39 protein-coding genes and 1 pseudogene (1 of these 40 only partly in view) are annotated in these 43,841 nt (G+C 68.9%); 22 read left to right on the top strand and 18 right to left on the bottom strand.

Annotated elements, in window-relative coordinates; all coding sequences use genetic code 11:
- Both NY1_RS16690 and NY1_RS16685 read right to left on the bottom strand, forming a co-directional pair.
- Positions 1-1,209 (bottom strand): hypothetical protein (locus NY1_RS16690; RefSeq protein ID WP_157762272.1); only part of this gene is annotated, 1,209 nt, incomplete at its 3' end.
- Positions 1,206-1,562: a type VII secretion target gene (locus NY1_RS16685; RefSeq protein WP_233434356.1), complete on the bottom strand. Its 357-nt coding sequence runs from the start codon at positions 1,560-1,562 to the stop codon at positions 1,206-1,208. The genes NY1_RS16690 and NY1_RS16685, both read right to left, overlap by 4 nt.
- 110 nt (positions 1,563-1,672) lie before the next feature.
- On the opposite strand from NY1_RS16685, the gene NY1_RS16680 reads away from it, so the two are divergent.
- The 4 genes from NY1_RS16680 (at position 1,673) to NY1_RS16665 (ending at position 6,851) form a co-directional block, all read left to right on the top strand.
- Positions 1,673-2,659 carry an NAD-dependent epimerase/dehydratase family protein gene (locus NY1_RS16680; protein WP_067713488.1) on the top strand — a complete coding sequence of 329 codons (987 nt, stop codon included), beginning with the start codon at positions 1,673-1,675 and terminating at the stop codon, positions 2,657-2,659.
- Positions 2,660-2,691: 32 nt separating this feature from the next.
- The gene (locus NY1_RS16675; protein ID WP_067713485.1) at positions 2,692-3,708 is read left to right on the top strand and encodes an Rv2578c family radical SAM protein; all 1,017 of its coding nucleotides are present in this window, start codon (positions 2,692-2,694) and stop codon (positions 3,706-3,708) included.
- Positions 3,709-3,816: 108 nt separating this feature from the next.
- Positions 3,817-5,775, top strand: coding sequence for a 2-oxoacid:acceptor oxidoreductase subunit alpha (locus NY1_RS16670; protein ID WP_067713482.1), 1,959 nt, complete (start codon positions 3,817-3,819; stop codon positions 5,773-5,775).
- Positions 5,772-6,851, top strand: a complete 1,080-nt coding sequence (locus NY1_RS16665; RefSeq protein ID WP_067713480.1) for a 2-oxoacid:ferredoxin oxidoreductase subunit beta — start codon at positions 5,772-5,774, stop codon at positions 6,849-6,851. The genes NY1_RS16670 and NY1_RS16665 overlap by 4 nt, the downstream gene beginning before the upstream one ends.
- A gap of 10 nt (positions 6,852-6,861) precedes the next feature.
- Here the strand turns inward: NY1_RS16665 and NY1_RS16660 are convergent, their stop codons facing one another.
- Positions 6,862-7,413 (bottom strand): hypothetical protein, encoded by a 552-nt coding sequence (locus NY1_RS16660; protein WP_067713476.1) that lies wholly within the window; start codon positions 7,411-7,413, stop codon positions 6,862-6,864.
- A 66-nt stretch (positions 7,414-7,479) separates the two neighbouring features.
- Positions 7,480-8,877: an MFS transporter gene (locus tag NY1_RS16655; protein ID WP_067713685.1), complete on the bottom strand. Its 1,398-nt coding sequence runs from the start codon at positions 8,875-8,877 to the stop codon at positions 7,480-7,482.
- Positions 8,878-8,975: 98 nt separating this feature from the next.
- Between NY1_RS16655 and NY1_RS16650 the strand changes: the two genes are divergently transcribed.
- Together NY1_RS16650 and NY1_RS16645 are read left to right on the top strand one after the other, a co-directional pair.
- On the top strand, positions 8,976-9,563 hold the full coding sequence (locus NY1_RS16650) for an XRE family transcriptional regulator (protein WP_067713473.1): 588 nt from the start codon (positions 8,976-8,978) through the stop codon (positions 9,561-9,563).
- 55 nt (positions 9,564-9,618) lie between these two features.
- Positions 9,619-10,623: a PHP domain-containing protein gene (locus NY1_RS16645; RefSeq protein WP_067713471.1), complete on the top strand. Its 1,005-nt coding sequence runs from the start codon at positions 9,619-9,621 to the stop codon at positions 10,621-10,623.
- A gap of 31 nt (positions 10,624-10,654) precedes the next feature.
- On the opposite strand, the gene NY1_RS42975 is transcribed toward NY1_RS16645, so the two are convergent.
- The 4 genes from NY1_RS42975 to ypfJ form a co-directional block, all read right to left on the bottom strand.
- Entirely contained in the window at positions 10,655-10,816 is a 162-nt protein-coding gene (locus NY1_RS42975) for a hypothetical protein (protein ID WP_157762271.1), read from the bottom strand.
- Positions 10,817-10,912: 96 nt separating this feature from the next.
- On the bottom strand, positions 10,913-12,175 hold the full coding sequence (locus NY1_RS16640; RefSeq protein WP_084535025.1) for an acyltransferase family protein: 1,263 nt from the start codon (positions 12,173-12,175) through the stop codon (positions 10,913-10,915).
- Positions 12,172-13,101 carry an SGNH/GDSL hydrolase family protein gene (locus NY1_RS16635; RefSeq protein WP_067713468.1) on the bottom strand — a complete coding sequence of 310 codons (930 nt, stop codon included), beginning with the start codon at positions 13,099-13,101 and terminating at the stop codon, positions 12,172-12,174. Before NY1_RS16635 ends, NY1_RS16640 begins: the two co-directional genes overlap by 4 nt.
- 179 nt (positions 13,102-13,280) lie before the next feature.
- Complete coding sequence (gene ypfJ / locus NY1_RS16630; RefSeq protein WP_067713465.1) at positions 13,281-14,204, bottom strand: KPN_02809 family neutral zinc metallopeptidase; 924 nt, start codon at positions 14,202-14,204, stop codon at positions 13,281-13,283.
- A gap of 100 nt (positions 14,205-14,304) precedes the next feature.
- Between ypfJ and aspS the strand changes: the two genes are divergently transcribed.
- Entirely contained in the window at positions 14,305-16,098 is a 1,794-nt protein-coding gene (gene aspS / locus NY1_RS16625; RefSeq protein ID WP_067713462.1) for an aspartate--tRNA ligase, read from the top strand.
- Between the two features lie 185 nt (positions 16,099-16,283).
- Positions 16,284-17,243 (top strand): DUF389 domain-containing protein, encoded by a 960-nt coding sequence (locus NY1_RS16620; RefSeq protein WP_067713459.1) that lies wholly within the window; start codon positions 16,284-16,286, stop codon positions 17,241-17,243.
- 18 nt (positions 17,244-17,261) lie between these two features.
- Here the strand turns inward: NY1_RS16620 and NY1_RS16615 are convergent, their stop codons facing one another.
- On the bottom strand, positions 17,262-18,350 hold the full coding sequence (locus NY1_RS16615) for a DUF2189 domain-containing protein (RefSeq protein ID WP_067713678.1): 1,089 nt from the start codon (positions 18,348-18,350) through the stop codon (positions 17,262-17,264).
- A 195-nt stretch (positions 18,351-18,545) separates the two neighbouring features.
- Here NY1_RS16615 and NY1_RS16610 point away from each other — a divergent pair, with 195 nt between their 5' ends.
- On the top strand, positions 18,546-19,715 hold the full coding sequence (locus tag NY1_RS16610; protein WP_067713457.1) for a phosphotransferase family protein: 1,170 nt from the start codon (positions 18,546-18,548) through the stop codon (positions 19,713-19,715).
- 85 nt (positions 19,716-19,800) lie between these two features.
- Here the strand turns inward: NY1_RS16610 and NY1_RS16605 are convergent, their stop codons facing one another.
- Entirely contained in the window at positions 19,801-21,447 is a 1,647-nt protein-coding gene (locus tag NY1_RS16605; RefSeq protein ID WP_439956016.1) for an alkaline phosphatase D family protein, read from the bottom strand.
- A gap of 101 nt (positions 21,448-21,548) precedes the next feature.
- Here NY1_RS16605 and NY1_RS16600 point away from each other — a divergent pair, with 101 nt between their 5' ends.
- The 3 genes from NY1_RS16600 to NY1_RS16590 all read left to right on the top strand — a co-directional run bounded on the left by NY1_RS16600 (position 21,549) and on the right by NY1_RS16590 (position 24,232).
- Positions 21,549-22,181, top strand: a complete 633-nt coding sequence (locus NY1_RS16600) for a hypothetical protein (RefSeq protein ID WP_067713451.1) — start codon at positions 21,549-21,551, stop codon at positions 22,179-22,181.
- A gap of 10 nt (positions 22,182-22,191) precedes the next feature.
- The gene (locus NY1_RS16595; RefSeq protein WP_084535022.1) at positions 22,192-23,541 is read left to right on the top strand and encodes a replication-associated recombination protein A; all 1,350 of its coding nucleotides are present in this window, start codon (positions 22,192-22,194) and stop codon (positions 23,539-23,541) included.
- Positions 23,542-23,665: 124 nt separating this feature from the next.
- Complete coding sequence (locus NY1_RS16590) at positions 23,666-24,232, top strand: Uma2 family endonuclease (protein ID WP_218028376.1); 567 nt, start codon at positions 23,666-23,668, stop codon at positions 24,230-24,232.
- 12 nt (positions 24,233-24,244) lie between these two features.
- Here the strand turns inward: NY1_RS16590 and NY1_RS16585 are convergent, their stop codons facing one another.
- Positions 24,245-24,913 (bottom strand): CatB-related O-acetyltransferase, encoded by a 669-nt coding sequence (locus tag NY1_RS16585; RefSeq protein WP_157762269.1) that lies wholly within the window; start codon positions 24,911-24,913, stop codon positions 24,245-24,247.
- A 53-nt stretch (positions 24,914-24,966) separates the two neighbouring features.
- Between NY1_RS16585 and alaS the strand changes: the two genes are divergently transcribed.
- From alaS to NY1_RS16565, 4 genes are read left to right on the top strand one after another with little or no spacing between them, the layout of a single operon-like run.
- Positions 24,967-27,633, top strand: a complete 2,667-nt coding sequence (gene alaS, locus NY1_RS16580; protein WP_067713442.1) for an alanine--tRNA ligase — start codon at positions 24,967-24,969, stop codon at positions 27,631-27,633.
- Complete coding sequence (gene ruvX / locus NY1_RS16575) at positions 27,633-28,217, top strand: Holliday junction resolvase RuvX (protein WP_067713439.1); 585 nt, start codon at positions 27,633-27,635, stop codon at positions 28,215-28,217. Before alaS ends, ruvX begins: the two co-directional genes overlap by 1 nt.
- Positions 28,214-29,707 carry an endolytic transglycosylase MltG gene (locus NY1_RS16570; protein ID WP_067713436.1) on the top strand — a complete coding sequence of 498 codons (1,494 nt, stop codon included), beginning with the start codon at positions 28,214-28,216 and terminating at the stop codon, positions 29,705-29,707. The genes ruvX and NY1_RS16570 overlap by 4 nt, the downstream gene beginning before the upstream one ends.
- Complete coding sequence (locus NY1_RS16565) at positions 29,682-30,509, top strand: shikimate dehydrogenase (protein WP_067713433.1); 828 nt, start codon at positions 29,682-29,684, stop codon at positions 30,507-30,509. The genes NY1_RS16570 and NY1_RS16565 overlap by 26 nt, the downstream gene beginning before the upstream one ends.
- 50 nt (positions 30,510-30,559) lie before the next feature.
- Here the strand turns inward: NY1_RS16565 and NY1_RS16560 are convergent, their stop codons facing one another.
- Together NY1_RS16560 and NY1_RS16555 are read right to left on the bottom strand one after the other, a co-directional pair.
- Complete coding sequence (locus tag NY1_RS16560) at positions 30,560-31,012, bottom strand: DUF3291 domain-containing protein (protein ID WP_218028365.1); 453 nt, start codon at positions 31,010-31,012, stop codon at positions 30,560-30,562.
- A 13-nt stretch (positions 31,013-31,025) separates the two neighbouring features.
- Entirely contained in the window at positions 31,026-31,643 is a 618-nt protein-coding gene (locus NY1_RS16555) for a helix-turn-helix transcriptional regulator (RefSeq protein ID WP_067713429.1), read from the bottom strand.
- Positions 31,644-31,745: 102 nt separating this feature from the next.
- Here NY1_RS16555 and NY1_RS16550 point away from each other — a divergent pair, with 102 nt between their 5' ends.
- Entirely contained in the window at positions 31,746-32,231 is a 486-nt protein-coding gene (locus NY1_RS16550; protein WP_233038987.1) for a B-4DMT family transporter, read from the top strand.
- Positions 32,232-32,294: 63 nt separating this feature from the next.
- On the opposite strand, the gene aroB is transcribed toward NY1_RS16550, so the two are convergent.
- From aroB to NY1_RS16530, 4 genes and pseudogenes are all read right to left on the bottom strand, one after another.
- The gene (gene aroB / locus NY1_RS16545) at positions 32,295-33,413 is read right to left on the bottom strand and encodes a 3-dehydroquinate synthase (protein ID WP_067713424.1); all 1,119 of its coding nucleotides are present in this window, start codon (positions 33,411-33,413) and stop codon (positions 32,295-32,297) included.
- A 1,273-nt stretch (positions 33,414-34,686) separates the two neighbouring features.
- Positions 34,687-35,184, bottom strand: a pseudogene (locus NY1_RS44220) (shikimate kinase); the annotation flags it as partial.
- Positions 35,185-35,462: 278 nt separating this feature from the next.
- Positions 35,463-36,671 (bottom strand): chorismate synthase, encoded by a 1,209-nt coding sequence (gene aroC, locus NY1_RS16535; protein WP_084535021.1) that lies wholly within the window; start codon positions 36,669-36,671, stop codon positions 35,463-35,465.
- 60 nt (positions 36,672-36,731) lie between these two features.
- On the bottom strand, positions 36,732-37,520 hold the full coding sequence (locus tag NY1_RS16530; RefSeq protein WP_084535040.1) for a prepilin peptidase: 789 nt from the start codon (positions 37,518-37,520) through the stop codon (positions 36,732-36,734).
- Positions 37,521-37,669: 149 nt separating this feature from the next.
- Between NY1_RS16530 and NY1_RS16525 the strand changes: the two genes are divergently transcribed.
- Genes NY1_RS16525 through NY1_RS16510 form a run of 4 tightly spaced genes read left to right on the top strand, consistent with a single transcriptional unit; the run spans position 37,670 to position 40,196 of the window.
- On the top strand, positions 37,670-38,794 hold the full coding sequence (locus NY1_RS16525) for a M24 family metallopeptidase (protein WP_067713417.1): 1,125 nt from the start codon (positions 37,670-37,672) through the stop codon (positions 38,792-38,794).
- A 35-nt stretch (positions 38,795-38,829) separates the two neighbouring features.
- Positions 38,830-39,393 carry an elongation factor P gene (gene efp, locus NY1_RS16520; RefSeq protein ID WP_067713414.1) on the top strand — a complete coding sequence of 188 codons (564 nt, stop codon included), beginning with the start codon at positions 38,830-38,832 and terminating at the stop codon, positions 39,391-39,393.
- A 19-nt stretch (positions 39,394-39,412) separates the two neighbouring features.
- Positions 39,413-39,922, top strand: a complete 510-nt coding sequence (gene nusB / locus NY1_RS16515; RefSeq protein WP_174567197.1) for a transcription antitermination factor NusB — start codon at positions 39,413-39,415, stop codon at positions 39,920-39,922.
- Positions 39,923-39,938: 16 nt separating this feature from the next.
- Positions 39,939-40,196 (top strand): YciI family protein, encoded by a 258-nt coding sequence (locus NY1_RS16510; RefSeq protein WP_218028364.1) that lies wholly within the window; start codon positions 39,939-39,941, stop codon positions 40,194-40,196.
- A gap of 142 nt (positions 40,197-40,338) precedes the next feature.
- On the opposite strand, the gene NY1_RS45100 is transcribed toward NY1_RS16510, so the two are convergent.
- Positions 40,339-43,458: a helix-turn-helix transcriptional regulator gene (locus NY1_RS45100; RefSeq protein WP_067713409.1), complete on the bottom strand. Its 3,120-nt coding sequence runs from the start codon at positions 43,456-43,458 to the stop codon at positions 40,339-40,341.
- A gap of 127 nt (positions 43,459-43,585) precedes the next feature.
- Between NY1_RS45100 and NY1_RS16500 the strand changes: the two genes are divergently transcribed.
- Positions 43,586-43,841, top strand: partial view of an LppU/SCO3897 family protein gene (locus NY1_RS16500; RefSeq protein WP_067713406.1) — the 5' portion only. The gene runs 290 nt beyond the window's last position; only the first 256 of its 546 coding nucleotides appear in the window; it begins with the start codon at positions 43,586-43,588; its stop codon lies off the right edge, out of view.

The raw sequence follows: 43,841 nt of genomic DNA, 5'->3' as shown, positions 1-43,841 counted from the left end.
GCCGCCGCCTCCGCCGAGGCCCGCGGCCTTGGTGTCGGGATCGCCGCCGGCGGGTTTGCCGTCGGCGGCGCCGGTTCCGGTGCCCGCGGCGGACTGGAGACCGGATTCCAGGAGGCCCTTGGCCTGTTCCAGAATGGGCTGCCCGACGTTCTCGGCGAGCGACTTCGCGACCTCGGCCGGGTTCGTGCCGCCGGACTGGCCCATGAGCTGGCCGATGATGCCGTTGAGTTGCGCGGTGGGAGCCGCGAGTTCGCCGCGGGTGGTGTTCACGACGGTGATGGCCGCGGCCAGATGTTCGGTGGCCGAGGCGATCAGCGCGGTCTGCGCGGGCGGGGTCAGGATGACCGGGGCGAGGGCGGTGGCCTGCGCGACGAACGACTGCACGATCGCGGTGAGCTCGATATTGCCGCGCTGCACGATGGCGGCGGCCTGCTCGGTGAGGGCGGAGAGGTCGAATCCGCGCTGGGTGGTTTCCTCGCCGTGGCGCTGCGCCTGCTGACCGGCGGACTGGGCGCCCTGCGAGGCCTGGCCCTGCCAGAGGCTTTCGACGGATTTGAGCGCGCCGGTGCCCACCGACACCGCGGACTCGATGAATTTGGAACCCTGACCGAGCAGGGTCGCCGGGTTGAACGAACCCAGCACGCCGGTGCCGAAGCTGTTGAGCAGCTGCTGGAACGGCTGGAACAGCACGTCCATCCCGGGGATGGCGGGGAGGGCGAGGCCCTGCATGAGGTCGCCGACCGGATCGGCTGGCAGGGCCGGGAGCGCGGCCTGGCTGAGCGCCGTCTGTGCGGCGGCGAGGGCGGCGGGTGCGTTGTTCAGCGCGGACTGGGCGTCGTTCAGCGCCGAGTGCGCGCCGCCGAGGACGCCCTGGGCATCGGTCAGCGCCTGCTGGGCTCCGGTGAGCACGCCGTGCGCGCCATCGAACGCGGGGGACAGGCCACCGGAAACCGAGGCCGCGACGGTCTCCTCGCCGCGGCCACCGCCGGACAGGCCGTGCGGAATACCGCCGGAGAGTGGGGTGGGCTGCTCGAATTCCTTGCGGGACAAGGCGAATGCGGGCGGTTCGAACGCCGCCATGTCATCGGGGAGCTGGCCCAGGGGCAGGTTCGGGAACAGGCCCGGGGCATCGAGGACGAGGGTCTGCGCGGAGGCGGGCGCGGTCGCGGCCGGGGCCGCGCCGATTACGCCGGAGTCGCCGAGGCTCATGCGAGCTCCCCGAGGCCGCCCGCCGCGGCGCCGAGCCCGGCCGCGAAATCGCCGTCGGTGCTCTCGTAGGCCCCGGCCGAGCCGAACGCCGCCTGCCCGATCTTGGCGAAGCGGCCGGAGAGCGCGTTGATGTCCTTGTCGTGCAGCAGCTCGGCCACCGCGAAACTGGCCAGGAAGTCCGCGCCGATCAAACCGAAGACCGGGGTCATGGCCGCCACGTGCGATACCGTGTCCAGGCCGCCCGCGCCCGCGATGTCCGCGGCCACGCCGTCCTGTGCGACGGCGAAGGTGCGGACCGCCGTGGTGTCGACCGACAGATCGGCCATGAGTGCCCCCCAAATCGTCGTGGACATGCGAACAGCGAATATATCCCACTGGGCGTCTACGACGGCGTGCCGAGTGCACCACACTCCGTGGCCGGACCGTTCTTGCAAATTAGAACAAGTTCTATATTCTTCATCACATGAAGGTCGCAGTCACCGGCGCCGCCGGCTTCCTTGGCACCAATTTGCTTCGCCTGCTTACCGATCGGGGCCACGAGGTCACCGCCATCGATCGCGTGCAGGGCGCGGCGCAGCCCGGTGTCACCTGGGTCAGCGGCGATGTGCTGGACCCGCAGTCCATGCGCAAGACCCTGGACGGCGCCGAGGTGGTCTACCACCTGGTCGCGCTGATCACCCTGGCTCACAAGAACGATCTGGCCTGGCGGGTGAACACCGAGGGCGTGCGCGTGGTCGCCGAGGCCGCCAAGGCGGTCGGCGTGCGGCGCATGGTGCACACCAGCTCGATTCACGCGTTCAACCAGTACAGCTGCGGCGGCCGGATCAACGAGCGCTCGCCGCGTTCCATCGATCCGGATCTGCCGGTGTACGACCGCTCCAAGTGGCAGGGCGAGATCGAGCTGCGCAAGGTCATCGAGACCGGCCTGGACGCGGTGATCTGCAACCCGACCGGTGTGTACGGCCCGGTCGACAACACCGACTCGCGCATCAATGTCACCCTGCGCGACGCCGGCCGCGGCCGGGTGCCGGTCATGATCTCCGGCGGCTTCGACCTGGTCGACGTGCGCGATGTGGCGCAGGGTCTGGTGCTGGCCGGCGAGCGCGGCAAGACCGGCGAGAACTACCTGCTGGGCGGGCATTTCACCGAGATGCTGGCGGCCACCCGCTTGGCCGCGACCATCAACGGCAAGCTCAAGCCCGCCTTCGCGATTCCGGCCAAGGTCATCGACGCGCTCATGCCGGTGCTCGAGCCCGCGGCCAAGGCGCTGGGTTCGGACCGCATCTCCAAGGCGTCCATGGGCGCGCTGCTGTCCGCGCCGATCGTCGAACACGACAAGGCCACCGCCGAACTCGGTTACCGGCCGCGCCCGGCCGAGGAGACCATCCGCGACCTGATGGCCTTCTACAACGGTGCGACCATCACGCCCGACACGCAGAAGATCGCTTGACAGTTCGATAGAACAAATGTTCGACTTGGGCGGTGCGATGGCAAAGCCAGACCCTGGACGCCGATGACGGCGCGCTGCCCGGGCTCGAACGTGCCGGCTTCGTACGCAGCGTACAGACGCCCGAATTCGAGGGCATCACCTTTCACGAGGTGTTGTGCAAGAGCGCGCTGAACAAGATGCCCGACGGGGGTTCACTGCCGTTCAACTGGACCGTGAACCCCATGCGGGGCTGTTCGCACGCCTGCCGCTACTGCTTCGCCCGCCCCTCGCACGAGTATCTGGATCTCGGCGCGGGCGCCGACTTCGACTCGCAGATCGTGGTCAAGACCAATGTGGTGCCGATCCTGCGCAAGGAACTGCACAAGCGCTCCTGGCGGCGGGAAACCGTTGCGCTGGGCACGAATACCGATCCCTATCAGCGCGCCGAGGGCCGCTACCGGCTGATGCCGGGGATCATCAGCGCCCTCGCCGAATCCGGCACCGGCTTCTCCATTCTCACCAAGGGCACGCTCATGCGGCGGGACCTGCCGCTGCTCACCCAGGCCGCCCGGCAGGTGCCGGTGCATCTGGCCGTCTCGCTCGCCATGCTCGATCCGGAACTGCAGCGCAGTCTCGAGCCCGGGACGCCCTCGCCGCGCGCTCGCCTGGAAATGATCCGCGCGCTCGCCGATGCCGGTTTCGCGGTGAATGTCATGGTGGCACCGGTCATTCCGCTGCTCACCGATTCCAGCTCGCAGCTCGATGAACTCTTCGGGGCCATCGCCGAGGCCGGTGGCGCGAGCGTGGTCGCGTTTCCCATGCACCTGCGCGGTTCCACCCGCGGCTGGTTCCTCAATTGGCTCGCCGAAGCCCACCCGGCGCTGCTGCGACGCTACCGGCAACTGTATGGTCGGGGAACTTCGGTCACCCCGGAGTATTCTGCGTGGCTACGCGGCCGGATCGAGCCGCTGCTGGAGAAACACCGCTTGAACCGCGAACGGCCGAACGAGCCCGAGGTTCGTTCCGCCGCATCGCACCCTGACGACCGGCAGCTGGCGCTTTTCGCCTGAAACCGGCCGAGATTCCTGCTCCACCCGCTAACTTCGCAGGCGTGTCGCGAATAAGGCGGAGTAGTTTGGCGTTGGTACCTCACACTGACGAGGAAGTGATGCAGGCGCATGGTTTCGCAGCGTGACCACTCGGTGGCGGCCCACGAAAACGGCGGCCCCACCGAGAAATTGGAAAGGGTCGTAATTCGCTTTGCGGGGGATTCCGGTGACGGCATGCAGCTCACCGGTGACCGCTTCACCCACGAGGCCGCCGCATTCGGCAACGATCTTGCCACCCAACCGAATTTCCCCGCCGAGATCCGAGCGCCCCAGGGCACCCTGCCGGGCGTCTCGTCGTTCCAGATCCAGATCGCCGACTACGACATCCTCACCGCCGGTGACCAGCCCGATGTGCTGGTGGCGATGAATCCCGCGGCGCTCAAGGCGAATCTGGAGGATCTGGCGCGCGGGGCCATGGTGATCGTGAATACCGACGAATTCACCAAACGCAATCTGGCCAAGGTCGGCTATACCGGTGATCCGCTCACCGATGAGACGCTGACCGATTTCGTGGTGCACCGGGTGCCCATGACCTCGCTGACCCTCGGGGCAACCGAACCGACCGGTGTGGGCAAAAAGGACGGGCAGCGCGCCAAGAATATGTTCGCGCTGGGATTGCTGTCCTGGATGTACGGGCGGCCGATCGGCGGCACCGAACAGTTCATGCGGGAAAAATTCGCCTCGAAACCGGATGTCGCCGAAGCGAATATCCTCGCATTCCGGGCGGGATGGAATTACGGCGAAACCACCGAGGCATTCGCCACCACCTACGAGATCGCGCCGGCGACGCTGCCCGCGGGCACCTATCGGCAGATCACCGGCAATACCGCGCTGGCCTACGGCATTGTGACAGCGGGTCAATTGTCCGGATTGCCGGTCTTTTTGGGGACGTATCCGATCACGCCCGCCTCCGACATCCTGCACGAGCTGAGCAAACACAAGAACTTCGGCGTCACCACCTTCCAAGCCGAGGACGAGATCGCCGGCATCGGCGCGGCGCTGGGCGCGGCGCTGGGCGGCGCGCTCGGCGTGACCAGCACCTCCGGGCCGGGGCTGGCGCTCAAGAGCGAGACCATCGGCCTGGCGGTGATGACCGAACTGCCGCTGCTCATCGTGGACGTGCAGCGCGGCGGCCCGTCCACCGGGCTGCCCACCAAGACCGAACAGGCCGATCTGCTGCAGGCGCTCTACGGGCGCAATGGCGAATCGCCGGTGGCGGTGCTCGCGCCGCGGTCGCCCGCCGACTGTTTCGACACCGCCGTGGAGGCGGCGCGCATCGCGCTCACCTACCGCACCCCGGTGCTGCTGCTGTCGGACGGCGCCATCGCCAATGGTTCGGAGCCGTGGGCGATTCCGCAGGTCGCCGACCTCGCGCCGATCGACCCGGCCTTCGAACCCGATGGCGCGGACACCGATTCGTTCCAGCCCTACGCCCGCGACCCGGAAACCCTGGCCCGGCCGCTCGCCGTGCCCGGCACCAAGGGCCGCGCGCATCGCATCGGCGGGCTCGAAAAGGCCGACGGCAGCGGCAATATCTCCTACGAACCGGCCAATCACGAACTCATGGTGCGGCTGCGGCAAGCCAAGATCGACGGCATCGCGGTGCCGGATCTCGAGGTCGACGATCCGGACGGGCGCGCCGAACTGCTGCTCATCGGGTGGGGCAGCTCCTACGGCCCGATCGGCGAGGCCTGCCGGCGGGCGCGGCGGCGCGGCGTTCCCGTCGCGCAGGCGCACCTGCGGCATCTGAACCCGTTCCCGCCCAATCTCGGTGCGATCCTGGGCCGCTATCGCACCATCGTCTGTCCCGAGATGAACGGCGGCCAGCTCGCCATGCTGCTGCGCGCCCGCTACCTGGTGGACGTGCAGCCGTGGACCAAGGTCGCCGGCACCGCCTTCTCCGCCCAGGAACTGGTCGGCGTCATCGACGCCGCCCTGGACGGCGATATCGCGGAAATGGAACAGACCAAAGCCTTCACCGCTCGTGCGCGGGCCACCTACCGCACCTCAGGGGGTAAGCAGCCATGACCATTCTCGAAAACCCGCTCGTGGGCACCGATCTCGGGCTGACCGGGCTGTCCGGCGTGCCCACCGCCGACCGGCCGCAGAAAGCCAAGGACTACACCTCCGATCAGGAGGTGCGCTGGTGCCCCGGGTGCGGTGACTACGTCATTCTCGCCACCGTGCGCGGGTTCCTCGCCGAACTCGGGCTCGAGCGCGAGAACCTCATGTTCGTCTCCGGCATCGGATGCTCGAGCCGGTTCCCGTACTACCTGGAGGCGTACGGGATCCACTCGATCCACGGGCGCGCGCCGGCCATCGCGACCGGAATGGCGGTGACGCGGCCGGACCTGTCGGTTTGGGTGGTGACCGGGGACGGCGACGCGTTGTCCATCGGCGGCAACCACCTCATCCACGCGCTGCGCCGCAATGTGAACATGACGATCCTGTTGTTCAACAACCGGATCTACGGGCTCACCAAGGGCCAGTACTCGCCGACCTCGGAAACCGGCAAGGTCACCAAGTCCACGCCCATGGGTTCGGTGGACCATCCGTTCAATACGCTCTCGATCGCGCTCGGGGCCGAGGCCACCTTCGCGGGGCGCGCCCTGGATTCCGATCGCGCGGGCCTGACCGAGGTGCTGCGCGCCGCCGCCGAACATCGCGGCACCTCGTTCGTGGAGATCCTGCAGGACTGCCCGATCTTCAACGACGGCTCCTTCGACGCGCTGCGCCGCGAGAACGCCGAATCGCATCTCATCCGGCTGCGGCACGGGCAGCCCATCCGGTTCGGCGCCGAGCACGAATTCGCGGTGGTGCGTAGCGGTTTCGGGCTGCGGGTGGCCCGCGCCGACAGTGTCGCGGACGCCGATATCGTCGTCCACGACGCCTACAGCGACGATCCGGAATACGCCTACGCGCTGTCCCGGCTCTCCGATCAGGACCTCTCGCACGTGGTGACCGGCGTGTTCCGCAGCGTCAGCCGGCCCACCTACGACGACGGGGTGCGCGGGCAGCTGGAGGCGGCGGCGGAAGCGAAACCGGTGCACGGGAACTCGCTGCAGGACCTGCTCACCGGCAGCGAAACCTGGACGGTCGGCTGAGTTTTCGGGTTCAGCCGCGGACGAAGGCGTTCACCAGGCGATCGTAGAGCGCGGTGAAACGCTGGCGGGACGCCTTCTGCCCCTCGGTCAGGCCCTCCGACAGCGCGGGGTCGTACATGATCACGTGCACGTCCTCATCCGGCGGCGCGGGCATGAAATCGATGATCATATTGCCCGCTTCGCCGCTGTTCGGCGTGCCCAGATCCTCCAGCACCAGGGCCCGCACCTCGGTGGCGGCGGCGCTGAGCACGTCGGCGGGGACGGTGCCGCTGAACTCGGTGCCCTCCGGGGTGCGTTTCACCGCCTTGCCGTCGGCCGTCACCTCGAGCACGGGGCGCAGATCGGTGCGGGTCTGCCAGCCGGTGGGCATGGTGGTGAGCGTGAACAGCGTGGTCGCCACGGCGGCGTCGATCGGCGCGGCCCGCACCGGGGCGGGCGCCGGGGCCGGATCGTCGGCGGCGGCGAAACCGCCTGTGCCGGTGAGTATCACGGCCGTCGCCAGCAGTGCCGTGGTGGCGCGGCGCGCCCTGCCGAATCCCGTTGTCCCGCCCTGCTTCAGCATTGCTTCCCTCCGAATCCCTGTGGGGCGTCTGCCCGCCAGGGATTCTGCCCCGAGCGCATCCGCAGATCACGGGCGGCGCGCCGAACGGGCGGTGGCGGTGCGGGCGATCACGAGCAGCAGCACGCCGCACATCGCGACCAGCAGCCAGACCGGATGGGTGGCGCGGGGCAGGCCGTCGGGTGCGGTCCCGGCGACCAGGCCACCGGCGATGGCGATGCCCAGTGCGGCACCGAACTGGCGTGCGGTGGAGGTGACGGCCCCGGCCACGCCCGCCCGGGCCGGTGGGAGCGCGCCCACCGCGGTATTGGTGATGGGCGCGTTGGCGAAACCGACGCCGATGCCCAAGGCGAGGTAGGCGAACAGCAGCAGGGCGAAACTGGAATCGGCGTGCAGGGTGAGCAGGCACGCACCGCCGAGCGCCAGGAAAATCCCCGCGGCGGTGAGCGGTAGCCGCGGCCCGTACCGACCGACCAGGACGCCGGACAGCGGTGCGCAGACCGTCGCGCCCACTGCCATCGGCAGGACCGCGAGCCCGGCGGCCAGCGGCGTCAGACCCCGAACCTGTTGCAGATACAACGTATTCGCCAGCAGCGCCGCGTTCAGTGCCACGAATACCGCGATCGCGCCCAGTACCGCGCCGCTGAACACGGGACTGCGGAACAGGCGCGGATCCATCAGCGGCTCGGGCCGATTCGTCTCGACGCGCACGAATCCCGCACCGGCCGCGACGATTCCGGCATATCCGGCGAGCATCCAGGCGGAGGTCCAGCCGGCGTGCGGTCCCTCGATGAGCACGCCCACCGCGAGCCCGGCCGTCACCGTCAGCAGCGCCTGCCCCGGCAGGTCCAGCCGCTGCGGCCGATCGGCCCGCGACTCCGGTACGAACAGCACGCTCAGCGCCAGCGTGACCAGGACGATCGGGACGTTCACCCAGAACAGCGCCCGCCAGTCCGAGACCGCCAGCAGGGCGCCGCCGATCACCGGGCCCGCCGCCATGCTCACCCCGAACACCGCGGCCCACACCCCGATGGCGCGCGCCCGCTGCGCCGGATCCGGTATCGCGTTCACCACGATCGCCAAGGCCACCGGGCTCAGCATCGAAGCGCCCACGCCCTGAAACGCGCGCGCCGCCACCAGCAGCTCCGAGGTCGGCGCCAGCGCACACAGCAGCGAGGCCGCGCCGAACACCGTCAATCCGATCCGGAAGACCCGCCGCCGCCCGAACCGGTCCGCCAGCGCGCCCGAGGAGATCAGCAGGCTCGCGAACACCAGCGTGTACGCGTCGATCGTCCATTCCAGCCCGCGGGTGCCGGCGCCCAGCCCGGCGCCGATCGCGGGCAATCCCACATTCACGATCGTGGTGTCCAGGCCGACCACGAACATGCTCAGGCAGCACACCCCGAGCACGAGCGCGCGCCCGCGCCCGCTCAGTTCCGTCCGAGCCGTCGCCACCGTCTCGCTCATCGATTCCACCTCTCTCCGAAATCCGTTCGAACGAGCGAATTCTCGGAGCCGCGCCGTACCGGTAGACAGTGAATTTGCGGAAACCGCAAAATGGACCCGTGGACGACGACATCGACGAGATCCTCGGCACCATCGGCCCGCGGCTGCGCGCGCTGCGCCGTGACCGTGCCCTGACCCTCGAATCGCTCTCCGCCGCCACGGGTATCTCGGTCAGCACGCTGTCCCGGCTGGAGTCCGGGCTCCGCCGCCCCACCCTCGAACTGCTCATTCCCCTGGCTCGGGCGCACCGCGTGGCCCTCGATCAGCTCATCGCCGCCCCGGCCACCGGCGATCCGCGCGTCCACCTGGAACCTTTGCGTAAACGGCGGGGCAGCGTCTTGATCCCGCTCACCCAGTACCCCGGCCGCGTGCAGGTCTTCAAAGAGGTGCTGTCCCCGCGCACTCCGCAGCTGGTTTCGCACGCCGGTTACGAGTGGCTCTACGTGCTCGCGGGCGAACTGCGCCTGCTGCTCGGGGAGACCGAATTCCATTTGGGCCCGGGCGAAGTCGCCGAATTCGACACCAACGAGCCGCACTGGTTCGGGCCCGCGGGCAAGGCCAGTGTGGAGATCCTGCACATGTTCGGCCCGCACGGGGAACGCGCCGTCGTGCGCACGCAGGCGGGCCCGGTGGCGGCCACGAAGTGACTGAACCGGACCGGTCGTTCGGTCACGGTCGCCGGTCGCGGCGCACACTGGAAGCATGGATCCGGTCGTAGCCCTGCGTGAGATCGCGTTCTACAAAGATCGTGCCCGAGAGGAGGCGCGGCGGGTGATGGCCTATCGCAATGCCGCCGATATCGTGGAGCGGCTCGATCCGGCCGAGCGGGAGCGGCTCGGGGCGTCGAACGGCTGGCAGGCGCTGCGCGGGATCGGGCCCAAGACCGCGGAGGTCATCGCACAGGCGTGGGCTGGGCGGGAACCCGATGTGCTGGTGCAGTTGCGGGCCGCCGCGGGGGACCTGGGCGGCGGGGGCTTGCGGTCGGCGCTGAAGGGCGACCTGCACGTCCATTCGAACTGGTCGGACGGTTCCGCTCCGATTGCCGAGATGATGGGGGCGGCCCGGGAACTGGGGCACGAGTACTGCGCGCTGACCGATCATTCGCCGCGCTTGACCGTCGCCAACGGCTTGTCGCCGGACCGGTTGCGCGAACAGCTCGCGGTCATCGACGGGCTGCGGGAACAGTTCGCGCCCATGCGGATTCTCACCGGCATCGAGGTGGACATCCTCGACGACGGGTCACTGGATCAGGAGCCGGAGCTGCTCGAGCGGCTGGACATCGTGGTGGCCAGCGTGCACTCGAAGCTGAAGATGGATGCGGCGGCCATGACCCGGCGGATGGTGGCGGCGGTATCGAACCCGCAGGTGGATGTGCTTGGGCACTGCACCGGACGGCTGGTGGAGGGGAACCGCGGCACCCGGCCGGAATCGCAGTTCGACGCCGAGCAGGTGTTCACCGCCTGCCGCGAGTACGGGACCGCGGTGGAGATCAATTCGCGGCCGGAGCGGCGGGATCCGCCGGCGCGCTTGCTGAAGCTGGCCCTGGACATCGGGTGCGACTTCGCCATCGACACCGACGCGCACGCTCCCGGCCAGCTCGACTTCCTCGGTTACGGTGCGCAGCGCGCCCTCGACAACGGCGTGCCCGCCGACCGCATCGTCAATACCTGGCCGGTGGACGAGCTGCTGGCCTGGACCACGTCCTGACCGGGATCGCCCGGGCGGCAACGGTTTCCGGCTAGCCGATCGCCTTGGGCAGCAGTCCGATGGTCACCAGGATGCCCGCGATGACGACGGCCCCGTAGTGCCCCGTCGTGCGCGAGTAGTCGAACACCGCGGCGACGACCAGCACCGTGATGACCAGGAACAGCAGGTGCTTGATGGGATAACCCTTGACCACCTACCGATTCTAGATCACCGATTCCCCTGTGCCACAGTCGAACTCGGCCCTGTGGCAGGGGAGGGCCGACGGAAGGGCAGGCCAAGGGCCGCGGGGTCAGGAGCGCGGTTTCGGCCGGGCGAAACGGCGCATGATGGGCAGGTCCACCCAGTGGTAGAGCACCGCCGCGATGGCCGTGGCCACGACCAGGCTCAGCGCGGCGAATCCGGCCCAGCCGAGGATGCCGAACTGCCTGCCGCCGATCAGATACCGCGTGATCACCACCATGACCGGGAACTGGATCAGGTAGAAGGCGAAGGACACATTGCCCAGCCACACCATGCGCGGATGCGAATTGAGACCACGTATTCCGGCCAGGTCGCGGGCTGCGAGGGTCGCCACCACCGCCGTCATCGGGACCAGCAGCAGCACCGACATCTTGTAGTTGACCGGCACCACCCAGGTGCCCGCGTACGCCACCACCAGCGTCAGCAGCGGCCAGGCCATATTGGTATTGCGCCAGCGTCCTTCGAGCACCAGGCGCGCGGCCAGCACGCCCAGGAAGAACTCCGGCAGCCGCGACAGCGGGAAGGTGTAGCTGAGCCAATACGACAGCGAGACCGGGATATTCGGCTGCACGAACCAGGCCGGGGAGGCGTGCAGTTCGTAATAGGGCGAGTTGTCGCCCGGAACCAGCCGCGGCGCAAAGGCATTCGCGATGCCCTTCGGCCCGTCCACCCACAGGAAGTACGAGGTGTGCAGGGCGATGATGCCGAGCATGAGCAGGCCCATGGCCAGCAGCAGGCGGCGGGTCGGAATCCGCATGATCAATGGCAGCACCAGCGGGAAGCTCAGGTAGAACAGCATTTCCGCGACCAGCGACCAGGACGGCACGTTCAGCCCGCCCACCGTCGTCGACTTCGGCCACCAGGTGTGCACCAGCAGCAGGTTCGGCACCCACACCACCAGCCGCGACAGCGGCACGCTCGCCACCACGATGAACGCGGCGGCGGCCAGCAGATGCGTCGGATAGATCTTCAGTACCCGGCGGCGGTAGAAACCGCGCACCGACATGCCCGGCCGGAACGACCAGTAGATGATGAATCCGGACAGCACGAAGAAGAAGGTGACGCCGGCCGCGCCGAGCTGCATCGGAATCCATTGGTGGATATGGCGGAACAGCTCCGACTTCTGGAACGGATACACCGGCAGGAACACCAGCGCGTGCAGGACGAACACCGCGAACGCCGCCCACCAGCGGGCCCCGGTCAGCGACGGCAGCGCCGGGCGGCTCGCAGCGGGCGCGGGAGCGGACGGCTGCGGCGCGGCCGAGCCGATAACGGGGGCGACCGGAGCGGCCACATCGGGAGTGAAGGTCATCGGCCGTACCGTTCGTTCAGAGCTTTCGCGATCACCGCGTCACCCGCGGGGGAGGGGTGGAAGGGCAGGCCGTCGATCTTGCCGCCCGGCGAGAACACCCCGTTCACCCACGGTTCCGCGGTGCACAGTCCGTGCCCGGCGGTCAGGGCGCGGGCATCGAGGAATTCGAGGTTCAGGCGCTGCGCCGCGTCGCGCTGCGCGGCGTCGATCCGGTTCAAGGCATCGACGATGGTCCGCCCGCGCGGCTGCACGAACGGGACGAAACCGAAGAAGTCCAGGCACACCGAGTCCGCGTTGGCCGGCACCACCTCCGGGTAGCCGACCAGCACGATGCGCGCATTGGGCGCGTAATAGCGGATGTAGGTCACCACATTGCGGATCCGGTCGGCGTACGCGGCGCCGGAGATGGCGACCGCATCCGGCATGCGCCCGGTGCTGACCGCCTCGACGCCGCACCCGTCCTCCAGGTCGAACACGCAGTCCCGCATGGCATCCCAGAGTCGGGTTTTGCTGCCGCCCCAATGGTCGTTGAGCCCGAACTGAATGGTCACCAGCTTGGTGCGCGGCCCGAACGCGCCCGCCTGATCCGCCTCGCGGGCCTCCATCGCGAGGGTGTAACCGGGGCCGGTGTCGATGGACGCGCCCACACAGGAGCGGTCGGTGACCTGGTCGGTGCCCTGGATGCCCATCAGCCTGCTCAATTGGGCGGGCCAGGCGGTGTCGCCGCGCAGACAGGTCTGCTCGGCGGCCAGCGGATTCCAGTCGTTGGCGGTGAACGAATCACCCAGCACGACAAGTTCTTTGCCCGCGACGGGATCGGCCGCCGCGCTGACGCCCCCGGACATGCCCCCGGACATGGTGGCCGCGACCGCGACCGCCGCGGCGGCGACGCCGAGCGCCCGTCCGCCTCGGGTGTGGAGCCTCATCTAACCTCGAATCGAATATTGAACGGCGAGCGTTTCACTTCGCGGGGAGTGTACATAGCGCGCACCGGGCGCGGGGGCGGTTCCGCGCAAGCCGCCAATATTCGGGTTTCGGGCGAATCGGGGACGGAAAAGCAACGGCCCCGATCCGATCGGACCGGGGCCGTGCGGGGGTCTGCGGCTCAGCGCAGCGCGGGCGGATTGTTCAGATCGCGCGCGTTGTAGGTATCGCAGGATTTGACCTGACCGGTCTTGTATCCGGTGAGGAACCATTTCTGCCGCTGCTCGGACGAACCGTGCGTCCAGCCTTCCGGATTCACCCGCCCGGTCGCCGCCTTCTGGATGCGATCGTCGCCGACCGCCGAAGCCGCGGAGAGCGCGTCGCGAATATCGTTCTCCGACAAGGGCTTCAGGAACGGGGTATTGCTGCCCGGCGCCGGGAGCTTGTCGGCGTAGGAGGCCCACACCCCGGCATAGCAATCGGCCTGCAACTCGGTGCGCACCGCGCCGGACTCCGGACCCTGGGGATCGCGCTGGGCGCGATTGATATCGCCGAGCAGGTTCTGGATGTGATGGCCGAACTCGTGCGCCACCACGTACTCCTGGGCCAGGGGGCCGCCACTCGCGCCGAACCGGTCCTTGAGCTCCTGGAAGAAGCTGGTGTCGAAATAGGCGGTCTGGTCTGCGGGGCAGTAGAACGGGCCCACCGCGGAGGTGGCCCGGCCGCACCCGGTGCTCACCGCGCCGGAGAACAGCACCACCTTCGGGTCCACGTATTTGCGATTGGTCTGCTTGGGCAGCTCGGTCGCCCAGACGTTGTCCAGGCTCTGCACGGTCAGGATGACCCGGCAGTCCACGTACTTGTTGGCGTCCGCGCCGGTCTTGCAATGGTCGGGGGTCGTCGTGCCCTGCTGCGCCGAATTGCCGTCCGCGCCGGTGAACTGGCCGAGAATCGAACCGGGATCGCCGCCGAGCAGCAAGGAGACCACGAGTGCCACCAGACCGAGCGCACCGCCCCCGAGTACCAACCCGCCGCCCATACCCGGTCCGCCACTGCCGCCACTGACCCGGTCCGGGTCGATCTGCAGGCCCTCGTTGAAGGTCATGGGTACCACTCTGACATGGGGGAGTGGATATCGGTTTCCACTCGGGGAACGTGTCTCACTACGATGGGTTCCGCATCCGCAATCCATCGAAAGGAATACCGTGCTGCGCACCCACTTGGCTGGTTCGCTGCGAAGCGAGCACGCCGGTCAGACCGTCACCCTCACCGGCTGGGTGGCTCGTCGGCGAGACCACGGTGGCGTCATCTTCATCGATTTGCGTGATGCGTCCGGTGTTTCGCAGGCCGTTTTCCGTGAGGGCGTCCCCGCCGAGCAGGCGCACAAGCTGCGCAACGAGTTCGTCGTGAAGGTCACCGGCGTGGTGGAGAACCGCCCGGCCGGTTCGGAAAACCCGAACCTGCCGACCGGCGCCATCGAGGTCAATGTGACCGAGCTCGAGGTGCTCAACGAGGCCGCGCCGCTGCCGTTCCAGCTCGATGACGAGCCGGGTGAGGAAGCGCGCCTGAAGTACCGCTACCTGGACCTGCGCCGCGAGGGCCCCGCGCACGCCATCCGGCTGCGGTCCAAGGTCAACGCGGCCGCCCGCGAGGTGCTGGCCAAGCACGCGTTCGTCGAGGTCGAGACCCCGACCATGACCCGCTCCACCCCCGAAGGCGCGCGCGACTTCCTGGTGCCGGCGCGGCTGCAGCCGGGCAAGTTCTACGCCCTGCCGCAGTCGCCGCAGCTGTTCAAGCAGCTGTTGATGGTCGGCGGCATCGAGCGCTACTACCAGATCGCGCGCTGCTACCGCGACGAGGACTTCCGCGCCGACCGCCAGCCCGAGTTCACCCAGCTCGACATCGAGATGAGCTTCGTCGAGCAGGAAGATGTGATCCTGCTGGCCGAGGACATCCTGGCCGCGCTGTGGAAGCTGGTCGGGTACGAGATCTCGACGCCGATCCCGCACATGACCTACGCCGATGCCATGCGGCGCTTCGGTTCCGACAAGCCGGACCTGCGGTTCGGGGTCGAGATCACCGAAATGATGGAGTACTTCAAGGACACCCCGTTCCGGGTGTTCCAGTCCCCGTACGTCGGCGCGGTCGTCATGCCCGGCGGCGCCTCGCAGCCGCGCCGCCAGCTCGACGCCTGGCAGGACTGGGCCAAGCAGCGCGGCGCCAAGGGCCTGGCCTACATCCTGTTCAACGAGGACGGCACCCTCGGCGGCCCGGTCGCCAAGAACCTGTCCGACGCCGAACGCGAAGGGCTGGCCAAGCAGGTCGGCGCGAACCCGGGCGACTGCGTGTTCTTCGCCGCCGGTGACGTCAAGTCCAGCCGGGCCATCCTGGGCGCGGCGCGCGGTGAGATCGCCCGCAAGTGCGGCCTCATCGACGAGAACGACTGGGCCTTCGTCTGGATCGTGGACGCGCCCATGTTCGAACCGGCCGCCGACGCCACCGCGAGCGGCGATGTGGCGCTGGGCCATTCGGCCTGGACCGCGGTGCACCACGCGTTCACCTCGCCCAAGCCCGAACACCTCGACGACTTCGACACCGATCCGGGCTCGGCGCTGGCCTACGCCTACGACATCGTCTGCAACGGCAATGAGATCGGCGGCGGTTCCATCCGTATCCATCGCCGGGACGTGCAGGAACGCGTGTTCAAGGTGATGGGCATCGGCGAGGAAGAAGCGCAGGACAAGTTCGGCTTCCTGCTCGACGCCTTCTCCTTCGGCGCTCCGCCCATGGGCGGCATCGCCTTCGGCTGGGACCGCATCACCGCGCTGCTGGCCGGAGTGGATTCCATCCGCGAGGTCATCGCCTTCCCGAAGTCCGGCGGCGGCGTCGACCCGCTCACCGACGCGCCCACCCCGATCACCCCGCAGCAGCGCACCGAGGCCGGCCTGAACGCCAAGCTGGACGAGAACGGCGTGCCGCTGCCGGTGGAAAAGAAGTAGCCCGAGCGGTTTTCGACGCGCCCGGTCGCCGCGCCCTCCGGAGTGCCGGTGGCCGGGCGCGTTTCGCGTATCGCGGCGACGCGCAGGCGCTGCGCGCGGAGACCCCTCGTCCGGCTCCGCGCGGTTAGGCTGCACCCCGCCGCCGTCGATCGGCAGCGGTGGACCGCCGAACGCGAGGGGCACAGGTGCTGCACATTCGGGTGATCTGCCCGTCCGATTCGACCGAGGCCGTGCTCGCGGCGCTGCGCGCCGAGGCCGGGGCGACGCTGGTGACGGTGCAGCGCGGGGCGGCGGTGGAACCGGCGGGGGATCTCATCGAGGCCGAGATCGCGCGGGAATCCGGCAATGACGTGCTGCGAATGCTCAAGCGCCACAATGTGGAACGCACCGGCGGCATCGTGATCGAACCGCCGGGCACCGTCTTGTCGGCGGCGGCGCAACGCGCGGTGGAGGCCGCGCCCGGCGATCCCTCCGATGCGGTGGTGTGGGAGGGCCTGGTCGCGCAGACGCACGAGGAATCGACGCTCAATCCGACATTCCTGGCGTTCATCACCATCGCGTGCCTGCTGGCCGTGGTCGGCGTGGCCACCGATTCGCCGGTCACCATCGTCGGCGCGATGGTGGTGGGCCCGGAGTTCGGGCCGCTCGCCGCCATCGCGGTCGCCCTGGTGCGCAGGAACTTCCGCCTGGCCCGGCGATCCGCGCTGGCGCTGCTGGTGGGCTTCCCGTTCGCCATGGCCGTCGCCGCGCTGGCCTCGCTGCTGTTCGAACGCCTCGGGTGGATCACCGTGAACAGCATCGACGACATCCACAATGTGGATTTCATCTACGAGGTCGGGCCGTTCTCGCTGGTGGTCGCGCTGCTCGCCGGAGCGGCGGGCATGCTGTCGCTGGTCACCGCCAAATCGGCGGCGCTGGTGGGCGTTTTCATCTCCGTCACCACCATTCCCGCGGCCGGGTTCGCGGCGGTGGCGGCCACCATCGGCGAATGGCACAAGGCGTTCATGTCCATCGGGCAGCTGGGGGTGAACATGGCCGGGATCGTGGTCGCGGGCATCATCGTGCTGCAACTGCGGCCCCGGCACGGGAGCGAGGGCGGGCCGCTGCTGCGCTTGCGGCGCTGGTGGGCCGACGCCAACGACTGAGCGCCGCAAGCGGTTCCGTCAGTAGTGCGCGACCAGGCCGCCGGTGAGGGTGCGGTAGGCGTAAGTGATGGCCATGGCCGTCACCGGACCGGCGACCAGCAGGCCGAGGCCGCACAGCAGCGCGCCGATCGCGGTGATCACCATGACGGCCAGCGCCAGCAGCGCGATCTGGGCCGGATTGCGGATGACCAGCTGTGCGCTGGACTTGATGGCGGTGAGCGGATCCTGGTCCTGATCGATCACGAAATGCAGTGCGAACATGCACAATACGCCGACGATCACCACCGGGAACACACACAGCAGCGAGGCGATCAGCGCCGCCACGAAGACGATGAGCGCGGTGATCAGCACATTGCCGGCGTTCACGAAACCGAAGAAGGCCGGGAAATCCGGTGGGGTGCCGTCGGTTTCGTAGAGCGCGCCGCGGATCATGGCGGCCTGCAGCAGCCACACCACCAGCGAGGCCACCGCGAACAGCAGCAGCACCGCCGACAGCGACTCCACCTGCACCAGGTTCACCAGCAGCGTGACCACCAGCCAGGCGATCAGGCCGATGAGCACCATGCCGACCCAGGGCAGCGGATTCAGGCGGAAGCGGTTCCAGCCGTAGTAGATCGCGTGACCGACATCGAGGCTGGGGCGTTGCTGGACCGGCGCCGGCGGTGGGGTCGTACCGGGTGCGCCGGGCTGATAACCACCCTGCTGAGGTATGTCCGATTGGTCCGATCCAATCGGGACTGTCGCGGGCGGAACCGTGCCCTGGCCACCGTATCCCGGCGCCGCCGCGCCCGGCGGATGCGAACCGGATGGTTGCTGGGAAACCGGATAACCACCGCTCGCCGCGCCCGAATGCGGGGGCATGGACGGCGGGGGTTCCACCTGCTCGCTGCCGTACTGCGCCGCGCCCGGACCTTCGAACTGCGGGTATCCGGCCAGACCGGGCATTTCGTGCCGGCCGTGCCCGGGGCCTTGCGCGCCGGCGCCGGAATGCGGTGCGGGCTCGGGGTTTTGGTGCTGTCCCGGAGCGCCCGGATACTGCCTGCCACCGCGCTCCGCGGGTGGTTCGCCGGAGGGATCCCGTGGTGCTGAGGGCGGCGTGCCAGTCATGGTCACAAGCCTTTCACATTTCCCGGTTTACGGTGTGGCGCACGGCAGTTGAAGATGAGACAACTAGACGGTCCTGGTTGTGTCAAGCAACCAGCGCCGCGTGGGCAAACCCTTCACAAAGACACGCCGGACGACGCGCGAAAGGTTGCGCAACCGCTCGCTGAAAGTGACCTGATGCGAGTAACTTGGGATCCGATGACCGCACTATTGGCCGAACGCGCCGCCGAAGTCGTGTCCGCGGCACAACAGTTGCTCACAAAGCGAATGGGTGCTCCGGTAAAGCTGAGCGATCCGATCGAACTCAGCGGCAGTGGTAGGACGACGGTGCTACGCGTCCGCGTTGCAGAGAATGCCTTTTCACTTCCACGCACCTTGATAGTCAAGCAGGTGCGCGGCGCTGCGAAGGATCGACGCACCGGAGGCATGGCACCCGGAGTCGCCAGCATCGACTCCGCTTTCCTCCGGGAAGCGGTGTCCTACCAATTCACCACCGCACTGGGACGTGACCATCGACCCGGCGCCTACCTATTGGGCTACAGCCTGCCCGAACGCCTGCTCATCCTGAGCGACCTCGGTGAGAACACCTCACTCACCGCGGTGCTGCAGGCTGGGGTCGAGCCCGCCGGGCGCAATGCCCTGATGGCATTCGCGCAGGCGCTGGGTCGCATGCACGCCGCCACCGTCGGCCGTGAAGCCGACTTCGTCGCCCTGCTACGCCGGGTCGATGTGGTGCACCGCGTCGACGGCATCGCCCAGCAGGCCGAATCCGCCGTGGCCGAAGTGCCGATCATGCTGCAGCGGGAAATGGGCATCGAGGTGCCCGGGGAGATCGCCGAGCGCATCGTGCGCGGTAACCGGCTGTTCTCGGCCGGCCGCTACCGCGCGTTCAGTCCGTCCGACCTGTGCCCCGACAATGTCATCCTCAACGATGAAGGCGCGCGGTTCCTCGATTACGAGTGGGGCGGCTTCCGGGACGCCACCCTCGATATCGCCTACGCGCTGGTGTCCTTCCCCGGCTGCCTCTGCGATTTCGAGCTCTCCCGCGAACGCGCCCGGCAGATGGTCGAAGCCTGGCGTTCGGAAGTGGTCGCGGTCTGGCCCGCGCTCGCCGACGACGAGGTGCTGGCCGAACGCATTCTGGAAGCCCGGCTCATCTGGGTGTGGCTGTCCACCTTCTGGTTCCTGCCCGCCGATCACACGCGCATCGCCGCGGCCCGCGAACACGGACTGTCGATTCCGCGCTCGGCCGCGCTGATCAACCGCTGGGCCGCGCTCGCCGAGGACGCCCGCTGCACCGGCGACGACACCCTGGGCGATTTCGCCGAGCACGTGTCGGCCACCCTGGAGGAGCACTGGGAGGAGTGACTCCCGCCCGCCGCCGGGGTGACCAGCGGCGATCGAGACGACGAAGGCCGGGACCACCGCAGCGGTCCCGGCCTTTCTCGATGGTTCAGACCATCGGCGTGGTGCGCGGCTCGATGCGGCCGCCGCGGCGGACCGCGAACGAAGCGGCGTGGCGCACACCGGTATTCGGATCGGCGACATCGGTGAGGTAGTACCAGTCCATCTGCGCCTGCTCGGCATCGACGTGCAGCACGCCGTAGCCGTGCGAATCCAGTTCGGCGTAGCGGATGTGGCGGTTCACGCCGGTGATGGCGGTTTCCGCGGCCACCGCGCCGGTGCGCGGCGGCACCTTCATCATGTCGCCCATGGACTGCGAGGTCACCGACGGCACCACGAACTCCACGCCCGCGGTCTGCCCGGCCGGATAGACGCCGGCGTCCACCGGCACGTCCGAGGCCCAGGAGGTGTGGATGTCACCGGTCAGGAAGACCACGTCCGCGACATTCGAATCGGTGATGGCGCGCAACAATTTCCGGCGATCGGCGGCGTAGCCGTCCCATTGATCGGCATTGGCGATGATGCCCTCGCGCGGCAGCCCCAGCAGCTGGGTCAGCGCCGCGGAGGCGTCCGGATCCAGCGGCGGGAACTCCAGCGGCGCGATCATGACCGGATTGCCGACCAGCTTCCAGGTCACCGGGGCCGAGGTCAAACCGGCGGTGAGCCAATTCATCTGGTCGACGCCGGTAATGGTGCGATCCGGATTGTCGACCTGCGGCCAGCCCGGGCCCGCTTTCACTTCCTGGCTGCGGTAGCTGCGCAGGTCCAGCATGGACAGCTCGGCCAGGGTGCCGAACCGCAGGCGCCGGTAGATGCGCTTGTCCGCGCCCGCGCGGATCGGCATCCACTCCAGGTACGCCTGGAGCGCGGCGGCCTTGCGGGTCTGCCAATCGCCCTCGGTGGCGGGCTGATGGTTGTTCGCGCCGCCCGACCAGGCGTTATCGGCGGTTTCGTGGTCGTCCCAGGTGCAGATGAAGGGCAGCCGGGTGTGCAGGTCGGCCAGATCCGGGTCGGTCTTGTACTGCGCGTGCCGGATTCGGTAATCGGCGAGGGACACGATTTCGTGTTCGGGTTCGTGCCAGCGCACCGCGCCGTTGCGGCCGCCGTATTCGCCGCGCGGGTATTCGTAGAGGTAATCGCCCAGATGCACGATGGCGTCGAGATCGGCGCGCGCCGCCAGGTGCCGGTAGGCGCTGAAATATCCGGCCTCCCAGTTCGCGCAGGACACCACGCCGAGACGGACGCGTTCGGGAGTCGCGGAATCGGCGGGCGCGGTGTGGGTGCGGCCCACGGGCGAGGTCTGGCCCGCCGCGGTGAATCGGTACCAGTAGCCGGTCCCGGCGCGCAGGCCAGACACGTCCACCTTGACGGTGTGGTCGGAATCGGCGGCAGCCGTGGCATTGCCGGAGGCCGCGATATTCGCGAAGGATTCGTCGGCCGCGACCTCCCAGCGCACCGGCACCGCCGCGCCCTGGCCCGAACCCGGCGTGGCGTCCTCCGACGGCGTGACGCGGGTCCAGATGATCACGCTGCCCGGGAGTGGATCGCCCGAGGCGATGCCGTGCCGGAAGACCGGTGGATTCTCCGCCGCGGCCCGGCCGGAAGTGCTGATCAGGGTCGCTGCGGCAGCCGCGGTTCCGCCCTTGAGGACGGTGCGGCGCGAGGTGACGATCTCACGGAATGGCACGACGACGATCTCAGCCCATCGGCACCCGGTAGGCAAACTGGACAGATGAACAGTTGATAACAAGGCGTGTCGGTGTAAACACGCGGGCGCGGCACGGCGATCTTGGTCATGTGTACGGCTATCGGGAGATGTGCGACCGGTTCGAACGCAGTCACCTCGGGTTGCCCCCGATCCCGGAGCGCTTCGTGCCCGAACTGCGCCGGCTCGGTGAATGGGCATACGCGACACGGGATATCGACCCGGTGGGCATGTACATGTTCGGGACGTATCTCGACGAGGCGGTCACGGACCGGCCGGGCGACTATGTCGCCGTGTCACATGCCGGGCACGGCAGCAACTCCTATGCCATCACCTATCAGGCCGTGCTGGGGTCGGTCGCGTTGTACGCGCAGGCCGGATACGGCGGTATCTACAGCAACCCGGTGGGTGACGCTTTCCGGGTGCGCCGCATGTTCAATGCCTGCGCCCAGCTCGTCGACGCGGCCGAAGCCGCGCCGGTCTGTCCCCGATATCGGCTGATCGTCTGTTTCAGCGACTTCCGCGGCCACAGCTGCGAGTGGCGGACCGTGCACGGCGGCGCCGACTGCCCGGCCGTGCCCGCCGCCGACGTGCTCCCGGCCCGCTGGTCGGCACCCGAAGTCGATCCGATGGTGGTGCTCGGCGCGGCCGCCCGCGCCCTGCGCGCACACCGACCATGCGCCGGGAGCGGCCGCGACAACGAATCTGTCGTGCCCGGGCGGTAGCGTCGCCCGGGTGAGTGACGGTTTGTTCGATGCACCGGGCGCGGAGGCGGTGCCCGAGGAGTTCGCGGCGAGTGTGCCGAGGGGTGACGACCGGTTCGCGCCGTTGGCGGTGCGTATGCGACCGCGGACCCTCGACGAAGTGGTCGGCCAGCAGCATCTGCTCGGCCCGACCTCGCCGCTACGCCGTTTGATCGAGGGTTCGGGCGCGGCGTCGGTGCTGCTGTTCGGCCCGCCCGGCACCGGCAAGACGACGCTCGCCTCGCTGCTCTCGCAGGCGACCGGCCGCCGTTTCGAAGCGCTGTCCGCACTCTCGGCCGGCGTGAAAGAGGTGCGCGCGGTCATCGACATCGCGCGTCGCCGCCTCACTCATGGCGAGCAGACCGTGCTGTTCATCGACGAGGTGCACCGCTTCTCCAAGACCCAGCAGGACGCCCTGCTGGCCGCGGTCGAGAACCGCATCGTGCTGCTGGTGGCCGCCACCACCGAGAACCCGTCCTTCTCGGTGGTCTCCCCGCTGCTCTCGCGTTCCCTTGTGCTGCAACTACAGTCGCTCACCGAATCCGACATCCGCACCGTCCTGACCCGCGCCGCCGCCGACCCGCGCGGCCTGGGCGGCGATTACGAGATCACCGACGAGGCCTACGACCACATCATCCGCATCGCCGGCGGCGACGCCCGTCGCGCCCTCACCGCCCTGGAAGCCTCCGCCGAATCCGCCCTGGACGGCAAGGTCGGCGTCGAGGTCGTCGAGGCCAGCGTCGACAAGGCCGCGGTCCGCTACGACCGCGCCGGCGACCAGCACTACGACGTCATCAGCGCCTTCATCAAATCCCTGCGCGGCTCCGACGTCGACGCCGCCGTCCACTACCTGGCCCGCATGCTCAGCGCCGGCGAGGATCCCCGATTCATCGCCCGCCGCTTGATGATCCAAGCCAGCGAAGAAGTAGGCATGGCCGACCCCATGGCCCTGCAAACCGCCGTAGCCGCCGCCCAAGTAGTCCAACTGGTCGGCCTCCCCGAAGCCCAACTGGCCCTCACCCAAGCCACCATCCACATCGCCACCGCCCCGAAATCCGGCGCGGTCGTCAAAGCCATCGGCGCCGCCATGTCCGACATCTCCGCCGGCAAAGCAGGCGCCGTCCCCCCACACCTCCGCGACGGCCACTACCAGGGCGCCGCCGCCCTCGGCAACGCCCAAGGCTACAAATACCCCCACGACCACCCCGACGGCGTCCTCACCCAGCAATACCCACCAGACGAACTGGTCGGCACCGACTACTACCACCCCACCGACCACGGCTACGAACGCGAAGTCGGCCCACGCGTGACGAAACTCCGCCGCATCGTTCGCGGGCACTAGCAAACGTTCTGCGTGTCATGCCGGTGAGTCCCCGCGAACCACTCTGTTCAGGCGACACTGGTACTTAGGCTGATCGCGTCGATCCGCGGTCCGCTCGGCAGAACGGAGGGATTCGGTGACGGCCATGGCTGATCGACCGCAAATGCTGGTCAGTGAGTTCGAGGAGCTCGCGAGGCATCAGGGCGAGATGGTTCGGCTCGAGTTCCTCTACGGGAAGCTGGGGGTGAAGGCGGTGCCTGACGGCGATCACAAGGAGGTCGTCCGCTGGCTCGCTCGGCAGCTGCTGCGGCTGAGGGACGATCTCTGGCTGTACACCGAAGTCGACCTCAAAGTTGATACCTACCGCAAGGGCCGGGCTCGAGCGGATGCCGTTCTGGCCCCGGATGACTCGTTCTCCGGTCAAGGCGATTGGGCGGATCCGGAGTCGGCGTTGATGGTTGTCGAAGTCACGTCCTATGACTCCGATACCGATCGGCGAGATCGCCTGGAGAAGCCGAGGGCCTACGCCGAATCGGGAATACCGATCTACTTGCTGATTGATCGCGACAGCTGCGAAACCTTCGTCTACAGCGCCCCATTGAACGGCGTCTACTCCTCCACGGTGCGTATGCCCTACGGGAGCCGGGTCGAATTGCCTGCTCCCGTCGGTGTGACACTCGAAACCGAACCGCTGAAAAACTGGGTCCGCTGAGCTCGCTGGCCGCTACAGGCCGTTCTCGCGGGCGATCTTCTCGATCTCGGCGGGGGTGCCGGCCATGATGACGCGGACGTGGGCGGTTACCAGTTCGACAGGCCAGTTCCACCAGGCGGCGGCCAGTAGGCGTGCGACATCCTCGTCGGAGTAGCGCTGTTTGACCGGCTGGGCCGGGTTGCCGCCGACGATGGTGTAGGGCGGGACGTCGGTGGTGACCACCGCGCCGGTGGCGATGATCGCGCCGTCGCCGATCTGCACGCCGGGCATGATCAGGGTGTTGTAGCCGAACCAGACGTCGTTGCCGATGACGGTGTCGCCCTTGGAGGGGATGGAGGTGATGATGTCCATGGTTTCCTCGGCCCAGGTGCCGCCGAAGACGGTGAAGGGGAAGGTGGAGACGCCGGCGGTGGGGTGGTTGGCGCCGGCCATGATGAAGCGGGTGCCGGTGGCGATCGCGCAGTATTTGCCGATGATCAGCTTCTCGGGGCCGAAGGCGTAGAGGACGTTGTTGGTCTCGAATTCGGTCGGCGCCACCGGGTCGTCGAAGTAGGTGTAGTCGCCGACTTCGATATTCGGCGAGGTGACGTGCGGTTTCAGGAATACGGTGCGATGGGCGTGGGGGAGCGGGAAGGGCGCCAGTGGGTCCGGGATCACAGTCACCCCGGCGATGCTAGCCATCGCCCGGTGGTGGGTGGAAAGTCCCTGCACCGGGACCGGTAGGCTGGATACCTGTGCAGACCCACGAGATTCGACGGCGCTTCCTGGAGCATTTCGTACGAGCCGGACACACCGAGGTACCGAGTGCTTCGCTGATCCTGGCCGACCCCAACCTGCTGTTCGTCAATGCGGGCATGGTCCAGTTCGTGCCGTACTTCCTCGGTCAGCAGACCCCGCCCTTCGCGACCGCGACCAGCGTCCAGAAGTGCGTGCGCACCGGCGATATCGAGAATGTCGGCGTCACCACCCGCCACAACACCTTCTTCCAGATGGCGGGCAACTTCAGCTTCGGCGACTACTTCAAACAGGGCGCCATCGAGCGCGCCTGGTCGTTGCTCACCAATAGCGTCGAGGACGGCGGCTACGGCTTCGACCCCGAACGCCTGTGGGTCACCGTCTACCTGGACGACGACGAGGCCGAGCAGATCTGGCTGAAGCTGGGCGTGCCGCCCGAGCGCATCCAGCGCCGCGGCATGGCCGACAACTACTGGTCGATGGGCATCCCCGGACCGTGCGGCCCCTGCTCGGAGATCTACTTCGACCGCGGCCCGGCCTATGGCAAGGAAGGCGGCCCGGAGGCCGACGAGGATCGCTACCTCGAAATCTGGAACCTCGTGTTCATGCAGAACGAGCGCGGCGAGGGCCGGGGCAAGGACGACTTCGAGATCCTGGGCCCGCTGCCCAAGAAGAACATCGACACCGGCATGGGCGTCGAGCGCGTCGCGTTCCTCCTCCAGGGCGTCGACAATGTGTACGAGACCGACCTGCTGCGCCCCATCATCAGCAAGGCCGAGGAACTGACCGGCCGCAGCTACGGCGTCGAGCACGCCGACGACGTGCGCTTCCGGGTCATCGCCGACCACGCCCGCACCGGCGCGATGTTGATCGCCGACGGCGTGAACCCCGGCAATGACGGCCGCGGCTACGTGCTGCGCCGCCTGCTGCGCCGCATCGTGCGCTCGGCCCGCCTGCTCGGCGCGGACAAGCCGGTCATGGGCGAGTTCATGAAGGTCGTCAGCGATCTCATGGCCCCCTCGTACCCGGAGCTGGCCACCGATTTCAAGCGCATCGAAACCGTCGCCGTCGGCGAGGAGAGCGCCTTCCTGCGCACCCTGGCCACCGGTTCCAAGCTGTTCGACGATGCCGTCAACGAGGTGAAGGCGCACGGCGGCAAGACCATCGGCGGCAGCGAGGCGTTCGCGCTGCACGACACCTACGGCTTCCCCATCGACCTGACCCTGGAGATGGCCGCCGAGGCGGGCCTCGAGGTCGACGAGTCCGGCTTCCGCGCGCTCATGGCCGAGCAGCGCAGCCGCGCCAAGGAGGACGCGCACGCCCGCAAGCACGCGCACGCGGACCTGACCGTCTACAAGGAATTCGTCGATCGCGGCGCCACCGAGTTCACCGGTTTCGACGAACTGTCCACCGAGGCAACGGTTCTCGCGCTGATCAAGGACGGCGTGCGGGTCCCGGTCGCCGAGGCCGGCACCGATGTCGAGGTCATCCTGGACCGCACCCCGCTCTACGCGGAGTCCGGCGGCCAGATCGCCGACCGCGGCGCCATCACCTCCTCGCACGGCGCGAAGCTGCGCGTCAACGATGTGCAGAAGATCGCCAAGACGGTGTGGGTGCACAAGACCACCGTCGAGGCCGGTCAGCTCACCGAGGGCGACACCGTGCTGGCGGGCGTGGATCCGGGCTGGCGTCGCGGCGCCACCCAGGGCCACTCCGGCACCCACATGGTGCACGCCGCGCTGCGACAGGTGCTGGGCCCCAACGCCGTTCAGGCCGGTTCGCTCAACAAGCCCGGCTACCTGCGCTTCGACTTCAACTGGCAGGGCGCGCTGAGCGAGACCCAGAAGAACGAGATCGAAGCCATCTCCAACGACGCGGTGGCCGACGACTTCCAGGTCAACACCTTCATCACCGACCTGCCGTCCGCCAAGAAGATGGGCGCCATGGCCCTGTTCGGCGAGAACTACGGCGACGAGGTCCGCGTGGTCGAGATCGGCGGCCCGTTCTCGATGGAACTGTGCGGCGGCACCCACGTGCAGCACTCCTCGCAGATCGGCCCGATCACCCTGCTGGGCGAATCCTCGGTCGGTTCCGGCATCCGCCGCGTCGAGGCGTTCGTCGGCCTGGACTCCTACAAGTACCTCGCCAAGGAGCGCGCGCTGCTGGCCGGCGTCGCCTCCTCGCTGAAGATCCCGAGCGAGGACGTCCCGGCGCGGGTCGAGCAACTCGTCGAACGCCTGAAGGTTGCCGAAAAAGAGCTGGAGCGCACCAAGATGGCCGCCGTGCTGTCGAGCGCGGGCACTTTCGTGGAGAACGCGCAGCGCGTCGGCAAGGTGCTGCTGGTCGCCGCCGCCGCGCCGGAGGGCGTGGGCGCGGGCGATCTGCGCACCCTGGTCATGGATATCAAGGGCCGCTTCGGTTCCGAACCCGCCGTGGTGGTGCTGCTCGGCAATGCCGACGGCAAGGTGCCGTTCGTGGTGTCGGTGTCCAAGGCCGCGCAGGATCTCGGCTTCAAGGCCGGTGACCTGGTGGGCGCGTTCGGTCCGTCGATCGCGGGCCGCGGCGGCGGCAAGCCGGAGCTGGCGCAGGGCGCGGGCTCCGATCCGTCGGGCATCGAAGCCGGTCTAGCGGCCGTGCGGGCGCGGGTGGCCGAGCTCGCCGGGTGATGAACCCTTCCGAACCGTCGGACAGCGCGGGCGTTTTCGAAGGCGCCCGCAAACCCGCCGAGCCGGACGCGCGGTTCGTCACCGATCGTCCGTCGCCGGCCGAGGATCCCGGTCGCGGCCGGCGCCTCGGCATCGATGTGGGCACCGTGCGCGTCGGTGTCGCCTCCAGTGATCCGGACGGCGTGCTCGCCACCCCGGTGGAGACGGTGCCGCGCGCCAAAAAGGTCGCACCGGGCACCCTCGCGCCCGATTTGGCCCGCATCGCCGACTTGGTACGCGAATATGAGGCCGTGGAAGTGATCGTCGGCCTGCCGCGCACATTGCGCGGAGAGAGCGGCTCTTCGGCTAAGCTGGCGGCCACCTTCGCGGGACGTTTGCGGGCATTGATCGATCCGGTGCCGGTGCGACTTTCCGACGAACGTTTGACTACGGTGTCTGCTGCACGTGCATTGCGAGACAGCGGAGTTCGCGCTCGCGGGCAGCGGCAGGTCATCGATCAGGCGGCCGCCGTGTCGATCCTGCAAGGATGGTTGGACGAACGGAGTGCGCAATTGAAGCCGCGCGGTGATGGTGATAGTGCATGACCGATCGCTGGACCCGAGCCGAGGAACGCTACCGTCAGAACGCTGAACGGCGTTACCGCCGTGACGATCTGGACTGGTCCGAGGCCGACGACTACGAGGACGACACCACCGTCATCCCTCGCTACGAGGACGATGACGAGGAGGACTTCCACGGCTACGACGACGAGCACGGCTACGTCGACGAACCACCCCTGGAACCCGAGCCGCGCCGCCGGGCCGCGCCGCAACGCGCCGACGCCGGTCGCCGTCCGGCCGCGCGCGGCAGTGGCGGCCGGGGCTCCTCGTCGCGTGCGGGCGGCTCGCGCAAGCGTTCCCGGGTGGCCTCGCGCAAGGCGGCCGAACGCAAACGGCGGCGGCGCAATCTGTGGATCATCTCCGGCGTCTTCGCCGTGATGTTCCTGGGCGCGGCCGGTTTCGCGGCGTGGAAGTTCATCGGCGGGTTCGCCCCCGCCGCCGACTACGACGCCGGTTCGGCCGGTCCGATCGCGGTGATCCAGGTGAAGTCCGGCGACACCGCCACCGAGATCTCCAAGACCATGGCCGACAAGGGCATCGTGGCCAGCAGCGCCGCGTTCTACGAAGCGGCCGTACGGAATTCGAACATGAACTCCGTACAGCCCGGCTATTACGCGATTCCCAGCCACAGCCCGGCCGCCGAAGCCGTCACCGCCTTGGTGGGCAAGGGTTCCCGGGTCGGCAATGTGGTGATCTCCGAGGGCCGGCAGCTGCACGACTCCAGCGATGTGCACACCGGGGCGCGCAAGGACGGCATCTACCGCAAGATCGCCGAGGCCAGCTGCGTCGGCGCCGGTACCGCCGCCAAATGCGTGACCTACGAGCAGCTGGACGCGGCGGGCACCAATACCGATCCGGCGACCCTGGGCGTGCCGTCCTGGGCGCTCGACCGGGTGAAGGCGGTGCCGGATCGCAGCCGTCAGCTCGAGGGCCTGATCCGCGCGGGCACCCTGGATTTCGATCCCAGCGGCAATGCCGAGCAGATCCTCAAGCAGCTGGTCACCGACAGCGCCGCCAGCTACGAGGCCACCGGCCTGGTGCAATCCGGCGGCGCCAACGGCCTCAAGCCCTACGACACGCTGATCGGCGCGTCGCTGGTGGAACGGGAAGCCCTGCCGCAGGACATGTCCAAGGTGGCGCGGGTCATCGTGAACCGGCTCGCGGTGGACCAGCCGCTGCAGTTCGACTCCACCGTCAACTACACCCTCGACAAGACCGAGGTCGCCACCACCGACGCCGACCGGGCGCGCAAGACCCCGTGGAACACCTACGCCATGGCCGGTCTGCCCGCCACACCCATCTCCGCGCCGTCGCTGGATGCCTTGCGCGCCATGGAGAATCCCCTCGCCGGGCCGTGGCTGTACTTCGTGACCATCGACAAGCAGGGCACCACGTTGTTCACCGAGGACTACAACGAGCACCTGCGCAATATCAAGAAGGCCGAGCAGAGTGGAATTCTCGACAGTGGGCGGTGAGGTGCGCCGGGCCGCCGTGCTGGGCAGCCCGATCTCGCATTCCCGATCGCCGCAGCTGCATCTGGCGGCGTATCGGGCGCTGGGCCTGGACTGGACCTACGAGCGCATCGAATGCACCGGCGAGCAACTGCCCGGACTGGTCGACGGTCTCGGCTCGGAATGGGTCGGGCTGTCGGTGACCATGCCTGGCAAGGTCGCGGCGCTCGCCTACGCCGACGAGCGCACCGACCGGGCCGAACTGGTGGAATCGGCGAATACGCTGGTGCGCACCGATTCCGGATGGCGCGCCGACTGCACCGACGTGGACGGGGTGCGCGGCGCGTTGCAGGGCGCGGGCGTCGAGGAGATCGAACGCGCCATGGTGCTGGGTGCGGGCGGGACGGCGCGGCCGGCGCTGCTGGCGCTGGCCGAGCTCGGCGCGCACACCGTGACCATCGTGGCGCGGGACAAGGGCCGGGCCGCCGACACCCTGGAATTGGCTGAGCGCCTGGGGCTTTCGGCCGAGGTCATCGACTTCGATCCCGACGGCCTGACCTTCGTGTGCAGCGAGGTGGACGCGGTGGTCAGCACCGTTCCCGCCGAAGCCGCCGCGGCCGTGGCGGATTCGATCGCGCTGGCGCCGGTGGTGCTCGACGCCATCTACAATCCATGGCCCACGCCGCTCGCGGAAGCCGTTGCGCGCGCGGGACATACCGTGGTCAGCGGCTTGCAGATGCTGTTGAACCAGGCGTACGGCCAGGTCGAACTGTTCACCGGCAAACCCGCGCCGCGCGCGGAAATGGCTGCCGCACTGGCGGAATAGTCTCACCATCGAAAGCCGGGGCGGGGCCGACCTGTCCCGGCTCTGTGTCCTCAGGACACCGGTTGCGGTTCGAAGGCAGTGCGGAAGGTGAACGCCTCGGGTGCGGGGCCGTTCTCGCGCAAGCGATTCCAGCGCTCCATACCCTCCTCGACGGTGGGGATGTGCCCGGCGGGCACCCACCACAGCACCGCGTTCGGCCCGCTGCCCGGCAGGAACCATTCGCGGCGGCGGCGCAGGAAATCCATATGGCCGCTGCGGTACACGTAGTCGAACAGCGCTTCGCGCGACTCCCACACGCTCAGGGTCACCACCAGATCGGCATGCGCCGGATCGGGGCGGATCGACATGGCATTGTTCGCTTCGCCGTCGGTGAGCCGCCAGACGAAACCGGGGGAGCGGTCGGCCAGGCCGTTGATCTCGTCGAGCGCGGCGAAGAAGTCCGCGACCCGCGGATCGCCTTCCGGTGCGATCAGGCGGGCGACATTGAGCTGTGCGAGGTGCATGTCAGGACTATAACTAATCATCTTTGTTTTTAGAAAAGCTGACGCAGCAACGGCCCGGGGCGGCATCCATGTGCGCCTGCCAGCCCGCCTCGGCCGCCGGACCGGTCAGCAGGGCGAGGTTCATACCGCACACCAGCGGCGGGAAATCCTCGGCCAGGCGATGAAAAGGGCAGTTGCGCAGGCGGATCACCGCACCGTCGGCATACGGTTCGTAGCCGCGCTCGCGCAGCACCTCGAGGAGATCCCGGCCCGCGAGCGACGGGCTCTGCGCGGCAGCGGCTTTCGCGATCGCCGAGTCCATGCCCGCATGCTCGACGGCCTCGGCGAGGACCGACGCCACGGTGGCGTAGTCGCGGGCGGGGAGGGTGACGGCGAATTCCGCGGCGGCGCGCCGATAGAACTTGGCGGGTCGCCCGGCCCCCGGTCCGGTCTTGCCTTCCGGTCGCCGGAAGACCGCGTCGAGGAGTCCGGCCTCGGCCAATTTATCGAGATGGAAGGCCGCCAGCGGTCGCTTGATCTCCGCCGCCGCGGCCGCCTCGTCCCGGCCGACCTCGTGATCGGCGGCGGCCACGTAGTCGTAGAGTCGCCGGCGGATCGGATCCTGCAGCAGCGCGACGGCTTCGATGCTCACCGCCTATTTCTACCTGCGCAGGAAGCGCCCGGACGAAACGGATACAGTTTCTGGAACGGGTTTCAGTTCGACCGCGCGGCCGCGCAGGTTAAGGTGATCAACATGAATGCGTGGGTATTGCGCGCCGTAGCTCTGGGGGCGCTGACCATTGTGCTGCGAACCGTGCTCGGTTTCGCCATGGTGTATTGGCCGACCTCAGGTTCCTGGATGCGGATGCTGGGCCTGATCGTGCTGGTCGGGGCCGTGCTCGCCTGGGGCGTGCTGGACGGCCGCGCCGATCGGCGGGCCAATCCGGATCCGGAGCGCGGTGCCGATCTGACCATGCGCTGGCTCAAGGCCGCCGTGGCCGGTGGGCTGGGCGCCGGGCTGGTGGCGTGGCTGCTGGACTTCGTGCCCAAGTTCGATCTCGGCGATCAGGGGCTGCTGTTCGAGCTCACCTCGTCGGCGTCGTTCATCATCCTGCTGATCTTCGTGCCCGCCATGATCGGCGTGGCGCTGGGCCGTTTCCTGGTCGGTCGCGAGAGCAAGAACGCGCCCGGGAAGCCGGACGCCGAGGTCAGCCTGAACAAGGAACCGGCCGGAGTCTGAGCCGCCCTCGAACGGCGAAGCGCCCGTGACCGGTTCGGTCACGGGCGCTTCCTTCGTCATGGGTCAGAGCAGGATTCCGGTGCCGCCCGGGCTCTGCTCGCGCGCGATGGTCGAATAGGCGGCGGCCAGCAGCGACGGATCCGGGCCTTCGAGCCGGCCCGGCTTGGCCAGGCCGTCCAGGACCACGAACCGCACCACGCCGGAGCGGGTCTTCTTGTCGGTCTGCATGGATTCCAGCAGCTGCGGCAGGGCGTCGGCATCGTAAGTGGTGGGCAGCCCGATGCTTTCGAGCACGGTCCGGTGCCGTTCGGCGGTGGCGTCGTCGAGGCGTCCGGCGAGCCGGCCGAGTTCGGCCGCGAACACCAGGCCGACCGATACGGCCGCGCCGTGCCGCCACCGGTACCGCTCCCGCCGCTCGATGGCATGGCCGAGGGTGTGCCCGTAGTTCAGGATCTCCCGCAGATCCGATTCCTTCAGATCCGCCGCCACCACATCGGCCTTGACCTGGATGGCCCGCCGGATCAGCTCCGGCAGCACCTCTCCGGCCGGGTCCAGGGCGGCCTGCGGATCCTGCTCCACCAGGTCCAGGATCACCGGATCGGCGATGAACCCCGCCTTGATGATCTCGGCCATTCCGGCCACGATCTCGTTGCGCGGCACCGTCTCCAGGGTCGCCAGGTCCACCATCACCGCGGCCGGCTCATGGAAGCAGCCGACCAGGTTCTTCCCCGCCTCGGTATTGATCCCGGTCTTCCCGCCGACGGCGGCATCCACCATGGCCAGCAGCGTGGTCGGCACATGAATGATGCTCACCCCGCGCATCCAGGTGGCAGCGACGAACCCGGCCAGGTCGGTGGCCGCACCACCACCGAGGCTGATGATGACATCCTTGCGGGTGAGCCCGATCCGCCCGAGCACCTCCCAGCAGAACCCCGCGACCTGCAGATCCTTACCGGCCTCCGCATCCGGAATCTCCACCCGGTGCGCATCGATCCCCTGCTCGACCAGCGCCTTCCGCACCACCTCGGCGGTCTCCGCCAACGGCGGCTGATAGAAGATCGCGACCGTCCGCACCCCGGACCGCCCCGTCACCTCACCGACCAGATCCCCCAGCAGCCCGCGCCCGATGATCACCGGATACGGATCGGCCGTCCGAACCTCGATACGAGTCGGCTCACTCATCAGCTCTCCTCCAAGGATGGTCCCGCACCCGAGCGGGACAGTCGAACACGTTGCGTGCGAGCGGATTCCGAAACCTCGGCCGCCCGATCGGTCAGAAGATGCGTGCTGCCCGCTCCAGGGCGCGTGCTGCGCGCTCCAGGACGAGTGCTGCCCGCTCCGGGACGCGGGCTGCCCGCCGGGACCGGATGCCGATCCGGATGCGGTCCGCCTCGGGTCGACGCCCGACTTGCGGTAGATATTGCCGCAGACTCCGGCGCGGGATGTGCGGGCCGGTGGCAGACGACGATCACGTGGTTGCCGTGTTCGCGACACGCCGAATATGAATTCGATTGTGTGCGCTGATCACTCGGACCTGCTGACGGTGGCCGGAGGTCGTTCATGCCGGTGCCTCGCCCGAGGTGGGTGCGGTCGCCGTTGCCGTCGGAGTGGAGTTGCCGGTCGTGTCGGGCTGCCTGGCGCGGGCACGGGCTCGGCGGGCGCGGGCCCGTCGGGATCGGCCTGCGCCGGGGGCAGCTGCCGCGCCGGGGCCGGAATCCGCTTGGGCGGCATCGGAATCGGGGCGACCCGGTCCGGTGGGGGCGGAATCGCGCTGGCCCGAACCGGACGCGCCGGTGGTCTCGGTGGCCGAGTGCGCAGCGGTGCGGTTCGTGCCGGCGTTGGTCGTCCGCTGGTCGTCGGGGGCGCCTGCCGCCCTTGCGGCGCGGCGGCGGCGAGCCGAGCGCCCGCCGCCGGTCGAGCGTGCTCGGCCGCCCGTGTCACCGGTCGGCGTGGTACCCGCATTCACCCCGCCGGACGGCGTGGCACCGGCATTCATCCCGCCGGACGGTGTGGCACCGGCATTCGCGCCGCCGGACGGCGTGGCGGTCGGCGACGCATCGGACGATGCTGCGGCGGACGAGGTATCGGATCGTGTTGTCGCCGAGCCGAAGTCGGTGCCGGTCGCGGGCTTCGTTGTGCCCGAGCCCGATCCGGTGGCACCGGGGCTCGTGGTCACCGCGGGCGCGTCGGAATTGCGGCGGCCGCGACGGCGGGAGCGGCGGCTGCGGCGGGAACGCTTGGCTCCTTCGGCGGCGGGGGACTCGGCGCTGTCGTCGGTGGCTTCGGCGGTGGAATCCGGAATCGATACCGCCGCGGTCGAATTCGCGGGGGCGGCCTGGTCGCCACGGCCGCGGCCCCGGCGGCGCCGGCGGCGGGAGCGGGAACCGGCGGAGCCGTTGGGGATGGGGGCGGGTTCGGTGGCCGGGTCGTCCAGGCGGACGGTGGGTTCGACGCCGAGTTTGGCCAGGATCATGCGGACCACGCGGCCGGGGCTGCGGCCGTCGGTGCGGACCCGGATCGACGCCACCTCGCGGTACAGCGGGCGGCGGATCTTCATCAGTTCGCGGTACTTCTTCGCCGGGTCGTCGCCATTGAGCAGGGGGCGGTTGGTGCTGGCGCCGGTGCGGCGAAGTCCTTCGCCCACACTGATTTCCAGGTAGATGACGGTGCGCCCGCGCAGCACTTCGCGAGTGGCGGCCGACAGCACGGAACCGCCGCCGAGCGAGATGACGCCCTGACGATTCAGCACCGCCGCGCGCACCACTTCTTCCTCGATGCGGCGGAATTCGGGTTCCCCGTCCTCCGCGAAGATCTCGGGGATGGTGCGCCCGGTCTCCTCTTCGATACCCGCATCGGTGTCATAGAGATCGAGCCCCAGTTCCCGCGCGAGCTTGCGCCCGATGGTGGACTTGCCCGCACCGGGCGGGCCGACCAGCACCACGCTCGACGGCAGTCCCTCACAAGGCTCGCGACCCGCGCTGGACGCCTCGCCCTGAGTGCCCGCGGAGGCGGCTGTCGCGGGGGCGGAAGCACCCGCCTGCGGGCCTGCGGAGTCGGCCGTTGCAGGATCGGAAGCACCCGCTGTGCTCGCGGCGTCCCTCGATAGGGCGGCGTCGTCGGATTGACCCGATTCGGCATCGGTGGCCGGGGCCGGCTGTCCGGTCTCGGCGCGCTGATCGGTTCCGGGCGAACGCCGTTCGGCGTCGCCCGGATTCGGGTCGTTCTCGGGACTCACCGTGACGCGTTGCCCGACGGAACGTGCGGGCGCGCGTTGATTCGCTTCAGGTAGGCGTTGATGTTGTCGACGGTCTCGGGCAGCGAATCGCCGCCGAACTTCTCCAGCACCGCCTGCGCCACGACCAGCGCCACCATGGCCTCGGCGACCACACCGGCGGCCGGCACCGCGCACACATCGGAACGCTGGTGAATGGCGACGGCCTCGTCACCGGTGGACATGTCGACGGTGGCCAGCGCGCGCGGCACGGTCGAGATCGGCTTCATGGCCGCGCGCACCCGCAGCGCCTCGCCATTGGTCATGCCGCCTTCCAGCCCGCCCGCGCGGTTGGTGGAACGCAGCACGCCGTCCGGACCCGGCTTCATCTCGTCGTGCGCCTGGCTGCCGCGGCGGCGCGCGGTCTCGAACCCGTCGCCCACCTCGACGCCCTTGATGGCCTGAATGCCCATGAGCGCCGCCGCGAGCCGCGAATCCAGCCGCGCCTCACCGGAAGTGAACGAACCCAGCCCGATCGGCAGGCCCTCGATCACGACCTCGACCACGCCACCGAGAGTGTCGCCGTCCTTCTTGGCCGCCTCGATCTCGGCGATCATGGCCGCTTCGCCGTCCTTGTCGAAACAGCGCACCGGCGACTCGTCGATGGCGGCCAGATCGCCCGCGCTCGGCACCACGCCGGAGGTGTTGGCGGCGGTGCCGATCGACACCACGTGCGAGATGACCTCGACGCCCAGCGCCTGCTTCAGGAAGTTCTTGGCGACGGTGCCCGCCGCGACCCGCGCCGCGGTCTCGCGCGCACTGGCCCGCTCGAGCACATTGCGCGCATCGTCGAAGCCGTACTTGAGCATGCCCGAGTAATCGGCATGGCCGGGGCGCGGCCGCGTCAGCGGAGCGTTGCGCGCCAGATCCGCCAGTTCGGCCTCGTCCACCGGATCGGCCGACATGACCTGAGTCCACTTGGGCCACTCGGAGTTCGCCACCTCGATGGCGACCGGTCCGCCCATGGTGCGCCCGTGCCGCACGCCACCCACCAGGGTGACCACATCGGCCTCGAACTTCATCCGGGCGCCACGCCCGTATCCGAGCCGGCGGCGCGCCAGCTGCTCGGCGACATCGGCAGAGGTCACCTCGACACCGGCCACCATCCCCTCGAGGATGGTGACGAGAGCAGGGCCATGGGATTCACCGGCAGTTATCCAACGCAACACGGGTTACATCTTTCCATGTAGATGAGGCCACTCGGACACGTGGTCCGGCGCATGCCGCTGTCACGACGCCAGCGCCAGCGCCAGCAGACTCGCCACACACATCCCGGGACCGTGCGGAAGGGTACCCCCGCGGTGCCCGCCGGCACCGGAACCCGGAGGTCGCGACCTGCTCACGACCTCCGAATCAGCTTCCGCACCGGCACATACGCACAGTCCGGCGTCCGAGTTCACCGTCGCGTCCCGGATGGGCCCCGTCGGCGTCACCGAAATCACGTCCGCCAGGTGCCCGGCACACCGCGTGCCCGGCGATAGCGAGGAATTGTCGGAGGCCCGCACATATCGCACCATCAGCACCACCACGCCCGCGATGGCGGTGAGCGCCGGTGCCCCCAGCGCGGCTCGCACCCAGCACTGCGCGCCGCCGAGCGCCGTCACCGCACCGAGCCCCACCGCGAGCTTGACGTCTCCCGCGCCCAGCGCATGCGGCGCGGCCAGATGCACCATCAGATACGGCACGGTCAACAGGAGCGCGCCTGCGAGCGCGACGCCGAGACGCCCGGACCCGGAGGCGTACGCCAGCACGACTGCGGCGCCAGAAACCGTGAGCACGTTCGGAAGCCGCCGCTCGCGTAGATCTGCACGGATCAGCACCACACACCACCCGATCAGCGCCACGGCAGCCGGACTGCGTCGGAGGATTGCCGATCCGCTGGCGAGAGTCGCCGATCTGCCGCCGGGTGCCGGGTAGAACCCAGCCGCCTCGGCAAGACCGTGCGCCACTCGGCCACCGGACCAGGCGGACGGACCGAGTGCGGCGAGGACATCGAGGGTGACGGTGGCGGGGTGCATGCCATTCACGGTGTCGCACTCCGGCATTCGACATGCCGGTCGCAATCGATTTGTGGATGACCGCATCGGTTGTGGACAACCACCGTTCCGGCGGGCGCGTCGGCATGCTGGGTGTCGGTGTTGTGGCGTGTCGGCGGTAGCTTTGACGCATGGCTGATCACGAGTCGGTGCCCGCACGTCCGAATTACGCGCTGCGGCGGGCCGCGTTGCGGGACCTGCTGGTGGAGAACCGGGTCGACGCCCTGCTGGTCACGGATCTGATCAATATCCGGTACCTGACCGGTTTCACCGGGTCGAACGCCGCGCTGCTGGTGTACGCCTGGGACTCCAGCGAGGACCGCACCATCATCTGCACCGACGGCCGCTACATCACCCAGGTCGGCGAACAGGTCCCCGACCTGCGCGCGGAGATCAACCGCGCCAGCGCCCGCCGGGTGATGGAGATCGCCGGCGAATGGCAGACCGGCCGCGTCGGTTTCGAGAGCCATATCGTCACCGTCGAACAGCACCAGGGCTTGCGGGCCCTCGGCACCGGCCTGGACCTGGTCCCGATCTCCGGCCTGGTCGAACAGCTGCGCATGGTCAAGGACGCCTACGAGGTCGGTCGCCTGGCCGCCGCCTGCGCTGCCGCCGACGCCGCCCTGGCCACCCTGCTGGAACGCGGCGGCATCCGCCCCGGCCGCACCGAACGCCAGGTGGCCCGGGAGCTGGAATGGCTGATGTTCGAGCACGGCGCGGACGCGGTCTCCTTCGAGACCATCGTGGCCGCGGGCCCGAATTCGGCTGTCCCGCATCATCGCCCGACCGGCGCGGTGCTCGCGCAGGGCGATTTCGTGAAGCTGGACTTCGGCGCCACCGTCGACGGCTACCACTCCGATATGACCCGCACCTACGTGCTCGGCGAGCCCTCGGACTGGCAGCGGGAGGTATACGACCTGGTCTACGCGGCGCAGCGGGCCGGCCGCGAGGCGCTGGCTCCCGGCGTATCGACCAGGGCGGTGGACGCCGCCTCCCGCTCGGTGATCGAGGCCGCGGGCCATGGCGAGCTGTTCGTGCACGGTCTGGGACATGGCGTCGGCCTGCAGATCCACGAAGCGCCCGGAATCGCCAAAACCGGCACGGGTACACTGCTGGATGGCGTGGCGGTGACCGTCGAGCCAGGTGTGTATTTCCCCGGCCGCGGCGGAGTCCGGATCGAGGATACGCTCGTGGTTCGCAAGGGGGGCCCGGAACTGCTCACCCGCACCAGCAAAGACCTGACCGTCGTCGACTGACGCGCGGTCGACCGACTAGAGGAGATCCGAGGACAGTGGCGGACACCAGCGACTTCAAGAACGGCCTCGTGCTGAAGATCGACAATCAGCTCCAGCAGATCGTCGAGTTCCAGCACGTGAAGCCGGGTAAGGGTCCCGCCTTTGTGCGCACCAAGCTGAAGAACGTGGTCTCGGGCAAGGTCGTCGACAAGACCTTCAACGCCGGCGTCAAGGTGGAGACCGCGACCGTCGACCGTCGTGACATGACCTACCTGTACCACGACGGCTCGGACTACATCTTCATGGATGGCGACACCTACGACCAGATCCACCTGAGCGAGCAGCTGCTCGGCCGCAATGCCGGCTTCCTGCTGGAGAACATGGGCGTGCAGATCGCCATGCACGAGGGCGAGGCGCTGTTCGTCGAGCTCCCGGTCGCCATCGACGTCATCGTCACCCACACCGAGCCGGGCCTGCAGGGCGACCGCTCCTCGGCCGGCACCAAGCCCGCCACCGTGGAGACCGGCGCCGAGGTCCAGGTGCCGCTGTTCATCAACCAGGGTGACAAGCTGCGCATCGACACCCGTGACGGCTCCTACATCAGCCGCGTCAACTCCTGACGCGCGGATAATGGTGACCGTGGCAGACCAGCCAGTGGACAAGAAGTCGAGTTTCAAGAAACTCGGTGCGCGGCACAAGGCGCGTCGCCGGGCCGTGGACCTGCTCTTCGAGGCCGAGGCCCGCGATATCGACCCCGCGGACCTGCTCTCCGAACGCGTCGCGCTGGCCGTGAACGACGATTCGGTGGCCCCGGTCAACCCCTACACCCGGGTCCTGGTCGAAGGTGTGGCCGACGATCTGGACCGGGTGGACGCCACCATCGAGGGATACCTGCAGGATTGGGCCCTGTCCCGGCTGCCCGCCGTGGACCGCGCCATTCTGCGGGTGGCGGTGTGGGAGTTGTTCCACGCCGGTGACGTCCCGCCCGTGGTGGCCGTCGACGAGGCGGTGGAGCTCGCCAAGGAGCTGTCCACCGACGATTCGCCGTCGTTCATCAACGGCGTGCTGGGTCAGGTCGTGCAGGTGGCGCCGCAGGTGCGCGCCGCCGCCGCGGCCACCCGGGCCACACCGTCCTCGGACGACAAGTAAGAAGGAGCAGCGCAGGGTGCGCAAGTACCTGGTAATGGCCATGCGCACCCCGCGCTTCGACTCCGCCGTCGTCACTCCGCACCAGGAGTGGCTGGAGCAGGTCCGTTCGCGCGGACAGCTGGTGGAAACCGGCAAATTCACCGACGGCACCGGTGGGGCATACGTGATCACCGCCGAATCCCTCGATGCCGCACGCGAACTCGTGCACACCGACCCGATTCACACCACGGGCGCTTCGGAACTCACCGTCTACGAGTGGGAAATCACCGGCTGACAGCCGCCGCGAGCGTCCGTGCTGCGGGTCGGAGACCGGCCGTGCAGCTGAATGGCCGCGGACCCTCGGGACTGGATGGGCAGAATGCTGCTGCTCCGCGAGACTGCGGGGACAGGATGCGTTGCTCCGCTGGACGGCCGGCTCAGGATGCCGTTCCTCCGTTGTGTTCTCGGGCCCCTGACTCCAATTCCGCGAGGCGATGCGCGATACCGGCGCGTCCGGTGAGGCCGAGCTTGCGCAGAATCCGGCCGAGGTGGTCCTCGACCGTGCGTGGGCTCAAGAAGAGCCGCCCCGCGATGTCCTTGTTGCTGAAGCCGCGCGCCGCGAGTTCGGCGACTTCGCGTTCCCGTTCGGTGAGCGCCGCGTCCCCGCTGACCGAGCGCCGGCCCGCCAGGCGGCGTTGCGCGGCAGTCGCTTCCGTCAGCAGTTCGTGCGCGCCCGCCGCGATCAGTTCGGCGCGGGCGGCCGCGATCCGGGCGGTGGCCAGGCCGAAATCTCCCTGCTGCCCGGACAATTGCGCGGCCAGAAGTAGCGCCTGCGCGCGCTGCACCGGCATGTCCGCCACTCCGTAGGCGTCGATGGCGGTACGCGCCGCCGCCAGCGCGAGGTCGAAATCGCCTCGCGCCGCCGCGTATTCGGCACGCGCATGGGCGGCGGCGGCCAGCTGCGCGGGCAGCCCCGAGCCCCGCGCCGCGTCTTCCGCCCGCTCCACCAGCCCGCTCGCCTCCTCGATCCGGCCCTGCGCGATCGCCTCCCGTGCCCGCACCGCCAGCTCGGTGGGCCGCATCGGATGCTGGGTATCGGGCTGCGCCCCAATCGGATTCGGCGCCTCGCACCCGGTCTTGTCGGCATACTCGTCCAGCGCGGCCTCGACCACCCCGCGCCACCACCGCATGACCGGTCGCGGCATGGCATCGATCGCCCGCCACCGTTCCAGCAGCGCCTCGCGTGGCGCGGTATGCGCCAGCACCCGCAGCTCCAGTGCCCCCGCCAGCGGCGGAATATCGTGATACCCGAACAGTTCCGCGGTCTCGGCAGCGTCCTCGGCCGCGGCCAGCGCCTCCGCGAACCGTCCCAGCTTGGCCAGCGAATAAGCCTGCACGGTAAGCAATTCCGGCAGAATGAAATTGCACCCCCGCCGCCGGCTCACCCGAACAGCTCGCTCGATATGCGCCACCCCGGTCCGCTGATCATCGAGAAAGTAACTCATCCACCCCAGCGCCGCCGCCGCATGCACCGCATCGAGCAATTCCGTCTCCGACAGCCGTCCGAATTCCCGCTCTGCCACCCGATATTCGGCTTGCGCCCCCGCTATGTCCCCGCCGGTTAGTAGCCCCATGCTCCGCAAAGTCGTAGCCGCTGCCCGAATCGCCGGATCCCGCACCGCCCCTGACTCGAACAGCGCCGCCACCCGGGCAGCCCCCTCGGCCTCCCGATTGTCCTGCATCTCCAGAATCGCCAACTCCAGATGCACCCCCGCACTGTGCGCCCCGAATGCCACCGCAGCGGCGACAGCCGAATCGTCTTCGGCGCCGAGGATTTCGGTGGTCTCGCCCCAGTCCGATCGTTGCGGTCGCGCGGCGAGGAAACGTTCCTGCGGGTTGGTGATCGGGGCTTCCGCATGGAGGACAGCAGGAGCCTCGCTGTTCCCGGGAGGACGGCTCAGTGCGCCGGTCGAACTCTCCGGAGAGCTGCCGCTATCGGCCCGATCACGCGAAATGTGTTGCTCGGCAAGTGGCTCGGAGCATCCGTCCGGTCGACCGGCGATGACCTGCGTGGGCCCGATGAGAGGCGCGGCCACGGCGGCGAGCAGAGCGCGTGCTCGGTCCGCGCGGCCGAGGACCCGTTCGCAACGTGCTTGCAGCAGTATCGCTTCGAGCTGGTTCGGTCCCGCTCGGGTTGCGAGGGCTTCGAGTATTTCGCGTGCGTCCGCCGCGGATCCCGACAGCAGCAGCGCGCGCCCGAGGAGTAGTTGCGCCGCGCCGTCGCTGCTCTCGGGCGGGTCGGCGGCGGCGCGGAGGGCTGCCGCCGCCCAGCGGGCGCTGGTGGCGGGGACGGTGGCAAGGGTTTGTTCGGCGGCTTGGAGGAGTTCGGCGGCGGCGAGATCGTCACGGCCGCACAGGGAGTGCTCGAGGTGGCGGGCGCGGTCGAGAAGCGGGGCGCCGGCGGTGCGCAGGAAATCGGCGGCGCGGCGGTGGGCTTCGGCGCGGGCGGCGGGGCCGGTGAGGCCGTAGGCGGCGGTGCGGATCAAGGGATGGCGGAAGGTGATCCGGCGATCCCCGAGGGTGAGCCAGCCGCGGCGGACCAGTTCGTCGATGGCGGCGGTCACGGTGTGCCGGTCGGATTCGGCAGTGGCGCAAAGCAATTCGATATCGGAGGTGGGGCCGCAGACGGCGGCAGCCTGGATTGCTCGTCGTTCGGCTTCGGGGAGCTGTGTCAGTTCCGCCCTGATGGTCCGGTCCAGGGCCGCAGGTTCGGCGGCGAGGTCGACCGAATCGGCTTCGTGCGCAATGGCATCGAGCTCGGCGGGGGAGTGGTCGGCGAGGAGTTGCAGGTAGAGCGGATTTCCGTGCGATGCGATGAGCAATCGCCGACGCCGGACCACGCCCAGGTCGGGAAGCAGCTCGGCCGTATCGGCATCCGACAGCGGCGGTACGACGAGATGGGCGGCCGCCCGCCCGCCGGAGCGCAGCGCGGGACCGAGCGCCGCCGGGAACTGGCCCTCACGGTAGGCCAGCACCAATCGGGCGGACGCCGATTCCTGTTGCCGGATGAGCGCCGCCAGCACGCGCAGCGACGCGGAATCGGCCCAGTGCACATCATCGACGATCAGAACTGTCGGTTCCGTCTCCAGCCGACCGCGCACCATCCGCGCGATCGCCCGTGGATCGCCATCCCGTGCGAAAGGCGCTGGCGCGAGCGGCGATTCCCACCTCGGCTCCGCCCGCTCTCCGGTGGCGCTCGGCCCGTGCGCTATCCCGCCGACTGGACCGTCCAACCGCTCGAGCAGATCCTCGACCAGCCCCAACGGCGCACCCTGCTCGAACTCTGTCGCCGCCACGGTGACGACCCGCCGCGTCGCACACCTGCGCGCGAATTCCGCCAGCAGCCGCGTCTTCCCAATTCCCGCGGGCCCCTCGACGAGCACCACCCCGCCCCCTGACCCGGTGCACGCCGCATCGAGGCTGGTGAGCTGATGGTCGCGGCCGACGAACGCCTCGATCGCGCACTCCTTTCCGTGCGGACGGTCGCTCGGGAGCATATCGGTGTCCCTTTCGCCCGGTATTCAGGGATATCCCGTGGTTTCCCGGATGCTCCCCACGCCCCGGCACGGTTTGGTGGTGAGGCATTTCAGACCGAAGACAGCGAAAGGGAGTTTTGTGACATCGATGCAGGTGAAGGCGGACCGCCCCAGGAAGCTCCGCCGGCTGCTCCCCGTGCTCGCCGCCGCGGCGCTCGCCCTGGCCGGCTGCTCGGCCATCGAGAAGGGCACGCAGGCGGTCAAGGACGCGAGCAAGTCCGACACCGGCCGCGCCAAGGTCGGCGACTGCATCAATGTCATCAAGGGCTCGATGTTCGACTCCAAGACCGAACCCGTCGACTGCGGTTCCCCGAAGGCCGTCTACCAGGTCGCGAAGGTCTTCG

It is taken from the genome of Nocardia yamanashiensis NBRC 100130 (assembly GCF_001613325.1).
GTDB lineage: Bacteria > Actinomycetota > Actinomycetes > Mycobacteriales > Mycobacteriaceae > Nocardia > Nocardia yamanashiensis.
The sequence above is the reverse complement of the archived record's forward strand: the minus strand, read 5'-3'. Positions and strand labels throughout refer to the sequence as shown.

What these genes read in the sequence shown, in the direction of transcription:
- ruvX (WP_067713439.1), top strand. Translation starts at nt 27,633, where the DNA reads ATGAACCCTTCCGAACCGTCGGACAGCGCGGGCGTTTTCGAAGGCGCC.
- NY1_RS16635 (WP_067713468.1), bottom strand. Translation starts at nt 13,101, where the DNA reads ATGAGGCTCCACACCCGAGGCGGACGGGCGCTCGGCGTCGCCGCCGCG.
- NY1_RS16640 (WP_084535025.1), bottom strand. Translation starts at nt 12,175, where the DNA reads ATGACCTTCACTCCCGATGTGGCCGCTCCGGTCGCCCCCGTTATCGGC.
- NY1_RS16585 (WP_157762269.1), bottom strand. Translation starts at nt 24,913, where the DNA reads ATGGCTAGCATCGCCGGGGTGACTGTGATCCCGGACCCACTGGCGCCC.
- NY1_RS16655 (WP_067713685.1), bottom strand. Translation starts at nt 8,877, where the DNA reads ATGAGCGAGACGGTGGCGACGGCTCGGACGGAACTGAGCGGGCGCGGG.
- NY1_RS16550 (WP_233038987.1), top strand. Translation starts at nt 31,746, where the DNA reads ATGAATGCGTGGGTATTGCGCGCCGTAGCTCTGGGGGCGCTGACCATT.
- NY1_RS16665 (WP_067713480.1), top strand. Translation starts at nt 5,772, where the DNA reads ATGACCATTCTCGAAAACCCGCTCGTGGGCACCGATCTCGGGCTGACC.
- ypfJ (WP_067713465.1), bottom strand. Translation starts at nt 14,204, where the DNA reads ATGACCTTCAACGAGGGCCTGCAGATCGACCCGGACCGGGTCAGTGGC.
- NY1_RS16670 (WP_067713482.1), top strand. Translation starts at nt 3,817, where the DNA reads ATGGTTTCGCAGCGTGACCACTCGGTGGCGGCCCACGAAAACGGCGGC.
- NY1_RS16685 (WP_233434356.1), bottom strand. Translation starts at nt 1,562, where the DNA reads ATGTCCACGACGATTTGGGGGGCACTCATGGCCGATCTGTCGGTCGAC.
- NY1_RS16660 (WP_067713476.1), bottom strand. Translation starts at nt 7,413, where the DNA reads ATGCTGAAGCAGGGCGGGACAACGGGATTCGGCAGGGCGCGCCGCGCC.
- NY1_RS16615 (WP_067713678.1), bottom strand. Translation starts at nt 18,350, where the DNA reads ATGACTGGCACGCCGCCCTCAGCACCACGGGATCCCTCCGGCGAACCA.
- NY1_RS16525 (WP_067713417.1), top strand. Translation starts at nt 37,670, where the DNA reads ATGGCTGATCACGAGTCGGTGCCCGCACGTCCGAATTACGCGCTGCGG.
- NY1_RS16530 (WP_084535040.1), bottom strand. Translation starts at nt 37,520, where the DNA reads ATGCACCCCGCCACCGTCACCCTCGATGTCCTCGCCGCACTCGGTCCG.
- NY1_RS16645 (WP_067713471.1), top strand. Translation starts at nt 9,619, where the DNA reads ATGGATCCGGTCGTAGCCCTGCGTGAGATCGCGTTCTACAAAGATCGT.
- NY1_RS16560 (WP_218028365.1), bottom strand. Translation starts at nt 31,012, where the DNA reads ATGCACCTCGCACAGCTCAATGTCGCCCGCCTGATCGCACCGGAAGGC.
- NY1_RS16610 (WP_067713457.1), top strand. Translation starts at nt 18,546, where the DNA reads ATGACCGCACTATTGGCCGAACGCGCCGCCGAAGTCGTGTCCGCGGCA.
- NY1_RS16680 (WP_067713488.1), top strand. Translation starts at nt 1,673, where the DNA reads ATGAAGGTCGCAGTCACCGGCGCCGCCGGCTTCCTTGGCACCAATTTG.
- NY1_RS16590 (WP_218028376.1), top strand. Translation starts at nt 23,666, where the DNA reads ATGGCTGATCGACCGCAAATGCTGGTCAGTGAGTTCGAGGAGCTCGCG.
- NY1_RS45100 (WP_067713409.1), bottom strand. Translation starts at nt 43,458, where the DNA reads ATGCTCCCGAGCGACCGTCCGCACGGAAAGGAGTGCGCGATCGAGGCG.
- aroB (WP_067713424.1), bottom strand. Translation starts at nt 33,413, where the DNA reads ATGAGTGAGCCGACTCGTATCGAGGTTCGGACGGCCGATCCGTATCCG.
- NY1_RS16570 (WP_067713436.1), top strand. Translation starts at nt 28,214, where the DNA reads ATGACCGATCGCTGGACCCGAGCCGAGGAACGCTACCGTCAGAACGCT.